The organism is Bdellovibrio sp. HM001 (assembly GCF_055397275.1).
Genome location: NZ_AP029174.1, coordinates 970,833 through 1,028,503, shown reverse-complemented (window position 1 = coordinate 1,028,503; position 57,671 = coordinate 970,833). Strand labels below are relative to the sequence as shown.

The 57,671-nt window shown below is 49.7% G+C and carries 44 protein-coding genes (2 of these 44 cut by a window edge); 13 read left to right on the top strand and 31 right to left on the bottom strand.

The window, feature by feature from the left end; all coding sequences use genetic code 11:
• Both ACZ5ZZ_RS04995 and ACZ5ZZ_RS04990 read right to left on the bottom strand, forming a co-directional pair.
• Positions 1-1,150, bottom strand: the 5' portion of a protein-coding gene (locus ACZ5ZZ_RS04995; protein WP_464141523.1) for a S1 RNA-binding domain-containing protein. Its footprint begins 44 nt before the window's first position; the window shows 1,150 of its 1,194 coding nt (coding positions 1-1,150); its start codon is at positions 1,148-1,150; its stop codon lies off the left edge, out of view.
• 146 nt (positions 1,151-1,296) lie between these two features.
• Positions 1,297-3,591: a vitamin B12-dependent ribonucleotide reductase gene (locus ACZ5ZZ_RS04990; protein ID WP_464141521.1), complete on the bottom strand. Its 2,295-nt coding sequence runs from the start codon at positions 3,589-3,591 to the stop codon at positions 1,297-1,299.
• A gap of 184 nt (positions 3,592-3,775) precedes the next feature.
• Between ACZ5ZZ_RS04990 and ACZ5ZZ_RS04985 the strand changes: the two genes are divergently transcribed.
• From ACZ5ZZ_RS04985 to ACZ5ZZ_RS04975, 3 genes are all read left to right on the top strand, one after another.
• Positions 3,776-5,302, top strand: coding sequence for a hypothetical protein (locus ACZ5ZZ_RS04985; RefSeq protein WP_464141520.1), 1,527 nt, complete (start codon positions 3,776-3,778; stop codon positions 5,300-5,302).
• 77 nt (positions 5,303-5,379) lie between these two features.
• Positions 5,380-6,567 carry a cysteine desulfurase family protein gene (locus tag ACZ5ZZ_RS04980; protein WP_464141519.1) on the top strand — a complete coding sequence of 396 codons (1,188 nt, stop codon included), beginning with the start codon at positions 5,380-5,382 and terminating at the stop codon, positions 6,565-6,567.
• A gap of 108 nt (positions 6,568-6,675) precedes the next feature.
• Positions 6,676-7,002, top strand: a complete 327-nt coding sequence (locus tag ACZ5ZZ_RS04975) for a HesB/IscA family protein (RefSeq protein WP_464117799.1) — start codon at positions 6,676-6,678, stop codon at positions 7,000-7,002.
• 55 nt (positions 7,003-7,057) lie between these two features.
• On the opposite strand, the gene ACZ5ZZ_RS04970 is transcribed toward ACZ5ZZ_RS04975, so the two are convergent.
• The 10 genes from ACZ5ZZ_RS04970 to ACZ5ZZ_RS04925 all read right to left on the bottom strand — a co-directional run bounded on the left by ACZ5ZZ_RS04970 (position 7,058) and on the right by ACZ5ZZ_RS04925 (position 17,603).
• Positions 7,058-7,867 carry an alpha/beta fold hydrolase gene (locus ACZ5ZZ_RS04970; RefSeq protein ID WP_464133930.1) on the bottom strand — a complete coding sequence of 270 codons (810 nt, stop codon included), beginning with the start codon at positions 7,865-7,867 and terminating at the stop codon, positions 7,058-7,060.
• Between the two features lie 61 nt (positions 7,868-7,928).
• Positions 7,929-8,588 carry a 2Fe-2S iron-sulfur cluster-binding protein gene (locus ACZ5ZZ_RS04965; protein ID WP_464133928.1) on the bottom strand — a complete coding sequence of 220 codons (660 nt, stop codon included), beginning with the start codon at positions 8,586-8,588 and terminating at the stop codon, positions 7,929-7,931.
• 56 nt (positions 8,589-8,644) lie between these two features.
• The gene (gene tyrS / locus ACZ5ZZ_RS04960; protein ID WP_464117805.1) at positions 8,645-9,865 is read right to left on the bottom strand and encodes a tyrosine--tRNA ligase; all 1,221 of its coding nucleotides are present in this window, start codon (positions 9,863-9,865) and stop codon (positions 8,645-8,647) included.
• Between the two features lie 139 nt (positions 9,866-10,004).
• Positions 10,005-11,570, bottom strand: coding sequence for a ribonuclease Y (gene rny, locus ACZ5ZZ_RS04955; protein WP_464133925.1), 1,566 nt, complete (start codon positions 11,568-11,570; stop codon positions 10,005-10,007).
• Positions 11,571-11,577: 7 nt separating this feature from the next.
• Positions 11,578-12,141: a 5-formyltetrahydrofolate cyclo-ligase gene (locus ACZ5ZZ_RS04950; protein ID WP_464133923.1), complete on the bottom strand. Its 564-nt coding sequence runs from the start codon at positions 12,139-12,141 to the stop codon at positions 11,578-11,580.
• A gap of 26 nt (positions 12,142-12,167) precedes the next feature.
• On the bottom strand, positions 12,168-12,476 hold the full coding sequence (locus ACZ5ZZ_RS04945; RefSeq protein ID WP_464117810.1) for a cell division protein ZapA: 309 nt from the start codon (positions 12,474-12,476) through the stop codon (positions 12,168-12,170).
• A gap of 135 nt (positions 12,477-12,611) precedes the next feature.
• Positions 12,612-13,202 (bottom strand): hypothetical protein, encoded by a 591-nt coding sequence (locus ACZ5ZZ_RS04940; RefSeq protein ID WP_464133921.1) that lies wholly within the window; start codon positions 13,200-13,202, stop codon positions 12,612-12,614.
• A 64-nt stretch (positions 13,203-13,266) separates the two neighbouring features.
• Positions 13,267-14,115 (bottom strand): hypothetical protein, encoded by an 849-nt coding sequence (locus ACZ5ZZ_RS04935; protein WP_464133918.1) that lies wholly within the window; start codon positions 14,113-14,115, stop codon positions 13,267-13,269.
• Positions 14,115-15,827, bottom strand: coding sequence for a L,D-transpeptidase family protein (locus ACZ5ZZ_RS04930; RefSeq protein ID WP_464133916.1), 1,713 nt, complete (start codon positions 15,825-15,827; stop codon positions 14,115-14,117). The genes ACZ5ZZ_RS04935 and ACZ5ZZ_RS04930 overlap by 1 nt, the downstream gene beginning before the upstream one ends.
• A gap of 144 nt (positions 15,828-15,971) precedes the next feature.
• Positions 15,972-17,603, bottom strand: a complete 1,632-nt coding sequence (locus tag ACZ5ZZ_RS04925; protein WP_464133914.1) for a hypothetical protein — start codon at positions 17,601-17,603, stop codon at positions 15,972-15,974.
• A 164-nt stretch (positions 17,604-17,767) separates the two neighbouring features.
• Between ACZ5ZZ_RS04925 and ACZ5ZZ_RS04920 the strand changes: the two genes are divergently transcribed.
• Positions 17,768-19,318: an SH3 domain-containing protein gene (locus ACZ5ZZ_RS04920; RefSeq protein WP_464133912.1), complete on the top strand. Its 1,551-nt coding sequence runs from the start codon at positions 17,768-17,770 to the stop codon at positions 19,316-19,318.
• Between the two features lie 15 nt (positions 19,319-19,333).
• Positions 19,334-20,005 (top strand): Rossmann-fold NAD(P)-binding domain-containing protein, encoded by a 672-nt coding sequence (locus ACZ5ZZ_RS04915; protein ID WP_464133910.1) that lies wholly within the window; start codon positions 19,334-19,336, stop codon positions 20,003-20,005.
• A gap of 47 nt (positions 20,006-20,052) precedes the next feature.
• Here the strand turns inward: ACZ5ZZ_RS04915 and ftsY are convergent, their stop codons facing one another.
• From ftsY to ACZ5ZZ_RS04880, 7 genes are all read right to left on the bottom strand, one after another.
• Positions 20,053-21,255 (bottom strand): signal recognition particle-docking protein FtsY, encoded by a 1,203-nt coding sequence (gene ftsY, locus ACZ5ZZ_RS04910; RefSeq protein ID WP_464133908.1) that lies wholly within the window; start codon positions 21,253-21,255, stop codon positions 20,053-20,055.
• A gap of 107 nt (positions 21,256-21,362) precedes the next feature.
• Positions 21,363-23,708 (bottom strand): FHA domain-containing protein, encoded by a 2,346-nt coding sequence (locus tag ACZ5ZZ_RS04905; RefSeq protein WP_464141517.1) that lies wholly within the window; start codon positions 23,706-23,708, stop codon positions 21,363-21,365.
• Positions 23,709-24,614 carry a hypothetical protein gene (locus tag ACZ5ZZ_RS04900; RefSeq protein ID WP_464117829.1) on the bottom strand — a complete coding sequence of 302 codons (906 nt, stop codon included), beginning with the start codon at positions 24,612-24,614 and terminating at the stop codon, positions 23,709-23,711.
• A gap of 12 nt (positions 24,615-24,626) precedes the next feature.
• Positions 24,627-26,183, bottom strand: coding sequence for an OmpA family protein (locus ACZ5ZZ_RS04895; protein WP_464133904.1), 1,557 nt, complete (start codon positions 26,181-26,183; stop codon positions 24,627-24,629).
• A gap of 120 nt (positions 26,184-26,303) precedes the next feature.
• Complete coding sequence (locus ACZ5ZZ_RS04890; RefSeq protein WP_464133901.1) at positions 26,304-26,513, bottom strand: DUF5522 domain-containing protein; 210 nt, start codon at positions 26,511-26,513, stop codon at positions 26,304-26,306.
• Entirely contained in the window at positions 26,503-27,057 is a 555-nt protein-coding gene (locus tag ACZ5ZZ_RS04885; protein WP_464133899.1) for a GNAT family N-acetyltransferase, read from the bottom strand. Before ACZ5ZZ_RS04885 ends, ACZ5ZZ_RS04890 begins: the two co-directional genes overlap by 11 nt.
• A complete protein-coding gene (locus ACZ5ZZ_RS04880) occupies positions 27,054-27,467 on the bottom strand; it encodes an RrF2 family transcriptional regulator (RefSeq protein ID WP_464133896.1) in 414 nt (137 codons plus the stop codon). The genes ACZ5ZZ_RS04885 and ACZ5ZZ_RS04880 overlap by 4 nt, the downstream gene beginning before the upstream one ends.
• Before the next feature lie 147 nt (positions 27,468-27,614).
• Here ACZ5ZZ_RS04880 and ACZ5ZZ_RS04875 point away from each other — a divergent pair, with 147 nt between their 5' ends.
• Positions 27,615-28,256, top strand: coding sequence for an NAD(P)H-dependent oxidoreductase (locus tag ACZ5ZZ_RS04875; protein ID WP_464133895.1), 642 nt, complete (start codon positions 27,615-27,617; stop codon positions 28,254-28,256).
• Positions 28,257-28,399: 143 nt separating this feature from the next.
• Here the strand turns inward: ACZ5ZZ_RS04875 and ACZ5ZZ_RS04870 are convergent, their stop codons facing one another.
• The 11 genes from ACZ5ZZ_RS04870 to ppdK form a co-directional block, all read right to left on the bottom strand.
• Positions 28,400-29,116 (bottom strand): hypothetical protein, encoded by a 717-nt coding sequence (locus tag ACZ5ZZ_RS04870; protein WP_464141515.1) that lies wholly within the window; start codon positions 29,114-29,116, stop codon positions 28,400-28,402.
• Positions 29,113-30,795, bottom strand: a complete 1,683-nt coding sequence (locus tag ACZ5ZZ_RS04865) for a twin-arginine translocation signal domain-containing protein (RefSeq protein ID WP_464133891.1) — start codon at positions 30,793-30,795, stop codon at positions 29,113-29,115. The genes ACZ5ZZ_RS04870 and ACZ5ZZ_RS04865 overlap by 4 nt, the downstream gene beginning before the upstream one ends.
• Before the next feature lie 12 nt (positions 30,796-30,807).
• Positions 30,808-32,289: a hypothetical protein gene (locus ACZ5ZZ_RS04860; protein ID WP_464141514.1), complete on the bottom strand. Its 1,482-nt coding sequence runs from the start codon at positions 32,287-32,289 to the stop codon at positions 30,808-30,810.
• Between the two features lie 288 nt (positions 32,290-32,577).
• Positions 32,578-33,762 (bottom strand): hypothetical protein, encoded by a 1,185-nt coding sequence (locus tag ACZ5ZZ_RS04855; protein WP_464141512.1) that lies wholly within the window; start codon positions 33,760-33,762, stop codon positions 32,578-32,580.
• 78 nt (positions 33,763-33,840) lie between these two features.
• Complete coding sequence (locus tag ACZ5ZZ_RS04850) at positions 33,841-34,113, bottom strand: hypothetical protein (protein WP_464117843.1); 273 nt, start codon at positions 34,111-34,113, stop codon at positions 33,841-33,843.
• Positions 34,114-34,286: 173 nt separating this feature from the next.
• Positions 34,287-35,798 carry an AarF/UbiB family protein gene (locus ACZ5ZZ_RS04845; RefSeq protein WP_464141511.1) on the bottom strand — a complete coding sequence of 504 codons (1,512 nt, stop codon included), beginning with the start codon at positions 35,796-35,798 and terminating at the stop codon, positions 34,287-34,289.
• Between the two features lie 141 nt (positions 35,799-35,939).
• Positions 35,940-39,527 (bottom strand): chromosome segregation protein SMC, encoded by a 3,588-nt coding sequence (gene smc / locus ACZ5ZZ_RS04840; protein WP_464133879.1) that lies wholly within the window; start codon positions 39,525-39,527, stop codon positions 35,940-35,942.
• Between the two features lie 398 nt (positions 39,528-39,925).
• Positions 39,926-40,447, bottom strand: coding sequence for a hypothetical protein (locus tag ACZ5ZZ_RS04835; RefSeq protein WP_464117849.1), 522 nt, complete (start codon positions 40,445-40,447; stop codon positions 39,926-39,928).
• Positions 40,448-40,758: 311 nt separating this feature from the next.
• Entirely contained in the window at positions 40,759-41,241 is a 483-nt protein-coding gene (locus ACZ5ZZ_RS04830) for an ankyrin repeat domain-containing protein (protein WP_464133877.1), read from the bottom strand.
• A gap of 15 nt (positions 41,242-41,256) precedes the next feature.
• Entirely contained in the window at positions 41,257-42,744 is a 1,488-nt protein-coding gene (locus ACZ5ZZ_RS04825; RefSeq protein ID WP_464133874.1) for a catalase, read from the bottom strand.
• Positions 42,745-43,171: 427 nt separating this feature from the next.
• Complete coding sequence (gene ppdK, locus ACZ5ZZ_RS04820; protein ID WP_464133872.1) at positions 43,172-45,883, bottom strand: pyruvate, phosphate dikinase; 2,712 nt, start codon at positions 45,881-45,883, stop codon at positions 43,172-43,174.
• A gap of 274 nt (positions 45,884-46,157) precedes the next feature.
• Between ppdK and ACZ5ZZ_RS04815 the strand changes: the two genes are divergently transcribed.
• Together ACZ5ZZ_RS04815 and ACZ5ZZ_RS04810 are read left to right on the top strand one after the other, a co-directional pair.
• Positions 46,158-46,472, top strand: a complete 315-nt coding sequence (locus ACZ5ZZ_RS04815; protein WP_464133871.1) for a hypothetical protein — start codon at positions 46,158-46,160, stop codon at positions 46,470-46,472.
• 105 nt (positions 46,473-46,577) lie between these two features.
• Entirely contained in the window at positions 46,578-47,066 is a 489-nt protein-coding gene (locus tag ACZ5ZZ_RS04810; protein ID WP_464117857.1) for a hypothetical protein, read from the top strand.
• A 160-nt stretch (positions 47,067-47,226) separates the two neighbouring features.
• Here the strand turns inward: ACZ5ZZ_RS04810 and ACZ5ZZ_RS04805 are convergent, their stop codons facing one another.
• Positions 47,227-48,567, bottom strand: a complete 1,341-nt coding sequence (locus tag ACZ5ZZ_RS04805; RefSeq protein ID WP_464133866.1) for a glycine--tRNA ligase — start codon at positions 48,565-48,567, stop codon at positions 47,227-47,229.
• 105 nt (positions 48,568-48,672) lie between these two features.
• On the opposite strand from ACZ5ZZ_RS04805, the gene ACZ5ZZ_RS04800 reads away from it, so the two are divergent.
• The 5 genes from ACZ5ZZ_RS04800 to ACZ5ZZ_RS04780 form a co-directional block, all read left to right on the top strand.
• Positions 48,673-49,029 carry a photosynthetic reaction center cytochrome c subunit family protein gene (locus tag ACZ5ZZ_RS04800; protein ID WP_464141509.1) on the top strand — a complete coding sequence of 119 codons (357 nt, stop codon included), beginning with the start codon at positions 48,673-48,675 and terminating at the stop codon, positions 49,027-49,029.
• Positions 49,030-49,167: 138 nt separating this feature from the next.
• The gene (locus ACZ5ZZ_RS04795; protein WP_464141508.1) at positions 49,168-52,236 is read left to right on the top strand and encodes an efflux RND transporter permease subunit; all 3,069 of its coding nucleotides are present in this window, start codon (positions 49,168-49,170) and stop codon (positions 52,234-52,236) included.
• Positions 52,233-52,616 (top strand): YbaN family protein, encoded by a 384-nt coding sequence (locus tag ACZ5ZZ_RS04790; RefSeq protein ID WP_464133862.1) that lies wholly within the window; start codon positions 52,233-52,235, stop codon positions 52,614-52,616. Before ACZ5ZZ_RS04795 ends, ACZ5ZZ_RS04790 begins: the two co-directional genes overlap by 4 nt.
• A gap of 112 nt (positions 52,617-52,728) precedes the next feature.
• Positions 52,729-53,184 carry a hypothetical protein gene (locus ACZ5ZZ_RS04785; protein WP_374001461.1) on the top strand — a complete coding sequence of 152 codons (456 nt, stop codon included), beginning with the start codon at positions 52,729-52,731 and terminating at the stop codon, positions 53,182-53,184.
• Between the two features lie 140 nt (positions 53,185-53,324).
• A protein-coding gene (locus tag ACZ5ZZ_RS04780) for a CUB domain-containing protein (RefSeq protein ID WP_464141506.1) crosses the window boundary here: on the top strand, positions 53,325-57,671 show its 5' portion. It continues 474 nt past the right edge of the window; the window shows 4,347 of its 4,821 coding nt (coding positions 1-4,347); its start codon is at positions 53,325-53,327; the stop codon falls past the right edge of the window.

Genomic DNA, 57,671 nt, shown 5'->3' with positions numbered 1-57,671 from the left:
CCAAACCAGAGGCTGCAGTGGAATGAGACTTCCAGCTGGTGTCTTCCACTTCGCCAGGAAGCCCCAAGGCTATCTTCTTTTCTTCGAAAAGAATTTGATCCACCTGAACAGTCACATCATCACCACGCTTTTTGTTTTCATATTGAGCGGCATCCACAGAGTCACGCCATTTTGAACGTGGCAATAGACCCGTTACACCCGGAGCGATGTTCACAAAAAGACCATAGGTTTCTTTCTTTTCCACTTTCCCCTGCACCACGGTGCCCACTGGGAACTTCTGAGGAACCGTCATCCAAGGATTGCCCGCCCCGTCAGCCTGTTTCAAAGAAAGCGAAATCTTCAGTTTTCCGTCGATTTCTTCCATCTTCAAAAGTTTCACCGTGACCGGTTGGCCAGGCATCACAACTTCTTTCGGATCATGAACGCGAGACCAGGACAGCTCAGAAACGTGGATCAACCCTTCGATACCGGATTCCAGCTCCACGAACGCGCCGAATTTTTCAAGACGCACGATCTTACCCTCCAACAAAGCTCCCGGCTGGTGCTTCAACATGAAGGTGCCTTCGTTTTCGGCTTTTTGCAGATCCAGAACCTTACGACGGGACACAACGATGTTGCGGCCTTTCGGATCCAACTGCGTGATCATGAAGTCAAATTTCTTACCCACGTATTCGTTGGCATCCTGAACAAAGCGACTGTCAATCTGACTGATCGGGCAGAAAGCTGTTTTACCCTGGATGCTGACACGGAAACCGCCGTTGCAAGTTTCCGTCACACGGCCTTCCACCGGAAGCTCCATGTCGAATGCATCTTCCAAGGAATCTGTGGAGGCATTCAGAGAACCCTTCTTCGCCAGACGGACTTCACCGCCCTTGATCGCCGTCACAACACAGTCGATATAATCACCGACTTTGTATTTAACTTCCTTGTTTTCATCCAAAAGATCCTTCGTCAGGATCATACCATCGGTCGGTGTTCCGGTGGAAACAAAGGCTTCTTCTTTCCCGATAGAAAGAATCTCGCCATGAACTTGATCACCCACATTCAAACGAGTTTTCAAACCCTTTTCAGATTGAGCAAAAAGTTCTTCAAAAGAAGCGAAGTCCTTTGTTTCAGGAACCTCATCACCAAAAATATCTTTTTTAGACATAAAGCAGTCCTTAAGTTTAAAGAGAGGATAGAGAATAAAGGCAGCCCACCCCTTTGACCAGCACCGCCGCACAAAGCCATAGCCCCTTACCCAAGATAAGGCGGTCCAACGTGGTCAGTCACAAGGCCGAAGGCTTTCCCCCGGCACTAAGAGCAACCCACAGTGGTCCCACAGTTGGGGCACCGATAACATCCGCTAGTCAGCACTGTGTCACTCCCGCACTCTGGGCATTTCATGGTGAAATTCGGCACCGAGACCTCTTCAACCACCTTGGGTTTTTCCTTCAGATTCAAGGGCTGACTTTGCTTGCTGCCGTCCCGATAGACCGCCACAGCCTTCACGCCCAGCTCCCATGCCAGGAAGTAAATGCGACTGATATCGTCTTCGGTGGCCGTGCTGGGCATGTTGACTGTTTTTGAAATAGCTCCGCTCACAAAAGGTTGCACTGCCGCCATCATCAGGACATGGCTTTCTGGAGAAAGGACGCGATGACCCGGGGGAGCTGTTGCACAATCGAAAACCGCCACATCCTCAGGGCGTATGTGAGGTGCGCCCACAACGGAGTTGTTTTCCTCGATATACTTCAAAATTGCCTGACGCTCTGGCTGTGGATATTCCAAGGCTTGCAAGGCCGTATCAACAGATTGATTGACGATTTGAATCTCACCGCCGCCGACAAGTTTTTTAAATTTGATCAATGAAAAGTCCGGCTCGATCCCCGTGGTGTCACAATCCATCAAAAGGCCGATGGTTCCCGTCGGTGCAATCACCGTCGCCTGAGCATTGCGATATCCATGCTTTGTGCCATTGTACAAGACGCCCTTCCAAAGATTTTTAACAGCCTTGTCCACTCCGGCTGGCAACAAGCGCCATGGAATTTTTCCCACGGCCCGCTCATGCATCTTCATCACCTTCAGCATACTGGAACGGTTGCGACGGAAGCCGTCAAAAGGTCCTTTGGCCCGCGCCATCTCCGAACTGGTCAAATAGGCGACACCCGTCATCAAAGAGGTCAAGGCTCCAGCCCAGGCGCGGCCCTCCTCACTGTCGTAAGGAATGCCTTTTCTCATCAACAAACTTCCCAGGTTCGCAAACCCCAGGCCTAAAGGTCGATAGTTGTGCGAATTCTGCGCAATCTTCAGCGTCGGATAACTGGAATAGTCCACCAGTATTTCCTGAGCGACAAACAACGTGCGTGCCGTATGAATGAAAGCTTCAAAATCAAAGTCTCCAGATTCACCAAGGAACTTTGCCAGATTTATTGATGCCAGATTGCAAGCAGAATCATCCAGGAACATGTATTCAGAACAAGGATTGCTGGAGTTGATTACATCTGTTTCAGGGCAGGTGTGCCACTTGTTGATCGTGTTATGAAACTGGATTCCCGGATCCGCACACATCCACGCCGCCTTGGTGATACGCCCCCAGACTTCGGTGGCCGGGATCTCACGCAAAGACTTTCCCGTCATTCGGGCCTTCAGCTTCCAGGGACGATCTTCCTTCACCGCCTTCATAAAGGCATCCGTGACACGCACAGAGTTGTTGGCATTCTGACCGGAAACAGTTCTATAGGCCTCGCCTTCAAAATCCGCACTCAAGCCCGCGGCAATCAGCAGATGAGCCTTTTGCTCTTCCCGCATTTTCCAGTCAATAAATTCCAGAACTTCAGGGTGATCAATGTCGACCACCACCATCTTTGCCGCACGCCGAGTGGTGCCACCGGACTTAATGGCCCCCGCACCACGATCCAAAACTTCAAGAAAGGAAATCAGACCAGAACTTTTTCCACCCGACCCTGTGGTTTCATATTTGCTGCGAATTTTGGAAAAATTAGTGCCCGTCCCCGAGCCGTATTTAAAGAGCTTTGCTTCGGTCTTGGCCAGATCAAAGATCCCTTCGATACTGTCGTCCACACTTTGAATAAAGCAGGCTGAACACTGGGGACGCTCGTAAGCATTCGTTGTCGGTTGAATGGACTTTTTCTTTTCATCCCAGGCAAAATGCTCGCTGGGGGAATCGGCCTTGTAGGCCTCCCAAAGGCCAGCATTAAACCACACCGGACTGTTGAAAGCGCCCCGCTGGGACAGCAGGATGTATTTCAATTCCTTTCCAAAGATGTCCGCTTCTTTGCGCGAGCTAAAATAGCCCCCTTGCTTTAATGCCGAGGCGACAATCGCTTTCACCACCCGATCCACCATCTGACGAACCGAAGTTTCATGCTTCGTTCGCGGCACGCCCACCTTCCTAAAGTATTTGCTGGCGGCAATATCAATTGCCAGTTGCGACCAGCCTTCCGGGGCCTCCACATTCTTCATCGCAAAGAACGTTTCCCCTTTACGATTGCGAATTTCACAGTGGACTCTTTTCCAGGAAAAAAGGCTTTCGGGATTCTTGCCCGCAGGGACGAAGTAAGACGGACTGTGCAGTGTTTTATTCTTCATGATTACAGTCTAGTGGGACTTTTCGGGGTAGCCAAGCAAGAAGCCCCTCACACTTGTTCGAAAGCCCCACCAACCAAAGGCCGGGATTGTGTTAAGCTTTTGCAACATGTCTTGCCTTTAATCCTTGAAGCTTGTCCAGGTCTGTCAGCAAACCGTTAAGAAAGAATCAACACAGGGGTGGGGAATGAGTCAAGACCCGGTAAAAAAGAAGCTCCTCATTATTAAATCAAACCCGGCAAGTCTGGGGGCCGTCGAGGGCTTTCTGCGCAATCGCGATTGGACCATGAAATCCACAACCAATCTTAAGGAAGCCCTGATCTTCCTTGTTCAGGAACAACCACAGTTTGTTCTGGTCAGCATCGACCATCCCAATCGCAAAGTTCGCAATCTACCCAAGATTTTGACCCAAGCTTTCCCCGTTTGTGTGATCGCGTTTGCAGAAAGCAATTCTGCAGCGTCGTTCACTTTGCTCAATAGCTGCAACACCGAATACGTTCTTTATCCCCCCGTCACCGGGCCCGCCGTCGAGAGAACGGTTAATAAATACTATAAAGATCAACAGATCCGCGAAAGCTCCGCCGGTTTTAATCGTGGTGTCAGTCCAACAGAAGGCACCGACGGAGTCATATCCATCAAAGGCCAAGGCCCCGCCGGGGACATGTCCAGCGCCCACAATATTTTGCAACAACTTCTCAGTGGCGACGAAATGAGCACCATGGCCAACGGCCCGGGCGGTTCTTCTGTGGGCGGCATGATCCCTGGGACCGGCAACAACTCTATGAATGGAATGATGACAGGCCCGGCTTCGACGATGGCGTCGCATACTTCTGCCACCAACAACGGGCTTGGGCCGGAATGGGCCCGCCAACAATCCCCGGCAGACGATCCGTCTTTGGGCTCGCATACCGGCAGCGGCCCGTTGCGAAAGAACGGCCCCTCCTGGGCCCCGATGGAAGGACGCAAAAAGAAAAAAGATCGCACCACCCCGGAACAGATTGAAGAAAATCCGGCGGCCTCCAAACAGGACTCGATCATTCTTCGTGGAGCGAAAAACGCCCTGGACAAGTCGTGCATCAAAACTTCTTTTGAGGAAGCAGAAGCCATCGAGGATTCCACCAACACCTCGTGCATCGTGGTCGAATCCCCGCGTTTTTCAGGTTATCTGATCACCGCCATGGGGAAAGATCGCAAGATCGATGACAGCTTTATCAACAAAATACGTGAACGACTTTTCCGCTTTCTGAAAGAAAACGGCGAACACATTGAAGACAGTGATCCGATGCAGTTGAAAATAAAAGAGGTCCCTTTTGAGGATTGGGCCCTGGCTCAAGCAGAATTTCTGCGCAAATCAGTACATGAAGGACAGGAAGTCGCCATGGCCTTCTTCCCCTGCCCGGATGTGAAAATCTGCACCGGAGCCTCTGCTGATGAGGAAATGGCCAGTATTCATCTGAATGAACTTGCCGGTGACGTGGCCGTCGAGTTCAACGTTTATATTTATCTGCCTAAGAATAACAAATACGTCCTTTACACCCCCCGAGGCAGCAAGTTCTTCGCCGTCCAAAAAGAGCGACTGCAAAGCCAGGGGGTGTCTAATTTGCATATTCTCAAAGCTGAAATTCAGGATTTGGACAAATACCGAGCCCAAAACTTCCTGAATGAAAAAATCCAGCTTTTTGAGGAAAAACTGAAAGAAAAAGTTCCCGCCTAAAGCACGCCAAGGTGCACTTTCCTGATTTTTTATTGACCCCGCGCCCGCGCAAGGTTTAGCTCTTAGGACATATGGAAATGAGCTCCGAACGTCCGATGGGAACTACTTTGCAACAAGACAGCGCTATTTATCTGGATTACAACGCCACGACTCCGGTAGACCCAAGGGTTTTTGCTGCCATGGAGCCCTATTTTAAAGAACTCTTCGGCAATCCGGCCAGCGCAGGTCATCATTGGGGTTGGGTGGCGGAAAATGCCATCGCTAAGGCGCGCGCACAAGTAGCCAGCCTGATCGGAGCCCGTCCTTTGGAAATCACCTTCACAGGTGGCGCGACAGAATCCAATAACTGGGTGATTTTCGGTCTGCTTTCCAAACTTCGCGAAGACAACCCCACCGCTCCGATTCATTTTATCACCAGCCAGATTGAGCACAGCTCGATCATGAAGGCCATGGCAGCTGTGCAAAAGCAAGGGGTCGAAGTTGACTTCCTTCCTGTGAACAAATTCGGACAGGTTGAACCTGAAGCAATCAAAAAGGCCATCAAACCGCATACAAAGTTGATGAGCTTCATTTGGGTGAACAACGAGATCGGCTCGATCAATCCGATTCCGGAAATTGCACAGATTGCACGGGAACATCAGATCTATCTGCACACCGATGCGACTCAGGCCGCGGGAAAAATCCCCGTGAATGTGACTGACATGGGCATTGATTTGATGTCCTTCTCTGGTCACAAGATTTACGGCCCTAAAGGGGTCGGTGCCCTTTACATTCGCGGAAAAGACCCGAAGGTTCAACTCAATCCGCTGATCTATGGTGGCGGCCAGGAACGTGGTTTGCGCTCTGGCACCGTCAATGTGCCTGCGGTCGTCGGTTTCGGAGTGGCTTGTGAAATCTGTCAGCAGAATCTGACTGCTGAAACTCAACACATGACCGAGCTTCGCAACTTCCTGTGGCAGCAGCTTCAAGAAGCCATTCCCGGAGTTCGCTTAAATGGCCACCCTACGGAAAGATCTCCGGCCAATTTGAATATCACTTTGCCGGGTATCAAAACTGAGCAGATTCTGCCCCGCCTGCAAAAGCTGGGAGTCAGCACGGGGTCCGCTTGCGGCACCGGAGCCATGGTGGTCAGCCATGTTTTGCGCGGGTTGGGACTTTCCACGGACGAAGTGCAGTGTTCTTTGCGTTTAAGCCTGGGCCGCTGGACAACGCAGGAGGAACTGATGAAAGCTGCTCAAATCCTGAAGAACGCCATAAATAAGTAGTATTTTCATATATTTACACATATCAACCCGAGGCTTATTTGAAGCCTCCCAACCCCTTGACAGCTGTGGTATACTACCCCCATCGTACAGTGGTTAAAGGAGTTCGCCATGATTAACATTTCACCTGAGGCAGCACAGAAGCTTGCGACATTAAAAAAAGAAGAAGGCAAAGAAGAGGCCGCATTCTTGCGTGTGGAAGTCAAAAAAGGTGGATGCTCTGGTCTGTCTTATAAGATGGATTTTGATACAGTCACCCGTGAAGGGGACAAATTCTTTGAGTCTCACGGTCAGAAAGTGGCTGTTGATTCCCAAAGCATGCTTTACCTTCTGGGCATGACACTGGAGTATTCCGGAGGACTTAACGGTAAAGGTTTTGTCTTTAACAATCCCAATGCAAACAAACATTGCGGTTGCGGTTCCAGCTTTAACGTTTAGTTATTGAATTTAAATATTGATATCCAAAAGAGAGCTTCGTGTGAGCTCTCTTTTTTTATGCGGCAACAGCGGTGCTGATAAACTCTTGAATCAATCGTGCCACTTCTTCCGGCTTTGTCTTAATGGCCAAGTGCCCCGCCCCGGTCAGGGCCACCACATCTTCACAGCCAATATGGCGGGCAAATTGCCGATAGGCTTCCTGATTAAACAGCAAGTCCTGCTCATCATAAATCAAACGACAGTCCCCACGGTAAGTGTAAAGACGCGTGTTCCAGTAGGCCCAGTCCTCAGACCGAAGAATCCATGAAAAATGATGAATCATATGAGCCACAAACTGCAGCTTGCGTCCCTTCAATGTTTCCACCGACACTGCCCCTTCGCTGCGTTCATCACGAAAAATCTGCGCCGATCTTTTAAGGAAACTTCGCCCCATGGGTGTCGACAGCATTACATAGACACTTTTCAGATTCAGTGGAATCGAGAAGAAAAATTTCAACTCTTTAGGCAGGAAATAACGAATGGGGTCCGTCACCATCGGATTGATTAAGACCGTCTTTTTCACAAGATGAGGATGGTGTGTCGCCAACCCCCAACAAAGAGCCCCACCATAACTTAAGCCCGCCACATGCACCCGCTGGTTCGGGAAGTTTTCCTGAATAAAGCGCGCCAGCACTTCAATTTGCACTGTGAAAAACAGCTTATCGCTGCTCATATAAACATGGCTTAGATTCGGAACGACCACGCGATAGGTCTGCGACAGGGTTTCAGCGATAGAATCCCAATGGTGAACACTTCCTCCATAGCCATGAAGAAGTATAAGCAGCGGCCCCTGTCCCCGTTCCCGGAAAGTGATCTTGTGTGACATCCATGAAACGTATCGGTAAAGATCTGTTTACAGGACACTGCGCTTAAGTCCAGACCGCAGACTATTTCTGCGGCTTTCTGTCTTGCTGCTGATTTTGTTGTTGTTGCGTTTTCTGCTGCGGCTGTTTTGGCTGCTGCTGTTGACGAGGTCCCTGATTCTGGCCCGGGTTTTTACCAGACTGAGCCTTCTGCTGATTCTGCTGCTGCTGCGACTTTTGCTTTTGCTGCTGTTGTTGCTTTTGCTGCGGCTGTTTTTGCTGCTGCGGCTGAGGGCGTTTTTCATCCCCTTGCACTTGTGGCGGAGCCTGGACTTTGTCCTGGGTCGGCTTATCTTCCGGCTTTTCCGTCAATAGCATCGTGTCGTTCACAGCCTTGGATTCGATGTGTTTGTTGGCGCGGAAGCCGCGAATCTTCTTGGTTTGGTTCTCGATACGCTCCACTTGCTCAGTCAAATCCACTGTCACGTCACCATAACAATGAACCTGGCAGCTCAAGCGACGACCATCGATAAAATGACTGGTCCCGATCAAATTCAGCTCGGCCTTGTTCGGAGGAAGAATATTGGATTCCCCCTCTTTGATGCGGACACGGCATTCCGCACAGGATGGGACACCCTTGCAGATCGAGCGGATCTCAATCTTATTTTCCGTCGCAATCTGCAAAAGGCTCTTATTGGGAGTTCCTTCGACTTCGATATTCTGAGGGAAAAATTTGATTTTCATAACCAAGATCCTTTGAAACAAACAAGCTCCGGGCCATTCCTCTGGCCCAGGGCACATTACTTAACTACGATTTTAACAAACTTCTTTTTACCAGCTTTAACTACAAAGCTTTTGCCGGAAAGCAGATCCATCTTCAAACGAGGATCAGAAACCTTTTCCCCATCAATCTGAACACCGCCCCCTTGAATCAAACGGCCCGCTTCGCTGTTAGAAGCAGCCATACCTGCTTTGACCAACAACGCCGCAAAACCAACTTGAGACTCTGGCGCAACTTCAAAGTCAGGAACTTCATCCGGCAGACCTTTTTCAACAAAGATGCGGTTGAATTCGTCTTCCGCCGCCTGAGCCTCTGACTGGGAATGGAAACGTTTAATCAGGAACTTCGCCAGCTCCACTTTCACCGTTCTTGGGTGCTTGCGGCCTTCAGCCACATCGGTCTTCAACTGTGCCAATTGATTGCCCGTGATATCCGTCAGAAGTTCATACCAACGGAACATCAGTTCATCAGAAATTCTCATGGTCTTACCGAACATATCCTTCGGCGTATCAACCACAGAGATATAATTATCCAAAGACTTGGACATTTTATTCACGCCATCGATACCTTCCAAAATCGGCATCGTCAGCACACACTGAGGCTCCTGACCGTAAGTGCCCTGCATCGCACGGCCCACCAGAAGATTGAACTTCTGATCAGTCCCCCCCAGCTCCACGTCTGTTTTCAAAGCCACAGAATCGTAACCTTGTGTCAGTGGATAGATAAACTCGTGAATACCAATTGGAGTTCCTGACTTATAGCGTTTGGTAAAATCCTCACGCTCCAGCATCTGAGCCACCGTGTACTTGGAAGTCATCGTAATAAACTCCGCCGGATTCATTTTCATAATCCAGGAAGAGTTGTACACAATCTCGGTCTTGTCCGGGTCCAGAATCTTGAAGATCTGCTTGGCGTAAGTCAGACCGTTTTGTTCGATCTCTTCCCGAGTCAGCATCGGGCGTGTGGTGTTTTTTCCAGACGGGTCCCCGATCATCGCCGTGAAGTCCCCGATCAGGAAAGACACCTTGTGCCCCAGGTCCTGGAAGGTCTTCAGTTTGTTGATCACAACCGTGTGTCCGATATGAATATCCGGACGAGTCGGGTCCGCACCCAATTTAATATTCAAAGGCTTGTTGGTTTCTTTGGAACGCTTTAGTTTTTTAAGCATGTCCTCGTCGCTGATAAATTCAGCGACACCGAACTTGATTCTTTCTAGCTGTTCTTTAGGGTCTAAAAACATTTACCTAACTCCAATTAAGTCCAGTCTTCGCGGCCAGGGCCGCTACGACATCCTCGCCGTGGGGCGGATTAAGTCCAGTCTTCGCGGCCAAGTCCGCTACGACATCCTCGCCGTAGGCGGCATCCTCCGCGTCCGCGGATTATCTCGCGTGCTCCACAGAGCGGGTTTCGCGCACGACGGTGACTTTAACTTGTCCTGCCTGAGGGACTTCGCGTTCGATCTTGCGAGCGATATCGCGAGACAACATGACGGCCTGATCGTCGGTTACTTTTGCAGATTCAACCAAAACGCGGATGTCTTTACCCGCCTGCAACGCCAGAGTTTTCAGAACGCCGTCGAAACTGTTACCGATGCTTTCAAGGTCTTCCAAACGATGGATGAAGGAATCCATTTGTGGACGACGAGCCCCCGGACGGGACACAGACAAGGTGTAAGCCGCATGAACAATCCACGCCAGGATTGAGTGCGGTTTTTCTTCTTCGTTGTGAGCACGAATCGCGTGGCACACATCTTCAGATTCGTTGTATTTTTTAGCAGCCTCAGCACCCACAAAAGCATAACTGCCTTCAACGGTGTGATCGATCGCCTTACCAATGTTATGCAATAGACCTGCACGGCGAGCCAGCTTCACACTGACACCCAGTTCCGCTGCCAGAAGACCCGCAATCGTCGCCACTTCCAAGGACTGATTCAGGGCATTTTGCCCCTGATAAGAACGGTATTTCAAACCACCGATGATCTTGATCAGTTCCGGGTGCATGTTCGGAATACCCAGTTCCATCACGTGGCGTTCGCCCTCTTCTTTGATGGACTTCATCAGCTCGTTACGTTGTTTTTCAGCGACTTCTTCAATACGTGCCGGATGCACACGACCGTCTTCCATCAGTTTTTCAATTGTACGACGAGCCAGTTCGCGACGAACCGGATCGAAGCCGGAGATAACCACCGCCTCTGGCGTGTCATCCACGATCAGGTCCACACCACAGTGAGCTTCCAAGGTACGGATGTTACGACCTTCACGGCCGATAATTTTACCTTTCATCTCGTCATTTGGCAGAGCCAAAACGCTGACAGTTCTTTCAGAGGTGTATTCAGAAGCAAAACGCGCCAGAGCCGTCGCCAGAATACGCTTGGCTTTAACTTCAGATTCTTTTTGTGCTTCAGCTTCAATCTGCGCAATTTTCTTCGCAGCTTCTTGCTTGGCTTCATCTTCCAAAGCAGTCAAAAGCTGACGACGGGCCTCATCCTGACTCATTGCCGCCACTGACTCCAGCTTGTTCTTCAGCTCAATCGCGTGCTGTTCACCTTTTTTCTCAAGATCTTTGATACGGTTTTCAGAGATCGCCACCTTTTCTTCGCGATCCTTCAGGGAATTCAGATATCTTTCGTTTTCTTCCATCTTTTGTTTGAACTGATCTTCGATCTCTTTCAAACGACGGTCCAACTGCGCTTCTTTGTTTTTTAATGTGGATTTTTGCTTGTGGATGTCTTGTTCGACATTCTTGCGGGCGCGGGATTCAAAGTCCTTGGCTTTATTTTCAGACTCTTTTTTTAGCTTAGCAGCCTCAGCATTGGCCTTGTTGATGATTCGTTCCGCTTCAAAGCGAGCTGATTTCTTTTTATTGTTATCTTGCAGACGCTTGATAACGAAAACAACGGTGGCACCAATGAACAGGCCAATAATGGCGCTGATTACGATCTCCATGATTCATTCACTCCTGATACTTCTTGCAATCGACCCAGCCTGATTCTGTGATAAGATAATCCATCACCACATCATGAGACTCGGTAGGAAGCGGATCTGCTGCGACTTGAAAATCAAAACAAATTCCAACCTTGATCCCCTGGTAGTCTTGCAGAGTTTTGTCATAAAACCCCTTACCTTTACCCAGGCGATTGCCATTCTTATTAAAAACCAAACCGGGAATAAGCAGTCCCGAAATCTCGGGAAGGAATCTTTGCACAGAGCCAGGCTGAGGTTCCCAGACTCCATAAGGTCCCAGGTCGAAATCCCGGGTCTCAAAGAATTCCAAATGCCCCTCGATCATTTTCGGAAAGACCCAGCGCAAGTGTGGGATGTGAAACACTTCCTCGACCTGCGCCTCTTCCGGCAATGCCCGATAGGCTCCCCACACGCCCGCCTGCGATTTTAGAAAATCGTGCAAGTGAGCGTTGAGCTGCTTTTGATGTTGAACAAGACCTTGCGCAAACTCTTGAGCGCAAAGAGATTTAAAGAAGGACCGACAGTCCTTTTTAGAGCTCCAGGAAACAAACATGGACACTCCAAGAAATCAAAACAAAGTCAGTTGTTCAAAACCTTGTTGCTCTTGGAATTTTCTAGATCCATTGAAAGCTGCAAAGCTCTTTCCTCAAGTTTTTCCAACTCGCGGTGCGCTTTACGTTTCAATAGAATAAGTTCTTCGGCAAGATTCATCGCCGTGAGTACGGCCGCATTCTGGAAAGAGCCATTCTTTGTAAGAGACATGGCTTGATTCATCCTGTTGTTTACAAATTCAACGAGCTCCTCAACGGTCGCGTCGTCGTGAGAGGTTTTTAATTTGTAAGGGACACCCGCAATTAGGAAATTGTAGGTTTTTTTCTCAGATGTCACTAGCACCTCAACAGCTGCAGAATCTATGGGGCCTAAACCGGCCAGTAAAAATGCCTAAACCTTTTAAAACTCTAGAAAAATTCCTAGATCAACACTCTTAAAATTATATCCCTAAAAGGTCGATATTCAACAGATTTATTTTTTAGAACAGGTGCATATAATGCCGAGATTCTTCTGATTTTCGCACACGATGGACCGACTGCCCGGACCGTCGTTCAGCTCATACTCGATGACGTCCTTGAAGTTGCGCATATACGACGCAGAAACTCCATTAAGCTTCGTGTCATTATAAGAGTATTCATCTGTTTTGATCACGGAATTCAGCAGAAAGTTGTTGATGGTGTCTTGCTTGGGATTGATGCGCTGATTCTCAGTCAGCTTAACATCCGTCACCACACCCTTTTCGTCGACCTGTTGCAAGATCAGCTCTGTCTGGACCTTTTTGGCTCCGGAAAACTTGGTCCGCAGAATCAGGTTCATCGCCTGTTTTTCTGCATCCAGATAGTGGATCTTTCTTTGACGCAGCTGCGACTGAGACGTCACAAACTTTTCGTCAGCAATATCCTTCAGGCGGTTTAGATCCACCTTAAAGGACAGCTTTTCATCTTGAAGTTCAGGGAAGCAGCGCATGAGATTTTCATACGATACGGAAATAGGCTTCACGCCTTGGGCCGCCACTGACAACGGCCCCAAAACCAAAATCAAACCAAGTACGTTCTTGAGCATGTACCTAGGGTATTGAAAAGACCCCAGGGGTTCAATCAAAAACCAAGAAAGGCCGGGTTCAAGTCTACATTCCGACTTGGACTGAGACACCAGCTTTCGCATCTTTACCCAGAGCCTGGACAGTGTAAGAACCCGGGAACACCATGACATAGGAGCCTGGTCTGGTCGGGGTCGCAACCAAGTATCGGTCATGAGTGATGGTCATCTTGATACCCGGCGCCGAGACCCAGTTTTGAACGATTCTGCCATTCTTGTCACTACTGAAGTCAAAAAGTCCGGCCAAGTCCGAAGGACTGGAAGCATCACGAACTAAATTGCACAGCTGATCCACTTCCAAAATTCTTTTTCGGTCAGCTTCTGGAAGCTCATTTTTAGCTCGTTCGGATAATCTTCCAGGACAACCTTCGTACGAAAGGCGCTGAATCGAATCTTTCTCCCAAGCACCAGTTAAATAAAGATCTCCGAAATTCCCTTTTTCCAGGCGGAAGAAGGACTTCTTATTATAAAAAAAGGAGGACAAAAACTTGTCCTGTTCTGCTTTGGAATAAAGATTACGATAAACGACCACCCGCTCACCCTTAATCGCCGGAATGTCCAAACGCTCCAAATTCAAAACTGTATTCTGCCCTGCCTGAACCGACACCAATCCCGGATAAAGAGTGTTTTCAAATCCGACCAGATAAGTTCCTGCAGGCAATTCCTGGCGTACATTCAAATCAAAAAATACCGGTTTGCCACAAGAGCCACTTTGACCTTGAACACACTGCGCGACCTTCACCTTTTTGAACACCTGCGACGGAGCCGCCTGCCCGTTCACTGTCAAAGAACCCAAGCTTTGTGCCTGCACCCACGAAGCGCCTAGCAACACAGAGGCATAAACTGCAAAAGTTCCGAATCGTTTTAAAAGTTTCATTAGAACAACTCCCCGTACGATTTCACCTTGATCATGTTCACAATACGCTTGTCCTGACCGTAAACATCCGGCAAGAAGCGAAGTTCAGCATCATCAGTTCTATCGACAGTATAATAAGTCAAAAACACAGGAACCGGCGTGATAAGAGGAATACGCATCTTCTGATAACGCGGATCTGGACGATCACCTTCACGAGAAGGCACTAATCCACTCATTTCATACTTCGTCCAACTGCCGCCAGAGGGACTTATCGATGTCGTATTTCCCGCCAGGATGTATTCCGCAAACTGGAAAGGATCTTCCAAGCGAACACAACCGGAACTCAGTTGCCGACTGGTATCATCGAATAGATTTTTGTTATCGGTGTAGTGCAGGTAGATGGAGTATTCATTTCTCAGCGGGAATTTCACCACCCCAAGCGCATTGTCCGTGCGAGCCTCCTGCACCAAGACATAATTTCTGACGAAACGATCCCAGTTTATGTTTGCCCTTTCACTGGCTGAGACATCCACCAACGAACCATTCACCCATTTGCGCACGCTGAAACCTTTTTTAGACAGATAATTCGGATCCGCCTTGATCAAAGGGATCTTGGTCGCCGCAATACTATCCGGCACGACCCATTCAGGATTCAGCTCCACATAAGTCACACGGTCATTATACAGCATCGGCGTGCGCCAGTGCTCACGACCAGAGATCGCACGGAACTTCATAACACGTTTGTAGTTGTCATAAAGACGGAACTCTGCCGCCGCAATATTAACATACACATACCGAGTCGGCATTTCACTGGGAAGCCAGCGCAAACGTTCCATGTTAGCCTCGATCTGCATGATACGCTCGCTGACAGGAACATTCATAAATCTCAGAACCTGCGGACCGACAATTCCGTCGCCTTCCAAGTTATTGGACACTTGAAACTTACGAACGGCCTGATCAAGTTCACCATCAAAAACATCATTTTCAAAATTACTCAATCGGTATCCCAGTGACAGCAATCGAGAGCGAAGCTGCACAACCTGAGGCCCCTTATAACCCAACATAAACTTCTTCGCAGGAGCCTTGATTTCCCCCCACTCGTTGTCATTTTCTATACTGCGGAAGTAAGCCAGCAGTTGCTTCAGATCAGCATAATTCCCCCCATGTGGGGCGAATTTATCCAGCAGCACACGGAATTCCTCTGCGGTTTTGGATTCAGCGGCATCCAATGTGTTTTTCAAAACTTCGAAATCCTTAAAGACTTTTCGATCGACTTTGATATCAGAATCTACCTGACGCGGATCCAATCGGCCATTTTGCAGATGATCCACATAGCGCAGCAGCGCCTCTGTCATCATCAACTCTAAAGTGATTGAAAAACTGGCCAATTTAGGATGGTTTGAGTAGCCTTCCAGAGTGCTATCCCAATAGTCAGCAACGTTAAGACCGTGAAGATGCGCTGTCTTTAGAACAGACTTCAGTTTGAGAGCTATAGGCGTAAGCTTCCCATCCGCTGTCACCCAGATAGGACGGTAGTCGCGCAACTTATAAAGAGTCAAAAGAGGCGTCTGATGCAGGAAATAGTCACCAATCTTAAACAATGGCGAAGGACTTTGCCTGGTTAGTTGAGCTTCGATCTGTGAAGACGTTGTCGCTCCGGCAACGGACGTCATTAAAATGCTGAAACCGCAACTCAAATAGATAGACTTCTTAACCCAGCTCTTCATAGACATAGAAACCTCTTCAGGTTCCTGATATCCAAATAAAGTGCCACCCCTAGTACTTTCCTGAATGATTTCAGGTAAACATTTCTAGACAGGAGCCGCGAATTGTCAGCTCGTCTCAAAATGAGACAGGGGCATTTCAGCCCCTGCTTTCTAAATCAGCGAATTCAACAAACGAATGATATCCACATCCGGTGGCTGAGCAATGCCTGCCCCTGGTTTGGGCCCGGTCAGCTCGTCCAGGGAATAGTCCATGCGCGAGTCATAACGGCGCTCCCACTGATAGCGCAACCACTTCTCGCGGTCATACCACAAACGCTTGTTTTCATCATCACGACAGGATGCAAGCTCTTGCGGACTGCTGGCCCCCCAGCGCAGCTCGACACAATGATAGGGATCAAAGCTCATGGCAAACACACGCTGGCGCCCCTCTTCCAGATTCAACGTGACTGGAGATCCGCTGGAGTTCACATAGGTGAACTGACAAGCTGCTGATTCACGCTGATAAGTAGCCAAGAGATCGGCGGCCAGGTTCGCTCCTGAATACACAATCGCCGGATCGCCGGCACGATGGCGCTGAATCAGGTTGCGTGACTGATTCAGAAGGTCCATGAAGGACACCTTCAAACGGGCATCCCGTGATGGCGAAGCATAGTCCTCCCATTCCCCGGTCGTCCCGTAAATGTTCGTCGGCAGACGCTCGGGATGGGGCTTCATATCTACCCCCGCCTTGCGCGCCTGTTCCACCGCCACCACACGATCCTTCAAGTTCACACAAATATCAGCCAGAACTTGCTGCATATCTTTGATAGGATCTATTCGCAATTCACCACTGGCCATCATAATGCGCAGATAGTCATAGTAAGGGAAGGCCACCCCGCGATACAGGAACTTTCCTTTGTTCCAGACTCCTTCCGGATCCGGGCTGTTGCCATAGAACTGCTCGGTGCTAAAGCCCGCAAGTTGATCATTGCGTGCACCCACGATCTTTCCGCCGTAGTACTCCCCCGCGGAATTCCGACTGGCCCCTTGCAGCGCCAAAGGTCGGAAGTTCTTAAAGCCCGCTCCGTGCTGAGGATGGCTTCGTGAAAATTTAGGAGTGTACATACCCGAGGTCAGAGTATTGTCCGGATGAGAATCAATATAGAAAATCCGCCCATCATCAGTCACCTTATAGATGATCGCCACGTGCCCGTTCGGATCATAAATGACAGTCCCAGGACGAATGGTTTCCCGACTCAACTTCACCGGATAGAAGTCGGTAAAGCGTCCCGTATCCTCCAGACCAATCATGCGGAAGGTGGCTGAATATGTCATGTCAATCAAAGTACTGTTCAACAAAGCCACGGCATTAGGTGCACTGTTGCGGCTGGGAATCACATCATAGCGGCCGGTGACGTAGTTCCCCATCGTGGAATAGCGAACATCCTTATTCGTATTTCCAGGACGAGACGCAATACTGCTGACAACGGACATGGGAAGCCCGTTCTTCCAGGCAAAATAGCTGCGCAGATAATAAGGAAGGTCTGCGCAATCAGCGAAGAGCCGAAGACTTGCCGGATCTGTCCCGGCATAAGGGTTCGCAGGACTGCGCAGACAGGTATCCACCTTATCGCATTCCCGTCGTTCCACCGCACCGCCAATTCGAGAGACAAACTCACCAAAGCGTTGTTCATCAACTGTCGTCCAGGACGGCTTTGTAATACGCCATCTGGAATTACTTTGGGCTTGCGCAAAAGCCGGCAATATCAACAAGCTCAACATCAAAATCCGTTTCTTCATCATGTACCTCCATGTGCCCTTTATGGGCGCTTTGACTACTTGTTCGACGGGCGAAAAACGTTCTTTTAAAAAATACCGCAGCAAGAACACCTGTCACGCTTCTTGCTGAGGGGATTTGAGTCAATGACAGAAGTTTAATAGATATTGGAAATATCGGAGGACGTATCATGACAAAGTTTAAGTCTCGCAGACTGTGCTCAGCCTTGTTGAGTTTGTTGATTGCCAGCTCGCCCTTGATGAGTATCGCGCAAGAAATCTCAGCCGTAGAGGCGAACGCCACTTCTTCTGCCAAACCTCAAAGTTTGCAAAAATCTGAATTGCAGGTCGGCGGACGATACTTCATTTCTGCGGACGCTTTGAATGTCCGAAGCAGCAATGCCACCACCGGGAATATCGTAGGAAAACTTTCTTTGAATGATGAAATCGAAATCATCGACGTTCTTAACGAAGGAACTCCCCTGGTGCAGATCAAAATCATCCGTTCGGCTTCAGTGAAAGCGGATGCAGCACCTGAACTTTTTGTTTCCAAAGACTATCTTAGTACAAAAGAGCTGGTGACTGCGGCGACAAAGTATTTTGTGATCCAGAACGTGGCCACTGAAAAGACACGTGTTTATGAGCGCTGCACAGCGACTCCAGACTGCGCCCACAAGCTTGTGATGGAAACGGACATGGTCGTGGGTCGCCCGGAAGAGGGAACAAAAACAGATCCTCACGCCTTTAAAACCTGGCTGGGCCACTCGAAGATTTCAGAGTGGGTGAAATTCTATCAAGACGGGCAGCAACACTATCCACATTGGTATAAAGCTGGCGAATCTTTAAAGTACATCCCGGATCCAATCACTGACAGCATGACTAAAACCTTGGGCTCCCGCAAGTGGATGGTCAAGGATGCCAAAGGCAACACCACCATGCACGGTGCCTTCGGCTGGTATGCTGCCAAAGTCACTCCGGCTGACGACATCAATGGCATGAACTATCAATGGATGCACGGAACTATCGGTTGGGGTAAAGATGGCGCCGCAGCGATCGAGCTGACTCGCGGCTTCTTTGCCAACATGTTCACAAATCCGGGTTCCTCTGGCTGTACTCGTCTGGAAAACCGCGCGATTGCCTACCTGCGCTCGATCCTGGCTCCGGGTACGGACATCTATCGTGTCTATGCACGTGAATCGACTCGCGAGCTTGAAACGGTGACTGGCGTCTTCAAGAAGAAAGTGACTCCACTTCCGCGTTATGCACATAACTTCGAAAAGCCAGCCGTTTGGAACTTTATCCTTCTGACTGATGGTGCACAAAGAACCAATGGTTTGACTGCCGATGCACAGGAAATCATCAATAAGGCGATTCCGGTCATCGCAGGTCAAAATCTGATTGAGCAAGGTACCTACGAAGTGGATCAATATCCAAATGCAGCAGCTCTGAACTATGGCAAGTCTGCAGCATCTGGAGAATCTGGAGATCGTTATAAAATTGATTCCGGCTGGGAAAAAGACGCCGCGAAAACAAACTTCAGAGGATACTTCCTGGTGGACGAAGGTCGTTTCGTGGACTACGCTCATCCTGATAGCGTAAAAACAAAAGGTGCGATCCGTGTCAGCGGTTTGGCAGACTTCAGAACATCTGTTCCTGAATTCCTGAAAACTTCCGGCAAGCACAATCCACCGAAAGTGACTTACAGAACTGAGAACGACAACGGCAGTCCTAACAGCAGGTAGTGCCACTGGAGATCAATGATCTATCCAACTGATGTCTGTATGACAGGCGTGACGGGGCTCGTGGGACACGAGCTCCTTCTGCTTTTAGCCCATATCGATGAAATCAAAAGTATCAAAGCCGTCTCACGACGTCCTTTGGGCCGCATTCCCCCGAAAACCGACAATATCATCCTGGACTTTGAAAACCTGGAAAAACACCAGGAGGCCTTGAAAGCCAGCATCTTTATTTGTTGCCTGGGCACCACGATCAAAAAAGCCGGTTCTCAAGAGGCCTTCCGCAAAGTTGACTATGACTATGTGGTGAAATTCGCCAAGGTAGCCGAACACGTCGGTGCACAAAAGCTGCTGGTGATTTCTGCGCTGGGCGCAGATTCCAAGTCCGGCATTTTCTATAATCGGGTCAAGGGTGAAATGGAAGAGGCGTTGCGAGGTCTTCAAATTCCTCAGATTGAAATCTTTCAACCGTCTTTGATCTTGGGTGAACGCAAAGAAGTCCGACGCGGCGAAGAGTTTGCGCAAAAAATCAGTCCGGTGCTCAACCACCTGCTTGTGGGCCCTCTGAAAAAATACCGCGCGATTTCTGCCAATGATATTGCCCGGGCGATGGCTATTGCCACTTTAAACTTTCACCCGGGCTTTCATGTCTATAAGTCAGATCACATTCAAAGAATTGCTGACCAAAGATAAACGGATCAGATCAAACTATCTGATCTCAACATAAGAAACCGTGTATTCTACTGGAACAAGGACTCCACAAATTCTTGGGATGAGAATGTGCGAAGATCCTGAATACGCTCTCCGACACCAATCAACTTGATCGGGATGTGCAGCTCTTGCGCAAGCCCCACAGCCACTCCCCCTTTGGCAGTTCCATCCATTTTCGTCAAAACGGCTCCGGTCAAACCCAGGGCATTATGGAATTCTTTGGCCTGCATCAGAGCGTTCTGCCCTGAGTTTGCATCCAATACAATCAAAGTCTCGTGCGGAGCTTCAGGAATCACCTTGGTCATCACACGCTTCATCTTTTTGATTTCTTCCATCAAGTTGGCCTGCGTGTGCAAACGTCCTGCTGTATCCACAATCACCACATCATAACCCTGCGCTTTCCCCTTGGCCACAGCATCAAAGGCCACCGCACTTGGGTCCGTCACACCTTCCGGAGAGAAAATTTCCACATGGGCACGATCGGTCCAGACTTTCAATTGCCCACCTGCTGCCGCACGGAAGGTATCACCCGCCGCCACCAGAACCTTTTTACCCTCACCGGCCAGTTGGGCCGAGATTTTACCGATCGACGTTGTCTTGCCTGCCCCGTTGACTCCGACAATCATCAGAACAGTCGGTCCTTCAGAGGCAAATTTGATTTTTGAGAGGATTCCACCTTGCACAGCCGCAGAAGCAGAGTCTGAGAAGATGTTTTTAATCTCCTCCTTCAAAGCCTCACGAACTGTGTCGTAGTCGGCGCGTTCCTTTTTGGAAAGCTTGTCTTCGATGGCGCCCATCAGGCGCTGAACCGTTGTTGGCCCCAGATCGCTGGTGTAAAGAATCTCTTCGATCTCTTCCAGATGTTTGTTGCTGGTTTCACTTTTGAACAGATTGCGAATGCGGCCGAAAAGATTTTCCTCTGTCTTACGAAGAGCCTCGCGCAGATCGACCGCTTTTTCTTCCAAAGCCACGGCGGCATCATGCAGGTCCGGCACGGACAAGTCAGAGACCACATTTCCCGTGGAATCAATGTGCGCCAGACGCACGCCTTCAGGCTCTTCCACTTGTGTGGTTGTTGGAATTTCACGTTTGGCTTCGTGTGAAAGTTCCTGCGCTTTCTTTTTGGAGTTACGAACCATGCTGAGAATCAATGCGCCGAAAATCACCGCAAAGATCAACACCACCAAACCAGCCAAAATAGTAATTTGTTGCTCATGCCCCGGGGACATCATAGAAACCTCCAACCATACGCGTCAAAAGAGACTGAAAAACACCCCCTATTTACCGTATTTTAGAGGCAGAGACCAGAGCATTCTCTGCTTGTTTAAGGCCCTGAATATCAATAGTTCGCCATCCGACGGCGTTTGACTTCTTCCATATAGAAGTTTTTTTCAAAGCGGCGATAGGATTCAAGGCGGACCTCTGATCCCAGCGTTGTTTTCATGCGGACCAGGGTCTGATTCTCCAGCTCACGCATTTTTTCGATGCCTTCCTTGATAAAGTCCGGATGGATCTTTGCACGCTTTTCCGCAAGCTCTTTCACCAACGCGTTAGAGGCCGAAATCACCTGAATGGACTTATCCTCGTCCACACGCCAGGTCTTCAACAAATAGGCAGAGGCAGCTTTGTAAAGCTTTTGCTGGAACTGGGCATCCGTGTAGATGTCCAGATAGTTCCGGGTGTAGATAACCGCATCCGTATAGGTGTCTTTGATCTCTTCGGCCTGAGCAGGATTGAAGCGGCGTTTTTCCAGTTCATCCTGGCGTTTCTTCGCCTCCAGACTGACCATGGTTTGCATCGGCGTCTGATCGCGAATGACTTTATTGACAACAATCTGGCTGACGAAATAGCCAATAGCCCCCATAGCCAGTCCCAGAGTCACCCAACGCATTTTTTCGCTTTTGCGCTTTTTCATCAGGTCCACAGGTTTTTCAGCCATCGAGGATTGGGACAGGGTAGCCACCTTGCCTTCGATGGCTTCTGTGATGTGATTTTCCACGGATTGCGAAATATTTCGCCATTTTTCCGGCTCCATCAGCATCACGACTTCTTTTTCAATGGCCGCATGGATTTCTTTGACCAGCGAGGATTTCTTGCGAATCACGTCGTCCAGAAGGTCGCGCTCCATCTTCTGCATCTTCTTGGCCATTTCCAGACGCAGCTCTTCCAGACGCTCTTCTTCCGAACGGGCCATCTGACTTTTTTCTTTTTCCAGCTTTTCATTCAAGAAGATCTTCTGTGCTTCGTATTCTTTGAAAAGATGTGTCTTCTTACTTTCGATGTCATGCACATCCATGGTCAGGTGAGCCTGTTTTTCCTGCAAAGACTTCAAAGAGGTTTCCAAAGAAGTCTTTTGCTTTTCAAGTTCCTCATGGGAGACCTGAAGATCCTTCAACAAAGCCTGCGCATTGCCGACCTGACTTAACAAGTCTGCATTATCGGTGCGGGTTTTGTTCAAGTCTTCAGTAGCTTTTTGCAGCTCTGCCGTTCGTGCCGCCACATTTTCAAGAAGCTCATTCAGAATCGCCTGCTTTTCATCACTGACAGACTTGATCTCGGCCACTTTTTGTTCAGCCGTTTGGATCATTTGCTCGGCCTCAGACCTCGCGGCAGCAATCAAGGACTCATTTTCTGATTTGGCCCGAGCAGAATCATCACTGATACGTTGGTTGTTCTTTGCCAACAGCTCCTCGGATTCGGCCAGTATGCGCGCGGCATCCTCTTTGGCATTTTGCAATGTCAGTTGAATTTCCTGCTGGGATTTTTCCAGATCACTGCGGATCCGGGCTTGAGTTTCCTCGATCTGTAATTTGGAAAAATCCAGAATCCGATCAGCTTCCTCGCGCGCGGTTTTCAGCAATTCCTGACTTTCCTGGCGCGCCAGTTCACGCCCGCTGGCCAGTGCTTCATCTTTCATTTTTTCAGCGGCCAAGGTCCCTTCAGAAACAATTTCCTCGGCATCTTTCTTGGCTTTCTGCCGCAGACCTTGCACATAGGAATCCACTTCCTCGCGCAGTTCTTGCGCCATTTTGCGCGCATCGTGCAACAGACTTTGTCCTTGCTTCTGGAAGTCCATAAGAATTGCATCGGCTTCCTTGTGAGCCTCAGCCATGCGCGCCTGATAGAAGATCTCAGCCTGAGCCTGCGCCTCCCGGGCCTTCTGGTAAATCACCTGCACGCGCTTTTCTGCCTGGGTCTCCCCTTCCAGAATGATCTGGGCGGCTTTGCGTTTGGCTTCGTGAAGTATTTTTTCCGCCTGGAAAGGAGCCATATTCGGAGCGGGCATGGCCACCGTGGCTTCCAAAGGTGCTTCCTCCTCTTCAACTGGCGGGGCCGGCTGGTAAGAGGGCTCTGGATCCGGTTCGGGAGCAGGTTCGTCCAGCTCCAGATCCACATTCAGAATATATTCAGAACGGCCCAATTGAATTCGGTCTGAAGGCACCACATTGACCGGGGTCCCCTGCACAATGCGAGTGCCATTGATATAGGTGCCATTGGAAGAGTTTTTGTCCTCGATCCAGATCTGGTTCCAACGGCGGCTGACCACCAGATGCACCCGACTGATGTTTGTGTCATTCAAGGACAAGTCACAATCCAAAGAGCGGCCCATGGTGAATGAATCTTTATTCACCTCGCGGCTTAATACCTGATCCTTCCTGTGGATTGTGACAATGAACTTATTCAATTAAGCTCCTCGGGAGACTACGGTCGTCTTTCCAATCTCCTTGTTGAGTGCATCTTCGGCCAAAGCTTCTACGGCGTCACGGTGCTCATCAAAAGGACGTTCATGGGCTGGGTATTCATTGTTGTCGCTGCGGTACCATAGCAGGTCCAAAGCACTTTCAAAGCGGTCAATCATGGACACGTAGGCTCTTTCCGGTGACAAAATCACGTTCGCCACGTGAGCCATCAACGAGAAGATGATTCCCGCGATGGATGTTTTCATCGCAAATGAAATCTCGTGCAGGAAGCGGTCCATGATGTTTTTGGTATTTTCAAGGTCCTGCAGATTCATCGTGCCCAGCTCTTGAAGTCCCCCGGCGATACCGATGAACGTTCCCAAGATACCCGCAACAACGAACAATCCTGGCAAAATTGAAATCAAATCATTCATCCCCACCATCGGGAAAATGCCAAACACGCGATTGAAACAAGGATTATGTTGCAAAGTCGCCTTGGTGATATTCAACAGCTTTGGATTGTCATGTGTCCAACGCAGGAACTTCACCTGCTTTAAGATGTCTTTTACCAGCCAGGCGCAGCCCTGACGCACTAAAAAGATACGGTCACTGGTAGCCATCACAGAATCCGGCTTGCGACGTTTCATACGATCACGAATTTCAAAAACCTCGTAATAAGTTCTTTCCAGGGTTTTCTTGGTTAGCACATAGAAAGACACGTTTTCGACTTTGCCGGGAACTTCGGCCTCGATAAAGCGGTTCACGCGTTTTTCAAATTCTTTGGCAAACCATTCGTGGCGGCGAACTGTGTAATAGATCACAGAACGGAAGAACAGACCGACCAGAAAAACAGCGGCCATCGCATACGGCAGACCTATAATAAAATATTCAGCTAGTGCCTTCGTTGTCACAACCCACCCCTTTTATTTCTTTTGATCCATGTTAAAGCGGATGATCACCCGCTGCGCTTTTTTACAGTCGTTCTGACGGCAGAATTCTGCGGCAGAGGCGACGTTGCGGTTTTGCACCTTCATGACTTCCAGGAAACTGCGTCCTGAAACCTTCATCAAAGACAAAAGCTCGCGCTGATGTTCAAACTTCATGTTTCCTTCATCCAGCATGTAGCTAAAGATGGAGTTCGCACGACGATAACTTAAATCCATATTGTACTTCAAAGCAGCTTTATCTTCGGGTTTGGCACTTTGAGGATCGACGTAGCGGCCTTGATAAGTCGGTGAAGCAAATCCAATGATTTCCACCGCAGAAATTTTGTCCGAGATTTTAGGATTGCCAAACAGTGACCGCGAATAGATCGGCATGGCTTTTTCCAGTACACCTTTCATTTCGTGTTTCAAACGGTCCGAGTCACTGTCAAAGTAAGCCTGACCGAAATCCAAAACCACATCACCGGTTTGCATGTCGATGTCTGCTTTGATCCCCGCTTTGGCAAAACCCTTCTGAATCTCGCCCGCAACAGATTTTCTCGCTTCGATTTCAGCTCGAGCCTTGGCCAGCTGACCTTGGGTGTCACTCAAGGCCCCCTGCAAAGCCGCCACTTTTTGTGCCCCTCGCGCCCGTTCGTCAGCCAAGCCGGATTCTAAACCGGCAATCTTCGCCGCAGATTCAGCCTTGGTCCTGGAAAGAGCCCCGGCCAGATGAGTGGCCTCTTCCTCTTTCTGTGACAGCAACCCCTGAGTTTTGGATAGTTCTCCCTGAACCTGACCCAACTGAGCATTGGCTTGATTCAACTGAGCCTGATACTGGGCATTGACCTGGCTTAACTGCGCCACCTTTTGGTTTCCTTCAGCACGGGCCTGGGCCATCTTCTGTTCAAACAGTTTCTTGGAAAGTTTGTTGGCTTTGTAGGCTCCGCGCAGTTCTGCCAGACGCTTTTGCAACTGAGCTTGTGTCTGTTCGATTTTCTGTTCACCTTGAGCGATCAACTGTTTCTTCTGCTGAATATCTTTGTTCAACTCGGCGATCTGACCTTCCTGAGCCTCGATTTCAACGTCTTGTTCTTTGATTAGATCATCACGGTTGATAATTTTGGCTTTCGCCATCTTGTTCGCATTAAGGACGTTGCGCACCATCTGCTGGTATTTGTTCAGGGCTTTGACCTTCTCGCCATTTTCACGAGCTTCCTGGATCAGACGCTCTTTTTCGTTTTTTGCGTCCTCTTGCAAAAGTGTCAGCTTGTCCATCAGTTCCTGGTACTCTTGCAGCTCATCCTTGGGGGCCTGATTGGCTAGGTACTCATTTTTGACGGATTCATACATCTTCAACTGACTCTGCAGTTCTTCGACCTTCATGGAAAGCTTTTGATTTTCAACCTGCCCGCGCAAGGCATCAGTCCCCGTACGCAGACTGGATGTCACGTACAATAGAAGGAAGATCGTACTTAAACCCAAGAAGAGATCCGAGTACGACGTCCAAAAACTGTCGCTCGAATGTTCTTTGTTTTTTTGGTAATTAAACGACATACCTACGCACCCCACCTGCATTTAAGAATAACAGCGTCGATCTTCTTTTCGGTGGATCAAAAACAGAATTGAGTGTTTTTCTTTTTGGTAAAGTGGCGAAGTTTCCGACACTACAGAGGGCTAGTCGATGTTTTTTGAATCTTTCTGGCTATTCTTTTTCCAAGGACAATGACGACAACCTGAACCACAACAGTGCCCACGCTTCAAATGATAAAAAGCGGTGAAAACTGTATAACCTGTTTCGGGGTCGATGTAGAAATCTTGATTCGCCTCGCTGGCCTGCTGATGCAGCTCTTGCAAAGCTTTCTGTGATATTTTCTTATCGCTCATGTAATAGTTTCGCGTAAATCAGCGTGTCTCGTCTTAAGCCGTTCTCCACCGCGTGCTCGCGCAGACGGGCTTCAAACTTGTAACAACAGCGTTCTGCCACGGCACTGGACTTCCTGTTAAGACCCGAACAATGAATCTCAATTCGATAAAAACCTGTTTTGAACAAAACATTTTCCAGAGTCTGAACCGCTTCGCTGACATAGCCCTGGCCTTCAAACCCACCCAAAATCCAGTATCCCAGCTCGCAGCGCAGGTTTTCCCAGCTGATGGTGTGCACCCCGATATTCCCCATGTACAGATCGCCCTCATTGCGAAAGATGCCATAGTCGAACATGCGGCGTTCATCCCACTGATTGTGGGTCATTTCAATATAATCACGTTCATCATCGATGCCTTTGGTGAACTTCACCCATGGCAGGAACTGCCCCAAACGTTCCCGGTCCTGATCCACATACTGAAACATGGCGGCCGCTTGAGATAGAGCATGCTTACGAAGAGTGATGCGCGGACCTTGGATTTCCTCTGGCAACGAAACGGGCGTCACTTGGAAATCCTGGAGGTCAGGTCAGAAAGACGGATTCCTTGCAGATATTGCATGGAATTTGTTTCCATTCCATCGACCACCTCGCACATCAACTTTTTCATGGAGCAACTGACAACACAGTTTTTATTAGGATCTTTATCAGGTGTGGCGATCAAACGTTTTTCAGAAATGGCAACGTAGACATCTTTTAGCGAAATCTCTTTAGGTGCCTTGGCCAGCTTCACACCGCCGGATTTTCCTTTGAAGGATGTCAACAGGCCAGCCTCCACCAGTCTGGAAATCAAACGGCGGATCACCGTGGGATTGGTGCGGATGCCCGCGGCCAGCTCCTCGGAGGTCATGAGCTCACCCTTGTGATAAGCCAGGGCGGTCATAATATGGACTGAGACAGAAAATCTTTGGTCAACCATAGATAGACTGTACCCCAAGCCTCAAAAATAAACAACCGGGTCGAATTATATGAAGCTTCCTTTAAATGTGCTTTTTATAGTTGCATTTAGGATCAACCCCAGACATAATGTGCTCATATTGGTTACATTAAATAGGAGACCCTCCCGATGACACATAAGACCCTTCAAGATGCGCTGGAATGGCGCTATGCCACGAAAAAGTTCGATCCCACCAAGAAGATCTCAGACGCGGACTGGATCCAACTGAGAAACTCTTTGACCTTGGCTCCCTCTTCTTATGGCGTTCAGCCATGGAGATTCCTGGTCGTGGAAAATCCCGAGATTCGCAGCCAGTTGAAGCCCGTGTCCTGGAATCAAACCCAAGTCACGGATGCCAGCCACTATGTGGTCTTCCAGTACAAAGAAAAAATGGACCCGGATTTTATTCAAAAATACATTCAACGCGTGGCCGACGTTCGCCAGACTTCTTTAGAGTCTTTGGATGGATACAAAAATCTGCTGATTGAAAACCTGGTGAAAGCCCCCGAAGAAAAGATCCGTGTATGGTCCCAGCGTCAGGCCTATATTGCGATGGGCTTCCTGTTGCAAACAGCGGCGCTTTTAAAAATTGATGCAACCCCGATGGAGGGCTTCGATCCTGTAGCGTACGACAAGATCCTGGGCACCGAAGGTTCCGGCTGGAAAACCGTCGCCACCGTAGCTCTGGGCTATCGCCACAGCGAAGATCCTTTGCAGCATCAAAAAAAGGTCCGCTTCGCTGAAGCAGACCTTATTCACTACATTAAATAATGTTCCAACTTCCGCTGCTGACTTGAACTGGCAAGGTCCCCCAAAAGACGCTTTGCCATTTCATTTCGGCAGCGGACCTCCGTTATAAACTCAAGTCAACGCCGCCGACGCAGCAACCAAACAGTGGTGGGGTTGAATTGAGTTTACTGCAGTTGCCAGCCTGGCGATTCACACACCTGCAGCGACAGAGCTCGCCATCTTTCAATGACGGGCTCTCCTTTTTGCGCCAGAACCTTATCCAATTCCAGCAACGAACTGACGGTGATATCGGAAGCCCCGTCACCACGATAGAACAAACCATAGACCTGACGGACTGCTTCGGCCGTCGGAGCCGCCGGACGGTTCGGAATCTTTTCCAGAATCGCATTCACGCCCTCGTCCATCCCCAGAATATTTTCGCAGAGCTGCACCCGGAAGGATTCGCGCACGGTATTACCATCCACTTTGATCGGCAAATTGGCGTTAGAGACATCCCCACCACAGTCCCGCCCGGAATAACTGTTGTAAGGGTTGCATCCCAGTCCGTACTGGGCGCCACGATTGACAACCCATTGATTCAACAGGCCCTCCAGATTCGGAACCGGCCCGTTGGAAGTTGTAAAGATCTCGCGCATCAATGCTGCCACATACTCTCGATTGACCACCTGAACTTTTTGCGTCGGCAGAACCACGTCTTTTTGTGGAGGATGATTCTGATCCGTGTCTCCGGTGGAGCCCATATCCAAGTTCAATGACGATTGATCCAAAACGGCAAAGCCGCCCATCTCGCCACAGTTTTGATAGAACTGGGTCATCACGGTCCCAAGCAAAAGCAAACCGAAGATCTTGTATTTGTTGCTGGTAAACATCAACCACCTCATACGATTTTCGCCGCTTTCAGAACCTGAACATCATTGCCGTTCAAACGAATCAATGGTTCCGCCAGATTCTCATAAGGGTTCTTCGTGCGCAGCAAAGCCGCCACAGTGGACGCCGCCATGGTTGGCGACGGCATCCCTTTTTGATTGTAACCTTCAATTGGTGCGGCACGACCTTGGGTGCCGGTATAGCCTCCGCCATGGCCGGATTTATAGATATTACCCACAACGAACGGACCTTTTTGAATTGCGCCGGAAAAGGCGCTGGTGACCAGCTGATCAAAGCCGTGGTCACTGCCAGAACCATTCGCCCGCGCCGAGCGGTTGAATTCAGATATCACCTGAATCACCGTTTCGGACCACAGGTCCACTCCGTTGACCTTGCTGGCTTTGAGTTGGTCAATCAACTCCAACATACCTGCACACAGGGCACGGTAATAAGCCGTAGTGATCAAGACCCCTGGGATGGAGCCCGTTTCATGCATGTCCTTAATGGCCGTGTGACTTGCCGTCACACCGTTCGCAGCATCCATCATGGTCAAACCGGTGGGATCACCCATTTGCAGATTCATCGTGCTGACCAGGCCTTCTTTTAAAACATATTCTGCCAAAGCAAAGCCTTCAGCCAAAGCACCCGGACAGGTCATGGTCTTGATGGAATCACGAAGGTCCGAGTTCGCACTGATGGTCATACCACGATTCCCGTCAGCCACGTGCACGCGCCAATGTTCATTCTGAGCAGAAATCATCGGTACGTCATTAATCCCGACCAACCCCTGCTGGCGCAAACTAGCTTCCATCAAACCGCGATAGCGCGCCACGGCCGCGTCCCAGTAGGCACCGATATCTCCGATGCCTCTTTTCATCAATGCCGAGGCGTTAGACAAGTTCTTTGCCAAAACTGTAGAGCCGGCAAAATCAGACTGTGCATAGGCACGCAGCCGTGCCTGGGCCAGATCAAAAGCTTCCTGATTGCGCTCTTTCAAAGTGCGGCCTTTAACCCGCCCCCCTTGAGGTCCACCAAATCCTTCCAGAAGCGAATTCAGAGGATTGCCAGTGAGTTTGTTCAACGCCTTACCGTTCATCGAGGCATAGTTGCCATAACCGCCCCGATCCGGCCATTCAATCGCTTCAAAAGTTTTCTTGGAATAGTCAGCCGCCAAGCCCATCAAAGAAGCCACGCCACCGACTGGGGCCTGTTGAATGGTGGCATTGAATAAATGTCCATCAAACCCGGTGCCAAATCCACGAACCACCAGCATGTGATTCAGAAGCTCCGTCAAAGCGCGGTTTCCTGCAGACGTCGTTACCGAGTGGGAAAACATATGCGGCACCAGCACACCATTATAGTTGAATGTGGCATACTCAGTCCCCACAACACGGCCCCCGGAAGAAACAAACTTCGTGGCCACCATGGGGTTATAGTCCAGCTGTGGGTCGGAAGGATTCGTGCGCATCCACGCATCAAACGTATAGCGCATCGGCCCACCGGCCATCAGAATGTTAATATAATTCCGAGAGCCTTCCGTGCCGTTGGCTTCGGCTTGCGCTTTGTGAATAAACCCGGTGCTCAGGACATTCATCAGACGCTCAAAAGGTGTCAGCGCCAAAGCAGTTGAAGCCCCGACGACAGCGCCACCGGCAATGAAGCCTCTTCGTGTCAGATTTTTTTTGTCCCCCATAATCCCCCCGGATTATTTTTCGCGATAGTTCACGTCGCCGTAGTATTTAGAAGCCATAATCCGTTTCACCAACTGACGCACGGATTGAGTTTGCTGAAGCTCATCCCCCAGAGACTCCACAAACTTGCGATCTTCGATGGCTTCTTTGGAAAGTTGCATGTTCAAAACTTCATTCGCGGGATTCGAGCGGTCATAGAGAGCCACCGTGATCCCGGTGAAGTACTGGAAATATCTTTTAGCAGCACAATAGTAATAGTCCTTGGTTTCACTCATCGCCAGGCCCAAACCACCGATTCCATTGACAGACTTGTCAATAAGTTGACCGGTCATGGAACGGAAAAACAGACGACCGTTCGGAGTTTGACGGTGGAAGTTTGCCACCGGCTCCGAAGGCCATCCACTGACTGAAGCAAACTCAGGACGGTAGCTTGCCAGATGCAAAGCCGATTTGGCATGCGTGCGACTTCCAGCACTGAACTCGGCATAGTCTGAATTCCCTACAACCACATTACGAGCCGTGTAGGCCATAGGGTCCAGAGTAGCATGGCACATCACACAGCTGGCGGAATTGCGGAAAGGGGCCGAGGAATTCCCCACAACATACTGAGTGATATCTGATTCACGCAAAGCCGGAAGCTGTGCACACAGGAAGGATTCCATATTGGCCTGGGACCACCGACGCGGAACCTTTGTCGTTCCGTTGGCTTCAAGCCCTCGACCATGACCATAATTCAACATCAAATAGATCGGAGATCCCAGAACACCGCCACCAAGATTCTTCAGGATATCAAAGCTGAAATCCAAACCTGGCTGGTCACTCGCCCGCTTGTCAGCACCCAAGGGCTGCAAAGACATATTCGGGATGACTGCGGTCTCTGTGGTGGTACGAATTCCCACCAGTTCTCCGGTTTCAATCTTAGGCAGATTCATGAAAATCGAATTGGTCGTGTCAGAGTTCCCATTAAAGCCACCACTCAAGGCCCGGAAATGGAAAAGATTTTCATTCAAGCCGCCATTGTTGCCATAAAGGCGACGACCCGGAAAATTCACCGTCCAGCCGATGGATGAACGAACACGGGGGTCATCTTCCCTCTGCGCACGAACTCCTTGATTGGCAGTGATCACATCAGCATACCGGGAACCACGCGCAAACATCGCACGGGTCAAAGCCAGACTGGGCTCCGTGGAATCATAGATATCCACCGTCCCTCGGGACATCTCCTCGCTGTATTCCTGAATCTGTTCCATGGTATTGGAAGTAAACCAGGTACGATGAAAATTATAGAAGGTGTTCAGGACAGAACGCGCTTCGTTGTCATTACGATTGATTAAAGGACCGCTGGCATCGAGCTCAGCTTTGTCCAGCAAAGCATTGCACGCATCCAACGCATTCATCTTCCCTGCTCGGATCTGCGCCATTGTGGAATGTCCCAACGGAACCGGTTTTCCGGTCAGATGGGAATAACATCGATTGTATAAGCCAACCTCGCTCATTTTTTGCGAATAAGCGGGCCCTGCCAGAAACAGCAAGCCTATTGATAGATATTTTAACACGGTCATTCCCCCATAGAAGTTTCCGCGACACTTCTATCTTATCGGAGAATTCCTCGATAGCGCGACCACCGTTCTCAAAATGAAACAGCTTCATTGGTCAAATTTTCATTAAGTTGTTCCGGGGGAACAGGCAAACGCAGTCAACGATTCAAACCAAGACGATTTACAAACGGCGAAGGCCCGGATAGCTCCGGGCCTTGGCTTCTGGGGATTGTCTTTCTCCCATTTCTATTGCTGAATATCTTCAATAGTCACATCCATATCAAAGTGACTTAGATAAGAATTATTAATAAACCAGTCGTAAGAAGTTGTGTATCCGCCTTGGAAGAAAAATTTCTTGTCGGCAGCAAGATCAATACCAGTGTTACCTGTACAGAGTGGTGTGCCTTCGCCATAACATTCATCATGTCCATTGGCATTTTGCCATTCACTGCCGTTCCACCATTGGCTTAGAACCTTTCGACCCGCTGCTGGTGTTCCTTTAATAGACGCAAAGGATGCATAAGTAGAATTGTCGCTATTGGCGCCATCGCCCCAAACAAAGGCCATGTCATTGACATCCGAAGCGACCAAAGTAGTCGCATTGATGTTGCCCCCCAAATACAGGCGCAAGTGGCGGCTAAAACTTGCATCTGGTGTTGCAAATCGGCCTTCATAAGCCAGACTGCCTGAGGCTCCGGGATTTACATACACTGCAAATACTTCTTTGGAAGTCGTTCCACCGGCCAGAACCAATCCATCATGGACAGCAACCGCTTTCGCACCAGCATCATCTTTGACCATAATCGTGTAACCTGAACCGACCTGCGCGCTGAGATCGGTTCCAAATTTGATTTGTAAAGCTTTGGTCCAAGCACTGTTCACAGTGCCTTCACCCAGTTTATGAGTGGCCGAAATGTCCAAGGCCGTGACATCGACATTGAACGACGTCTTACCAAACTGCGTTTGAACCACATCGACGAAATTCTGCGGAAAGCATGCGGTGGAAATCTTCATAGTCGCTGCACGCTCGACACCATCAAAGGTCAGACTTCCAACAGAGCATACAAAGCCCGTGGCTTGTGCAAAAGCACCAAGAAGAGTGTCTGGCCCGGTCCCTTGAGTTCTTGTCAGACAATAAAGCTGTTTGGATGCCCAGTCCGGATCATTATGATCCTCAAAGAAGCCGCCATCAGAACATGTGATCGCCGCTGCAAGATAAAACGGGGCTTGAGTCGTCTTTGCTAACGGCACAAAACCCGGAACAATGTTACTGCTCGCCGTGGCTGTATCCAGTGTTTTGTTAATCGAGGTCATCAAGGCACTGACTTCGTTCACAGTGGTACTTGGTGGCGCTTCACTGTCAGATGACGAGCTGCAAGCGCTTAGATAAATGGCAGTGACTGCCAATAAAGACTTAACCATAACTTTCATGTTTTCTCCTTTTGGTTTGGTTAAAAAAGGTAACTTTGTAAAATCCAACGGTGTAAAAGCGAAGGTCTGGACTGTTTTCTACTCTTTAGTTTCCAGGAAACTGCTCTGACGCTTTTGTAGGTTTTTCAGTTCACCTTGAAGTCGTCGCAACTTCGCCTGTAAGCGTTGTTCACGATGCACAGACTCCGAGTTATTGGACAGCTCTGCCTCGATGGCGTGGATTTCCTCTTGTTTTTTCAACAACAAGGCCTGGACCCTTTGTTCCTCGCCAGCAAGACCACTGCTGGAAACGATTAGTCCCAAGAAAAGCAGAACCACTTTTTTTGCAGAAAAAATTGAATTGCTTGTCACGAAGCTCCCCCCAACAGCAGTTTTTCAACTGCGCCGAAAATCCTCGTTTATGCTATTTGACGTCGGGATACCGACTTCGAAAAAAAAGAAAAAGGCCTGAAAACCAGACCATTTTAGCTCTAAAATTCTGTGGACAATGCTGAGTGCCGCAAAAAGCGCTTACAATGCAAGCGCTACAGATCCAAACCAAGACGTATTGTTTTTTGTGCAATTCGACGCATCGGAACCTCTGCATCCAGATCAGCAAGTATCGCCCATGTGCTGGCTGAGTACACAAAAGCCCAAAAGACGTCCTTGTTCATTTGAAGCTGATATTTTTTATTGAAAACACGTCCCTCACGGGAAATGGCTTTGGCGTAGTCCCGTGTAAATCGGAACTTCCCTTCCGTCAAAAGATGGACGTTGGCCTTCATCAAAAAGTTCCAGAAAGCATCAAAGTCAAACTCTGCACCCTCTTTGGCGAAAAGGGCCGGAGCCATTTGACTGCATCTTTCGTAGTCTCGCTCTAAGAAATGCTGATAGAAGCGACTTTCAACCTTCATGCGTTCCCGGGGATAATCGATGACTCGACCAAAATCCAATAAAACCACTTTGCCGTCGGTGAAAAGAAAATTTCCCGGATGCAAATCACTATAGGTTAAACAATAGCCAAAGGCCGCCGTCGAAAGTGCTCCCAGAAGACTTTCGGCAGCGACATTCCTCTGTTCCTGAGTGGCTCGGGTTACAAAACTCTGAAAACTTTCAGCCTTGATGAACTGACTTACCAAAACTCTTTCGCGAATCAGATCGCGATGCACACGCGGAACAATGACCCCCGGAAAATCTGACAGAAGATTCCGAAACTTTTCCTGATTCAAAGCCTCTTGCTGATAATCGCATTCTTGCAGCAGCGACCGGCTGATCTCGGGTGTGATATTTGCCGCATCCTTACCCAAAAATGCCACCAAGGACTGCACCAACTCGAGTTTTTGAATCTGCTTATTTAAGGTTCCACGGATGTTGGGATGCTGGACCTTCACAGCCACCTCATCGCCATCAAGCAACCGGGCATAGTGGACCTGGCCTAGACTGGTGACGGCCAATGGTTCTTCCCGCCAGTAAGAAAAGACTTCTTTCATGGGCTTACCGTACTCTTCCTCAAGAATCTTTTGGATCACTTTGGGTTTTTCGGGAATTGCACGGGACTGCAAAGTACCCAGTGCCTGACGAATCTCCATGGGTAAACCCATTTCCAGAAAACTGGCCAACTGAGCCACTTTGACTGATACACCCTTTCGACTGTGCAAAGAATTTACCAGACGCTGAATAAACAAATGCTTAATCTTACCGCTAAGACTGTTCATGGATATGGCATCTTCTAGATACTCTTCCATGCCCTCGGACAAAGAGCGCACGGTCTGACTGTCCCGGTCTTGCGTGGCGGAACTCAAAGAGTCACGAATACGCTCCAACAGTTTTTGAGTTTCGGAGGAGGTCCGCTGTTTTCCCATTGACGGCAACGAGTCCTCGTAGAGCTCCATAAGCTTTAAGATGGGCCCCGGTATCGCACGCGCCCCAGTCTCCCAGCACGCAATAGCCCCACTGGAAACCTGAAACTCTTTCGCCAGCTCTCTTTGTGAAAGTCCCAGTTGTTCTCGAAGACGCACAAGGCGCTCTGCAGGGTGCAAGCTCTTCATTATGTCCATAGCTTCACGATTATAGTCAGAGTTTAGAACTTCGCAAGCGACGCGAAGTACGGGCAAATAAAACCCTCTCCCGTCCGCAAAAGAAAAACCCCGTTGATAAATTCAACGGGGTTTTCGGATTCAGCTTCAATAAATTTTGACTTACTTGATGTCCTGCAAGGACACAGAAACCATCGTGGAAACCCCACGCTCTTGCATCGTCACGCCGTACAACTTACCCGCCACTTCCATGGTGTGTTTGTTGTGGGTGACAACGATGATCTGAGAACGTTTGGCCATCTCACGAACCAGGTCGTTGAAACGGAAAACGTTGGCGTCATCAAGTGGAGCGTCAACCTCATCCAGCAAACAGTATGGAGAAGGTTTAACCAGGAAGATCGAGAACACCAGAGCCACCGCAGTCAGGGCTTTTTCACCACCCGACATCAAAGACACGTTTTGTGTCTTCTTGCCCGGAGGACGCGCCATGATCTCGATACCCGCTTCGCCTTTTTCCTCGTTTTCGATCAAGGTCAGATTCGCCTCACCGCCACCGAACAGAACCGGGAATACGCGAGTGAAACGATCGTTAACCAAATCGAAGGTCTCTTTAAAGCGCTTGGAACAGATTCTGTTAATACGATCGATCACTTTACGAAGCTGCTCTTTGGCTTCTGTCAAATCAGCGTGCTGTTTTGTCAGGAACTCATAACGTTGAGCTGTTTCTTCGTACTCTTCGATCGCAGACAGATTGACTTCACCGATTTTAGCCAGTTTTTCACGCAGGTCTTTCAACTGCGCGTCCGCCTCAAGGAAGTCCCCTTCACGGCCCGCGTATTTTTCAACTACGTCCGGAAGATTCAGCATGTAACGCTCACGGATCTGATCGATGAGGTACTGCTCTTTCATCTTGGCTTGTTCCAGCTTCAACTGGGAGTCATTCATTTTGTGCTGTCTTTCGTTGCGTGCACGCTGAGAAGACATGGCTTCTTCTTCGATGGCACGGGCAGATTCAGACATCACTTCGTATTCGTCTTTGGTGCGGCCGACTTGCAGTTTTAGCTGCTCAACTTCATCCAACAGACGTTCAAATTCGATTTTCTTTTCTTCCAAAGCCATCTGGCTTTCAGTCATTTGAGAGTTGTACCCTTGAGCCTCTTCGCTCATGCGGGTCAACTGGCTGTCCAAATCGTTCAAAGACTTGGTCACCATCTCAAGCTGCCTCAGGACACCTTGGTATTCCTGAGTTTTGGAAGCGGATTTCACCTGAAGTTCGGTCACTTCAGCCTGCAAACCGTCAAAGCCCTGACGGGTGCTGTTCAACTCTGTGTTCAGAGTTTCAACTTCCATCTCCAGAAGAACTTTCTTCTCGCGAGCTTCCAGCAACGCCGAATTCAGTTCTTCCAGTTTGGCTTCCTGAACTTCAACCTGTTCCGTGATCTTCTTCAGCTCACGCTCCTGTCTTTCAACAGCAGTTTGAGCATTCGCCAATTCGTTTTCAGCGCGCTCAAGGTCCTTACGAAGCTCAGTGACTTTGATTTCTTGTTCAATTTTGCGTTTTTGCGCACCTTCGAAGTCATTCAAAACGTTTGCCAGTTGCTCTTCTGTTTTCTTTAGAGCCGCTTGAGCCAACGCCAGCTTGCCTGCGAATTCGTCTTTTTTCTCGGACAATTCTTTGATTTCACGACGACGTTTCAAAACGCCAGAGTCTGCAGATTCAGAAGAACCACCTGTCAAAACTCCGTCAGCTGTCAGGGTGTCCCCGTCAACAGTCACGAAAGTCCAACCCTCGTAACGAGGACGCAAAGCCAAAGCCGTGCGGATGGAATCCACAATCGCAACACCATCAAGCAGGTAAGCCACTGTGTTCTGGAACTTGTCAGCCGACTTAACAACGTCTTTCAAGATCGCTTGAACGCCCGCTTCAGAGGAAGGAGCCGCCGCGCGGTTCAGACCTTTGCCATTGTCATTTGCAGACAAGAAGCTGGAGCGACCGGATTTATTTTCTTTCAAGTGAGTGACAGCATCCAAGGCGATATCTGCATCGGAAGAAAGAAGCATTTGCAGGCGAGAGCCCAATGCCGCTTCCATAGCCACTTCATATTCAGCCGGAACTTCAACAACCTCAGAAACCGGTTGGAAGTGAGTCACAACAGAACCGTCCGCCATCATTTCCTGAGTGCGGGTTTTCTGCCACAACATGACCTGCTTCACACCCTCTTGGAAACCTTCAAAGTTGTTTTGCAGGTTTTCCAAGCCGTACAAGCGGGACGCCACTTCGTTCAAGCTGTCTTTAAACTGTTCCACTTCAGCTTTTTTAACTGCCGCGGAATCCATAAGGATCTTTTTGTTAGCTTCGAAGGAATCAACGTCGTTCGCCAGATCCAGTTGCATCTGACGTTCTTTTTCAAGTTCGTTGAAGACCTTCTTGCGACGGGCTTCAAACTCAACTTGTTTTTCACGAAGTTCGTTCAGAACCAGTTGTTCGTTGTCCTGGCGCTCGGTGATGTCAGCGATTTGTGCTGTCAAAGAGTTCACACGGGCATCCAAAGAAGACTCAGACTGACCCACGGCGAACAACTCACGACGTTTGGTCGTCAGTTCTTCATCCACAACAGAGATACGAGAATTGGAGTTTTGGAAGATCTCGTTTTTCTGAGCGAAAGTGGCCGCCAGTGTTTCGGCTTCCTCTTTCAGTTCAGCAACCTGTTCATCCAAAGCCGCTTTATCACGAGTCAGAAGCTCTTTACGGGCTTCCTGCTCTTGCAGGATCGTGCCGGTCATTTGTTCGTTACGACGGGCCTGTTCGATTTCAAAACGAAGTTCCTGGATTTCCAGTTCTTTCTTTTGAACCGTGGATTGTTTTTCGTGGTACTGGGTCTGCTGTTCTTCCACCATCTTTTCTTTTTCAAGAATTTGCAGTTTCAGAACTTCCAGTTGGCCCTGCAAAGTGGAAAGGTTGGTTTCGCCTTCCACTTCCATGCTTTGTGCTTCATTGAAGATCGCCTGGGCTTCATCGGCAGCGCGCTTCAACTCAATGTACTGAGCTGAAGACAACCACAGATCCAGGTCTTCAATTTGATTTTTGATATTGCGATAGCGTTCCGCACGCTGAGCTTGTCTTTGCAAAGAATCAATCTGGCGTTTCAACTCGCCGATGATGTCCTGCAAACGTACCAAGTTCTGGTCGGTGGAAATCAATTTACGCTGGGATTCTTTTTTACGAGCTTTGAACTTCGTGATACCCGCAGCTTCCTCGATAAGCATACGACGATCTTCCGGTTTCGCAGTGATGATCTTACCGATCATACCCTGAGCGATAATGGAGAAACCTTTGGCACCGGCACCGGTGTCCATGAAGATCTCCTGAACGTCTTTCAAACGTGCAGGCTCTTTGTTCACGAAGTACTCACCCTCACCGCTTCTGTACAGGCGACGAGTGACCATGATCTCGGAATGTTTGATGTATTTGGCAGGGAACGCGCCCCCGTCATTTTCCAAAGTCAGAGAAACTTCGCACATCCCCAATGGCGCATACCCCTCCGCACCACCGAAGATAACGTCCGTCATCTGGGAACCACGCAGGTCCTTGGCAGACATCTCACCCATGACCCACATAAGCGCGTCAACGATGTTGGATTTACCGCAACCATTAGGTCCGACGATCCCCGTGATACCAGCATCGAAGTGGATCACTGTGCGGTCTTTGAATGACTTAAAACCAATCAGTTCAATCTTTTTAATTCTCAAGGTACAATCCCCTCTTGAGTACTTCCCCTCAAATACAAGCCCAAGGTCTAGCTAGACCAAAGACCATTAGAATTTCGCGAGTGTTGGGAAGCATGTCAACCAGAGCCTCTCAAAAGAGCCCCTAACGCTGAAAACTTAAGCAGACTTACAACCGATTTACATGTCGCATTAAGAAAAGGTGCCTGGTTGTTTTTTCTGGCTACGGCGCAGCAGAAATCGGAGCTTCTTACAAGTCCCACATCGACTGAGCCCACGGACTTTTAAGAAAACAACAGATCTCACCTGATGCGTTGTAGCCAGAAAAAACAACCAGGCACCTTTTCGGGGAATGAAAAACGGCGCGCCGAGGGGGTCGGTGCGCCGTTGAATATTCTGATTTTAGAGAAGGAATATTCAGACTACATACAGGTAACAATTTGACCAGAAGTCGTCTGAACCACAGATCCAGGGTGGCAAGTATGAGTTACGCCACATGTCCCTTGTTCAATCATTCCATACTGGTTCTGCCAGCGAACTGTTTGGCCGTTACAGTTAATCGCCGAACCATTACCTGACGTCGTTGTGCAATAGTTCTGCGGAACTTGTTGGCCCGTGGAAGTCTGAACACACTGACCGTAAGCATTGTAAGAGTAGCCATTCCCCACGCCCGTGTTTGCGCAAAGAGTGTTTGTCACAACGGCATTGTTCACATCGCGACATTGATAGGTGGAATAACCATTCTGATAACTATTGTTGTAGCAGTATGAATTGTCCACCTGAGTGCTTGTTCCATTATAGGAGTTCACCTGGAAGCAGCGATAGGCTGTCGTCGTGGTGGTCGTCGAATTCCCTTTATCCTTGCTACAGTTTGCCAAGCCAACTGTCATTGCAGTCAGCGCCAAGGCTTTCATCATCGTCAGAATATAGTTTTTGATTTTCATAAAATTTGTTCCTTCTCTATGCCTATCCCTAAAGCAAATCCACGGCCACAGCGGCACCAAGGACAAATCCAATTAAGATTTCAAGGAGTTATAAGACCGTGTAAGAAAGATGGAGCAAATTTAAATCGTCTGCCACTTTGACAGTGACGACAATTGTCGTTTTGAAAAGGCATTAATCACTTCATGGTTGTTCCACAATGAAACAAACAACTTAGGACTGTGCAGGAATTTTAAACACTTTATAGGCAGCCCCTCGTCCACTTCCTGACTCGAAATTGACGAGGGCCCATTTCACACTTTTATCCCTGGCTCTATGCCTCTGGTGTCGGGCGCGACAGCTTGCGCGCAATCAGGCGACAGGCCACTTCCATTGGATCACTCCACGCGGCCGGCCGATCGCTAAGCAGCGACACAACTTCTTTTCGCCCGAAAACCCGGGCCAAATCCAAGGCAGTCATTCCATGGGGATTTTTAAGATCTGTCATAGCCCCCTGAGCCAGCAACAACTCAACAACACGCACATGCCCTTTAAAGCAGGCCCCCATCAGAATGGAGTTCCCCATATCATCCAGGGAATTCACATCGGCTCCATGCTCAATTAAAAGCTCCGAAGCCTCTTCCTGGTCATGATAAGCCGCCAACATCAATAAAGTGTGACCTTTGTGGTTGCGGATCTCAATATCACCTCCGAATGCCAGATATTGTCGAAGGGCCTCACAGTTCCCCGTGCGGGCCTCTTCGAAGATTTCAGGCTCCATCACCATTGTTCTTTTAAATTCTTCCCAAGTAGGCATAAAAAACTCCTTTAACTAATGATGAGACGGCGCCCGGTGCTCTGCATCCGTGTACACACGAATCCCCATCAACTTTGCAAGCCCCAGTCCATAATCCTGATGAACACGCATAAAGACATCGATCTGGCGGCGCACGATTTCTTCCGGCACCTGCCCGCTCTTCATGTGTTCAGCGATATTATTCAGCAACTGATCCTTCTGATCCGGAGTCATCAAGTTAAACAGCGCCCGGCACTGGGAATAATCATCATTGCCCTCGCGATGGTTGAAACGATCCATAGTGGCGTCATCTAATCTTAAAGGTGGCTCGCGATACTGTTCCTGCTGAACCGGGCCTCCGTAAGAATTCGGCTCATAAAAGGCGTGATGATATTCCGGGGTATCAAAGCGCATGGCTCCGTCCAGATGATAGTGATGAACCTCCACCTTGGGTCTGTTCACCGGAAGCATTTCATAATGGGTCCCGATGCGATAGCGATGAGCATCGGCATAAGCAAAGGTACGCGATTGCAGCATCTTGTCCGGCGACCACGAAATTCCCGGGACCATGTTGTTCGGATTAAAGGCCGCCTGTTCGATCTGCGCAAAATAGTTCACAGGGTTGCGATTCAGCTCAAAGTGCCCAACCTCAATCATCGGGAAATCCCCGTGTGGCCACACCTTGGTCAAATCAAATGGATTATAAGGAGTATGTTTGGCCTGCTCTTCCGTCATAATCTGTACATAGAACTTCCAACGAGGGAAATCCTTGGCCTCGATGGCGTTATACAGATCTTCCTGGTGACTTTCCCGCGTGCGCCCAACCAGCTCCGCCGCTTCATGATTGCGCAAATTACGAATACCCTGCTGAGTTTTAAAATGAAACTTCACCCAATGGCGCTCGCCTTTTTCATTAATAAATGAATACGTGTGCGAACCAAAGCCGTGCATGTGTCTATAAGTCGCAGGCAAACCTCGATCCGAAAACAAAATCGTCACCTGATGACAACTTTCCGGACTGAGTGACCAGAAATCCCACATCGCCGTGGGGCTACGTAAGTTGCTGCGCGGGTCCCGCTTCTGAGTGTGAATGAAATCCGGGAACTTGTAGGGATCGCGCACAAAGAAAATGGGAGTGTTATTTCCCACCAGATCAAAGTTTCCTTCTTCAGTATAGAACTTCATGGCAAAGCCACGCACATCACGCTCGGCATCGGCAGCCCCCCGCTCTCCAGCCACCGTGGAAAAGCGAATCAGCATATCTGTCTTTGTACCTTTTTTTAGAAATTTAGCCCGTGTGTATTTACTGATATCATGTGTGACAGTCAAAACACCAAAAGCTCCCGAGCCTTTGGCATGAACAGTTCGCTCGGGGACACGCTCTCGATTCTGATGGGCCAGCTTTTCAATCAGGGCCACATCCTGCAAAACCAACGGACCGCGAGCCCCTACAGTCATCGAGTTTTGATTGTCCGCCACGGGGGCCCCTGCCGTCGTTGTCAGACCATTTTTCGTGCGTGCCATATACTTCCTTTCGTGAGTTTTTAAACGACCCAGACAGAATAAGTAGCAACAGCTTCAACTTTGAATGAGGTTTCGTTAATGTTGTTACCTGGCGGCAACGAAGATCGGATCTTTGCAAAAATACAAGAACGGGAGCTCTCCTCTGCGGTCATAGAACTTGGTAATTTAACGCAATTTAACAAAGATTTTATGCTGGCGACGTGCTTTTTACTCGGTCTTAATTCACTTGGCGATAATATCCGACACAGGAAGGAGGCCCCATGCAGTACAAAAAAGCAGAGCCCGAATACAGACCCAAAAAGACTAATGCGGAAATCGCATTCACTGTTCTGATAACAACATTGGTCTTCGGAATTCTTGTCACATACTTTACAAAATAGTCTTACAAAAAAGCCCTCGTTAAGAGGGCTTTTTTACATATTCAGATTTAGTGTAACTTTTTGCCAACCAACGCAGCTCGTGCTGCCGCCAGTCTGGCAATAGGAACGCGGAACGGAGAGCAGGACACATAGTCCAGACCCACACGGTGGAAGAATTCAATTGAATCCGGATCACCACCATGTTCACCGCACACACCGACTTTCAAATCCGGCTTCGCGCGACGACCCAATTCCACACCCATCTTCACCAAAGAGCCCACACCCACCTGATCGATGGACATGAACGGATCTTTTGGCAGGATGCCTTGAGAAACGTATGAACCCAGGAAGCGACCGGAGTCATCACGAGACAATCCCAACGTCGTCTGAGTCAAATCGTTCGTACCGAAGCTGAAGAAGTCTGCATGCTCTGCAATCGCATCCGCAGTCAGGCAGGCACGAGGAAGCTCAATCATGGTTCCAACTGTGTATTCGAACTTCACGTTCTTTTCAGTTTGAACCTTCTTCACTTCACTGATCGCCTGGCCACGCAGGGTATCGAGCTCTTTGTCGGTCGCCACGAGCGGGATCATGATTTCCGGAGCCAATGTTTTGCCTTCAGAGATCAACTGGGCCGCAGCTTCCGCAATCGCGCGCACCTGCATGGTGTAAATTTCTGGATAAGTGATTGCCAAGCGGCAACCACGATGACCCAGCATCGGATTGAACTCATGCAAAGATTTTACTTTCGCGCGCAGACGTTCGTAGTCTGTGTTCAAACGTTTTGCCAGTTCCTTTGTTTCTTCATCCGTGTGAGGAACGAACTCGTGCAATGGCGGATCCAGCAAACGGATCGTCACTGGCAAACCATCCATGATCTTGAACAAGCCATAGAAGTCTTCACGCTGCATTGGCAATAGCTTTGCCAATGCTTTTTCACGGTCCGCTTTGTTGTCAGCAATGATCATTTCACGAACGGCATCAATGCGGTCCGCGCCGAAGAACATGTGCTCGGTACGGCAAAGACCGATACCTTCAGCCCCAAAGTTACGCGCAGTTTGTGCGTCTTTCGGGGTGTCAGCATTTGTGCGAACCTTCAACTTACGGATGCCATCGGCAATCTTCATAATACGTTCGAAGTTGCCATCAAGCTTCGGCTCAATCGTTTTAACTTCACCCAGGAAGACTTCCCCGGTGGAACCATCCAAAGTGATCACGTCGCCCTTTTTAAGAACGTACCCTTTCACTTTCATGGTCTCGTTGCGATAATCCACTTCAATGTCACCACAACCCGCCACGCAGCATTTACCCATACCACGCGCCACAACCGCTGCGTGAGAAGTCATCCCCCCGCGAGTCGTCAGGATACCTTGAGCTGCCACCATGCCGGCGATGTCTTCCGGAGATGTCTCAATACGCACAAGAATGACTTTCTTGCCTTGCTCTCTCCACTCAACCGCTTCTTCGGATGTGAAGACGATTTGACCGTTCACACCACCCGGAGACGCTGGCAAACCTTTGGCCAAAGTGGTTTTCGCCGCCTTAGGGTCCAATGTCGGGTGAAGCAACTGATCCAAAGCAGATGGATCCAGACGCAGGATCGCCTCATCCTGCGTGATCAATTTTTCATCGATCATATCGCAGGCAATTTTCAGTGCTGCTGCCGCCGTTCTTTTCCCGTTACGGGTTTGCAGCATCCACAGAACACCACGTTCAATCGTGAACTCGATGTCCTGCATATCGCGATAGTGGGCTTCTAGTTTTTTATAAATATCGACCAACTGACTGTAGGCCTGCGGAAGAGCTTCCTCCAAAGACATCACACCCGCTTCTGCCGCTGCGACTTTTGTGATCGGCTGCGGAGTGCGGATCCCCGCCACCACGTCTTCACCCTGGGCGTTGATCAGGAATTCACCGTAGAAAGCTTTTTCCCCCGTGGACGGGTTGCGTGTAAATGCCACACCCGTTGCAGAGTCATCACCCATGTTTCCGAAGACCATGGACTGAACGTTTACGGCCGTACCCCAAGCCGCAGGGATCGAGTGAAGTTCACGATAAGTGATCGCACGCGGAGTGTTCCATGAATGGAAGACCGCAGAGATCGCGCCCCACAACTGATCCCAAGGATCCGCCGGGAAGGACTGACCCGTCATCTGATGAACCAGGTCTTTGAACTTCTTCACCAGAAGCTTCAGATCCTCAACAGTCATTTCAGTGTCTAGCTTGTAGTGCTTTTCTTCCTTCATATCCTCCAGAGTCACCTCCAGAAGGGAAGAATTCATGCCCATCACAACGTCAGAGTACATTTGGATGAAACGACGGTAAGAGTCCCAAGCAAAGCGAGGATTATTTGAGGACTTCGCCAAACCTTCAACAGTCTGATCATTCAGACCCAGATTCAGGATGGTGTCCATCATACCCGGCATGGAAGCACGAGCTCCGGAACGAACGGAGACCAACAACGGGTTGGCCACGTCGCCGAACTTTTTGCCGATTTTGGCTTCCACTTTCTTCATGGCCTCCAGAACAGAGGGACGAACCCACTCTGGCAGTTTTCCACCGGCTTCATAGAAGTGAGCACAGATCTCTGTAGAGATTGTGAAACCCGGAGGCACCGGAATACCCAAAGAGGTCATTTCCGCCAGATTGGCGCCTTTGCCCCCAAGGATGTTTTTCATTCCCGCATTGCCTTCGGAGTCCCCGGCGGCAAAGAAGTACACAAACTTCTGAGGAATGGTGGTTTTGGTCGTTTTATTTTCAGAGTTTACATTCTGGTGCATTAGTCTCCCCCACCGAAAAGTAAATTTATCGTCTATACGATGTAATAAAACATCGCTAAACCCTTAATATCAATGAAATTTATTGGCGCACCGAGGCTCTGTTTAATAGAGCTAAGATTCCACCCTCCGGGGTTGCGGAGACTCGCGGAAAAGCTTTCATTTATCGAATACTTAGGCATTTTTACAGGCTGACACAATACTGACACATTCCTGACGCCAACAAGCCACCCGCCGTGCTAGAAGAGCGCATTCATAAAATTCAAAGGAGAAAACCGTGAAAACACTTGCGTTCGCTCTGACCTTGCTTGTGGCCAGCTCGTCTTTTGCCTTCCCAAACTGCACTCAACTGGAAGCTCAAATGATGACCCAGGTGGCCTCGGTGGAACCTGTTTCCGAGACCCAATGCCGCGTAAAACTGGCGTGGACTGGCAACTGGATGTTCAATCCTTCGTATGTCTGCCCTCTGGATATCGACGAAGCCAGCTCTTTTGGCGTAATCACCTCCTGCAACTACAAAGTGGGCTCACAGATTGACGGCATCGTCTATCGCAATGTCGATGGTGATCCGGCCCACCTGTCATTGTACTAAATACATTCATGTGATTTTTGAATAATAACTTATTTCTTATTCACTTACCAAAAATCACACCGCTTGTTACAAGCCTATCCGTCATCACACATGGGGAGTTATTAAATGAAATTGTTTATTTTTGTCCTGTCTTTGTTCGCGGTTTCCACATCCTTCGCCAAAGGCCAAAAACTGGAAAACCTAAAAGAACTTTGTGCCTTGGAAGCTGAACACGAAGAGGACTACGACAACACTTTTGCTGAGCTGGGAACTCTGGACATCAAAGAAATCAATTCTTTGACCGCGTTTGAGCTGAAACTGGTGAATGCGCACCTGGTGCAGGAACAGTACACAACAAAAGCTCTGACTTTTGCTGAAATCAAAAAGTTCTTCTCTGAAGAGGGTGAACAACCTTTTAATGACCTGCACATCATCACCTTCCAATCCAAAGTGACCGGCCGCACTTACATTCAGGTTAAAACCTGGCCGGGTGACAATCCTTATGGACTGATCTTTGATGCAAAGACGGGCAAAACACTGGCTCACAATGGCGATGACAGCATTGTGCTTCTGACTCAGAACGGTCCTTACTCCTGCTGGAGCTTGAACAAGTAGTTTTTCGAATGAGATGGAAATAAAAAAGGGAGCGGTAACGCTCCCTTTTTTGTTGCTGCTTCAGCTTACGGGCCGACAGGCCCTTCAGCTCTGCCGGCTGGAGCCGTGCTTCAGCTCTGCCGGCTGGAGCCGTGCTTCAGCTCTGCCTCTGACGGGCAGTTTATTGATTGAAAGTCTTCAGTTTTGCCGCGATGTAGGTACCCAGTTGAGAGATCGCTACACGCTCTTGGGTCATCTTGTCACGGTGACGAACGGTCACAGCCTGGTCGTTGATGGTGTCAAAGTCCACCGTCACGCAGAACGGTGTTCCGATTTCATCCTGACGACGGTAGCGCTTACCGATAGAACCGGATTCATCCAAAGTCACATCGAAGTCTTCTGCCAGTTGGTCACGAACTTTGTCGGAAATGGACGTCAGTTCTTCCTTCTTGGACAAAGGCAATACCGCCACTTTGTACGGAGCAATTTCCGGGTGCAAGCCCAGAACCACGCGCACGTCCTCTTTACCCGCCTCATCCGTGGTGATTTCCTCACGATAAGCATCGCACAGGAAGGCCAGGAACAGACGGTCACAACCCACGGCTGTTTCAATCACGTAAGGGATGTATTTCTTTTTGTTCGGTTCATCGAAGTATTCCAGACTTTTGCCAGAGAACTTCATATGCTGAGTCAAATCGAAGTCTGAACGGTTGTGAATACCTTCCAATTCAGAGAAGCCCATCGGGAATTTGTATTCCACGTCCACTGCTGCGCGCGCATAGTGCGCCAGTTTGTCATGGTCTTTGAATTTCAGATTTTCAGGCTTGATACCGTACTTGATATAGAAGTTCCAGCGGCGCTCTTTCCACTCCATAAAGAACTTTTCATCCGTGCCGGGCTCAACAAAATACTGCATTTCCATCTGTTCGAATTCACGTGTGCGGAAAATGAAGTTCCCCGGTGTGATCTCGTTGCGGAAAGACTTACCAATCGCTGCGATACCAAATGGAATCTTGTAGCGAGAGGACTGCTGACAGTTCAGGAAGTTCACAAAGTGTCCCTGAGCCGTTTCCGGACGCAGGTAAATTACGCTGGCGGAATCCTCCAATGGTCCCATATGGGTTTTGAACATCAGGTTGAAGTTACGCTCTTCTGACAGGTTTTTGCTGCCACAGTTCGGGCATTTCTTTTCGTTGATGTAGGAGTCCGTGTTATCGGCACGGAAACGAGTCTTACAGTCTTTGCAATCCACCAATGGATCCGAGAATCCATCGACGTGGCCCGAAGCCTTCCATACCGTTGGGTGCATCAAAATAGCGGCATCCAGGCCCACGATATCCGGGCGACGGGTCATGGCATTCCACCATGCACGTTTCACATTTAACTTCATCAATGAGCCCAGAGGACCATAATCCCAGCAACTTGCAAGACCACCATAGATCTCACTGGATTGGAAAACAAAACCACGACGTTTGCTGAGGCTGACAAGAGTATTGAGGTCCTCACAATGCTTAATTTTCATACAGAACTCCACAGGTTGGGTTTCAAGTTAATATGGGGTCTAGAACCAGTCAAGAAATCAGGGTCCTCCCTTGCCTGAGGCCGGGTCCTCGGAGAAGCTATTCCTATGCAGTGCATCCGAAAAAGCTTCTACCTTCTGACCCTTTTTTTGAGCCTTTCCATCCAGCCCGCACAGGCTCAGTCCGTGTCTAAATTCGTGACGAACGAAGAAAAGATCCGTGAAGAGATGATCGGCATTTCCCGCGAACTGGGAGTGACCTGCAATGCCTGCCACAATGTTCAGAACTTCAAAGCCGACGACAAAAAGGCCTTTAAAGTCAGCAAAGAGCACATGAAGTTGACGCAAATGCTGAGGGACAATGGCCTAGATGGCAAAAAAGGCCCCAAAGCCACCTGCTACATGTGTCATCGTGGGAAATTGATGCCTGACTACAAAGAGCCTGCTAACGCAAAGGCTTTCTAAGCTTCCTCTGGTTTTACAAAAAGTCCGCTCTTCTTTGAACCTTCCGGGTCGCTCTTTCGTCTAAAGTGACATGCCTTCCAGTCCCCTCGTTGACTCTCGCTCAACTTGGGGAAAAATGAATTGTGCGAAAGGACTGCCATGAACTTGATTGACCTCTCGATCCGACGCCCGGTGTTTGCATGGGTTCTTATGTTCGCTCTGATCGTTTTCGGAGCCATCTGTATGAATCGCATGGGCATCAGTCAACTTCCAGATGTGGACTTCCCGGTGGTCAGTGTTTCCGTCGACTATGAAGGCGCTGCGCCAGAAGTCGTCGAAGCCGAACTCCTGGACCCTATCGAGGAACGCCTGCTGGCCATTGAAGGCATCAAGGAAATGCGCTCTTCCGCCCGACAAGGGTCTGGCTCTGTCACTTTGGAATTTGATATCAACCGCAATGTCGATGTCGTCCTGCAAGAGGTCCAAACCGCCCTGGGCCGCATGCGCTGGCCTCCCGGAGTCGATCCAGCCACCATCCGCAAACAAAATCCCGAAGAAGACCCGATCATCATTTTGTCCGTCTTTGGTGAATCACCTTTGCGTGACATGATCAATTGGACTGAAAATTACCTGCTGGACCAGGTCCGCTTCCTGCCGGGAGTCGGCGAGGTCAGTATCGGTGGATTCAGTCAGCGCAACCTGCGCATCTGGGTGGACACCAAAAAACTGGAATCCTTGTATCTGACCCTGAGTGATGTGGTAGCCGCGATCAACACCCAGCACCTGGAAAGTGCCGCAGGTCAGTTCACTGAAGGTCAGCGCGAACTGCGCGTGCGCTGGCTGGGCGAGGCCACGGACGTCAACGAGGTCGCTAATATCCAGATCCTGCGCCGGGGCGGTCAACGCATCTTTGATCGCGACATCTTCATCAAAGATGTGGCCCGTGTGGAAGATGGGCTTTCCGACATCCGCCGTACCGCTCGAGTGGATGGACGTCAGGCCGTTTCCATCATCGTGCGAAAGCAGCGTGGCACCAATGAAGTCACCGTGGCCAATGAAGTTCGTGAAAAACTGGAAAGCATCAAAGGCACCTTCCCCGAAGGCTTTAACTTCCGCGTGAACGTGGATTTCACCCGCCCTACCGATGCCACGGTCAATCTGACCATTGAAAAACTATGGGTGGCCGCCCTGATCACGATTTTGATCTGCTTCCTGTTCCTTGGAAACGTCCAGGCAGCCATCAACATACTCTTCTCGATTCCGACCTCGATTGTCGGAACATTTATCATTCTTTATTTCTCAGGCTTCACTCTGAATCTGTTCACTCTGCTTGCTTTGACACTTTCGATCTCCATCGTCGTGGATGATGCCATCATGCTGCTGGAAAATATCATTCGCCACTACCGCATGGGGAAAGGGTCCGCCAAAGCCGCCTCGGATGGATCAAAAGAGGTTCTGCCTGCCGCCATTGCCGCCACGCTGGCGGTGATCGCCGTGTTCCTGCCTGTGGTGTTCATGGACGGGATCATCGGCAAATTCTTCTTCCAATTCGGCGTCACGATGAGTGCCGCGGTTTCATTGTCACTGCTTGAAGCAGTCACCATCACCCCGATGCGGGCGGCGGCCCTTCTCAGTACAGAACCGAAAGTTTCAAAACTGGAACACTTCCTGGATGAGTTGTTTGAAAAGTTCGCCCACTCGTACCAAAAAGTTCTGCACGGGACTTTACGTTTCAAATATCTGGTGGTTCTGGGCTCGATGATCTTCTTTGTCGTGTCCTTGGTTTTAGTCAGCAAGGTCCGTCAGGAATTCGTCCCGGCACAGGATCAGGATTTTATTATTTTAAATGCGCAAATGCCGCCGGGCACGTCATTGGAGGCCACCAGCAAAGCCGCTGAAAAACTTGAAGCCGTCCTGAAGGGCGATGCCACGGTTGAAGGATTTGTTGTGTCTGTCGGCGGCGGTGGCGGTGGATCCAACGTCAATCAGGTGTTTATGCCTGTCGCCTTAAAACCCCGCGCCGATCGCAGCGAAGGACATTTGCAGATCATGAATCGCTGGCGTCAGGAATTCCGCAAGATCAAGGATATGCGTGTGTCCATGCGAGACATCTCGGCGCGAAATCTTTCCTCCGGACGACAAAATCCGCTGGCTATCAACTTGCGAGGGCCGGATCTGGATGTGCTGTTTGAAAAATCCAACGAGCTGATGGCTCGCCTGGAAAAAGAAAATCTGGCCGTGGATCTGGATACGGATTTCCGCAAAGGGATCCCTGAACTGGTTCTGACCCCGGACCGGAAAGCCATGGCGGCCCGTGGTGTTTCTGTCGAGGACGTCGGCGCCATTCTTTCCGCCGGCGTGGGTGGGCTTCGTCAGGGACGCTACACCGCCGATGGACGACGCTACGACATCCGCTTCAAGTTTCTGGAAGAGCAAATCCAAAAACCCGCGGATTTCAAACGTCTTTATGTGCGCAACAACTTCGGCAATCTGGTCCCGCTTTCACAGTTGGTGAAGATTGAAGAGAAAAAAGCCATCCAGGGCATCAGCCGCGTAAACCGTCAGCGTGCGATCTCGGTCTTCGGGAACCTGTCGCCAGGTCAATCCCAGGCCGCGGTGCTGGAACGTGCCAGTGCCATTGCTAAAGAGATTCTGCCTCAAGGGTATTCTTTTGCGCTGGAAGGGGCTTCGGCCGGATTTGCTGATTCTTTTAAAAGCCTTTATTCCGCCATGATGGTCGGAATTCTGGTGGCCTATCTGATTCTGGCGGTGCAGTTTAATTCTTTCATTCATCCCATCTCGGTTCTGGTGGCGCTGCCCTTCTCGGTGACCGGAGCATTGGTGGCTCTCTGGATGTTTGATATTTCCCTGAATCTTTTCAGCTTCATCGGCCTGATTGTTTTGATGGGTATCGCCAAGAAGAACTCTATCCTCCTGGTCGAATTCACCAACCAAGTGCGGCACCATGGACAAACCGACATCGCCAAGGCCTTGCTCGAGGCCTGCCCGATCCGCCTGCGCCCGATTTTGATGACCTCTGTCGCCACCGTCGCTGCGGCTTTGCCTTTGGTCATCGGTCATGGTATCGGTTCTGAAACACGTATCCCTATGGGTCTTTCCATTATTGGGGGAACCATTGTTTCAACACTGCTGACCCTGTTTGTGGTCCCAGCTTTGTATTTGATGCTTTCACCACTTGAAAGCAAAAGGAAAAAGGTCGAACTGTGAAGATTTTAAAGCAAACCCGACGGACAATTTATTTTGTGTTGGGTTGGCTGTTTCTGGTCTTGGGGGTCATTGGTGTCTTCCTGCCTCTGCTTCCCACGACACCGTTCTTGCTTTTGACGGCGTTCTTTTTTGCTCGCAGCTCCATTCGCTGGCACAAGTGGCTGCTGACGCAACCCCACCTGGGCCCGATGATTCTGGACTGGCAAAAACACGGTGTCATCCGCACGCGGGCCAAGATCATGGCCACGGTGCTGATGGTTCCTTTGGTGTCGATCTCCCTTTTCTTTGGCGACGTTCCACTGTACGCCAAGGTCAGCGCGGCTGTGGTTTGCTCCTGCGTATTGGCTTTTATCTGGACCCGTCCTTCGGCCCGAGACTGACAAGAGACGGCATTTCGACGTATCAACCTAAGATTTTGTCTGTGACCTCAGCTATAACCCATCTGACGTGTGCACGAAGCTTGCTCCTTGAAAAAGGAATGAAGGAGTGTGCATGCACTGGCCTCGTTTGATTCTCATTTTGGGACTACTGTTGTCCGATGTTGCGCAGGCGCTAACGGCCTCCCCCCCCTTGCCTGGCGCTGAGACCGCAGAAGGTTACTATCGCCTGATCAGTGGTACCGACAACTGCCCCACAGAAGTGGAGTGGGCGGAAGACTGCGACGGCTTCGCTCTGTATCCTTCTTCGCAGGGAGCCTCCATGGACACCATTCGATTCTGCCAGATCAACCGGGGATTTAAGGTTCTTCAATCACCGGGAAAAAAGGTTCTGCGCGAAGTGGTCAGTCGCGACAACTACATCACTAAAAAAGAGACGACCCTTTATTTGGATAAAGACAACTCTCTCAGCTTGCTGCAAGAGGACACTGTCATTCAGGACGGTCCCAAAAAATTCCTATGGGAACACAGCCGTAATGGGCGAGGCTACAGCTGTCTCTACACCAGGTAGTGTATTCCTCGAAACATTCTTTTTGTCTCAAAGTGGGAATATGAGCTTATTGGCTAATTGCAGGTCCTTTTTATTCCGAATAAATAGTCATGAATTGCCAGGCACGTCTCAGAAAAATTGGTGTTTTTCTCTCTCTGATATTGGCGTTATCAGGATGCAACCTTAGCGCACAGATTCAAGACCTTCTGGAAGCGGAATCTCAAGGCCCCATACAACTTAAGATCTCTGAAAAAAGTCCTTATCTTATCGTCAATGCCGCCAATGTCGCAGCCAAATCCATTTCAGGAACCTGCACGAACAATGATGGCTCCGTCCAAATTACGTTGAACACTGATGCCCTTGCATCCGCTGCCTGCAACAACAATCAGTGGTCCATTCTTCATGACTTCTCACCAACTCCGGACAGTGACAACCTGACTCTCACAGTCCAGGAAACTACCGTCAATGGAGAACTTCTCACAGATACAGCCGTGCTCCTTAAAGACACTCTTCCACCGCAACTCACTCCCCTGAGCAGCCAGCTTATACCTGCTCTACCGCAAACAGCCTCCTGGAGCTGCCTCGACCCTCTGGATCTGTGCCAGTTCCGCGTTCAGGAAAGTGATTCTCCAGCCTTTGTCTTCGTTGCTGAAGGCTTCAACAGCACCGCCAGCGCTTCACTGTCTACGCCGGGCATTCGTTATCTATACATCCAAGCCACTGATAAGGCACAAAATCTGTCTGCTCCGGTCCAAGTCCAACTGTACGTGGGCCAGCCGAAAATATTCATCGGCGCGCTTTCAAAAGAACTGACTTTGAATGGTATCGAAGATCTGAATATCCTGGCCCCGGCCTCCCTTCCGGAGATGGCCCTGTTCAACAATGAAACTTGTTCTGGGACCAAGAATTGGATCAGCACCGAAAACTTTGTGCCTAACTGGGCACTGGACCCAACCGCTGAAGGTGGCACTGCCTATGTCAGTGTAAAGTTTAGAACTGCAACCATGCAGGAATCCGCCTGTTACCACGACTCCATTCAGTGGCCTATCTACACCTCCCACACTATGTGCACCAGCACCAGCTCCAGCCTTTCTCGCGGACGTATCGTCGACTCCGGTGGAACATCGGGACCTTATCAAAACAACGAAAACTGCGCACTGAACCTGACACTTGCTGGCCCAACAAACTTCACATTTGACCTTTTTGATACAGAAGAAGGCTATGACTTCATCAAAATCTATGACGGCGAGACCAAGATTTTAGATCACTCCGGCACCGAGTTGCCAGATTCTTTCACCACGACCTCGAACAACGTTCGGGTCGAATTCATATCAGATGTAAGTTACACGCAAGCCGGCTTTAATCTTCGTTGGGAAAGCGCTGGGACTGGCGCCACTCAAACCATCTCTTTAAATAACGGCGATGCGATCGCGGTCAAAAATCTTGTTGATGTCGCGCTCAGCACACCCTCTCCCATGTTCCAAACCTATCTTACCGAAGACCCCAGTTGTTCTTCTGGAGGAACCTGGACAGCATTTACCGCTGCGACAACCTGGACTTTTGCAACTGCCAGCTCAGGCCCCAAAGAACTTTTTGTCAAGTTTCGCGACGCCTTTAACCAGGAGACCTTCTGTTCTTCGGCCAGCATCCGTCTGGAACTTCCAGAGATTTCCATTGATTATCCCGCAACTGAGGATCAGATCGGCAATTCGCTTGTGATCGGTGGGTATTGTTCGATCCCCAATAAACAAGTCCAACTTAGCGGCACTCTTACAGGCAGTACGACCTGCGCCCCGGACCAGAGCTGGGAGCTTACGCTGGACACCAGCGCTCTGGCTAACAACTCGGCGGTCAATGTCACCGCCACCCTCAAAGACGGCAGCGAGACCCTGGCCAGCAATGCCAAGACCTATACAATCACCAGAACTCTTTCACTGCAAACGCCCGCTCCCGCAACCACGATCGGACCCACAACTCAATTTGGCGGTTCGTGCAATATTTCAGGGGCGACGATCAATATCACAAGTCCGGTGACGACAACGACCACGTGTACAGCTGGAAGCTGGTCGGCTTCCATCAATGTACCTGGAGCTGACGGAGCCACCATCACCTTAACCGCGCAGCTTCTGCACAATTCAATCGTTCAAGAGACAAAATCCGCCACCTACACTTTGTCCACCACTCCGCCGACGGTGCAGATCACAGGAGCGCCTTCTGGCGTCAGCGTTCTGAGCTCTGTAAATGTCAACTTTGGCGGCACCAACGTCGGCTCGGTTCGCTACAAAATCGGAAATTCCACCGATTGCTCTTCGTCAACAGGCTATTCAACGGAAACTGCAGCTCCGGCAACAAGAACGCTGGATATTTCCGGGCTGAGCAATGGTAACGTCACTCTGTGTGCCGTGGGTAAAAATCCGGTCAATGGATTATGGCAGGACTTCGCTTCGGCCAGCAGTGTCAGTTGGACCAAGGATTCCGAAGTGGTCGCCACCATCACTTCAAAAAATATTTCCGTCGACGAGGGCACCACCAATAACACGATCACCTTCGCCCTTTCCGGCACGAAGACCTATGACGTCAAAATTTACTTCGACTACTTCGGCAGACAAATCTACATGGCGGATCACAACCTGGCTCCCGGATTTGTCACAATCCCGGCGGGAACTCTCACTGCATCCGTCAGCTATGATACTTTCGATAACGGACTGAACGACAGCGATCGGGACTTAAGAATTTATATATCGCATACCGACCAGCCGGCCGTCCGCATTGGCGCGACAAGTCTGGTCTCTCATCTGATCAAGGACAACGACGCAGTCTTTAAAACCGTCCTCAAAGTCGTCGCCGCCCGCAACAATCAATGTGCTATTTATTCTGACAACCGCCTGTTCTGCTGGGGTGACAACTACTACGGTCAACTTGGTTTGGGTCACAAAAATCGGGTTGGCACTATTGTGGAGCCCCTTCCAGGAACCACCTTCATCGATGTCTCCATCACGACCCAATCCATTTGCGCCATCACCTCCGCCAAAAAACTCAAGTGCTGGGGATACAACTACTACGGCGATCTGGGGATCGGCTCCACCACAGATCAGACCTCTCCTGCAGATGTCGACAGTGCAGAAAACTATGTGCAGGTATCCCTTGGAGCCAATGGGGCCTGCGCCCTGACCGAACTCGGAAAAGTGAAATGCTGGGGGCGAAATGTGAGTGGAACGAACGGAGATGGCACCACCGCCAACAGCTCCACGCCTCAGTTGATTGACAGTTCTGTCACCTATACCAGTGTTCACCGAAAATCCGGTACTGCCTGCGGAATCACGGCGGCTCAGGAATTGAAATGCTGGGGCGGGAACTCTTACCAGCAGATTGTTGTCGGAAGCACCAGCAATGTGCTGACACCGACCGTGGTCGACGCCGGAACGACGTATCTTTCTGCGACTGGCGGGTCCACTGTCTGCGGGATTACAACAGCCAACAAATTGAAATGTTGGGGATGGAACAACAACTCAAATGTCGGAGCTTATGCTGGCACCAACCCCGTTGTCACACGGGCCACCATCGACGGCGCCACCAATTATCTTTTTATATCAGATGATATGGGTTATCGCTGCGCCATCACCTCTAACAATGACCTGAAGTGCTGGGGCGAGGTTCGCGGCACGGTCAACTCCAATCAAACCACACTTTTGACGTCGCCCACCGCTGTTAACGACGGGATCAAGTACTCTCAGATTGCGATGGCTGGTTATGGGGCTTGTGGTGTTTCTACGGATGGACAGATTGTCTGCATGGGCGATCACTACAACAACTGGTTTGAGCCCGCGATCCTCTTTGACCTGACCCTTGTGGATACCGATACCACCGTATCAGACTACGGCGTCGGGTCTGCGGGTGCCTGCGCGATTAAGTCCGACGGCCTGGCCCTGTGCCTTGGCGCACATGCCGGAGCGGGATCGACAGTGTCCACCCCCGCTATTGTCGACAACGGCTCTAACTTTACCGGAGGCAAGGCGGTTCCTTCGAATAACGGCAGTTGTGTCATCAATGGCAGCGGGCAGATGTTCTGTTCCGGAGCCAATGGCTTTGGTGCCGTCGGAAATGGTGCGACGGAATCGTATGTCCCTTATATGTCTCCGGTTGCTCACTCAATTGCTTTTGCCAACACAGCCAGGGAAACTTTCTATTGCGGGTATGGCATATCAACCAGCGGCACCTTTTACGCCTGGGGATCTGAATCAAGCTGCCCCAGTCGCACACCGGCAGCGGTGGATACGGGCACAACGTACAAACCTGAAACCCTGGCCGTCGCCGACAGTTTAGCTTGCGCCATCACCACCGGAGATCAACTGAAGTGCTTTGGCTACGATGGTGGAACAGGTCATTTGGGCGGTGTCTCGCGCAACACACCGACCCTTATGGACAGCGGCACCCAATATCGATTTGTGTCTGTCGCCTACGCGCTCATCTGCGGAATTACCACCGCGGATAAAGTCAAATGCTGGGGC

Excerpts from the sequence above, each read along its gene's own strand:
- ACZ5ZZ_RS04990 (WP_464141521.1), bottom strand. The coding sequence starts at position 3,591 with ATGAAGAATAAAACACTGCACAGTCCGTCTTACTTCGTCCCTGCGGGC.
- ACZ5ZZ_RS04985 (WP_464141520.1), top strand. The coding sequence starts at position 3,776 with ATGAGTCAAGACCCGGTAAAAAAGAAGCTCCTCATTATTAAATCAAAC.
- ACZ5ZZ_RS04980 (WP_464141519.1), top strand. The coding sequence starts at position 5,380 with ATGAGCTCCGAACGTCCGATGGGAACTACTTTGCAACAAGACAGCGCT.
- ACZ5ZZ_RS04975 (WP_464117799.1), top strand. The coding sequence starts at position 6,676 with ATGATTAACATTTCACCTGAGGCAGCACAGAAGCTTGCGACATTAAAA.
- ACZ5ZZ_RS04970 (WP_464133930.1), bottom strand. The coding sequence starts at position 7,867 with ATGTCACACAAGATCACTTTCCGGGAACGGGGACAGGGGCCGCTGCTT.
- ACZ5ZZ_RS04965 (WP_464133928.1), bottom strand. The coding sequence starts at position 8,588 with ATGAAAATCAAATTTTTCCCTCAGAATATCGAAGTCGAAGGAACTCCC.
- tyrS (WP_464117805.1), bottom strand. The coding sequence starts at position 9,865 with ATGTTTTTAGACCCTAAAGAACAGCTAGAAAGAATCAAGTTCGGTGTC.
- rny (WP_464133925.1), bottom strand. The coding sequence starts at position 11,570 with ATGGAGATCGTAATCAGCGCCATTATTGGCCTGTTCATTGGTGCCACC.
- ACZ5ZZ_RS04950 (WP_464133923.1), bottom strand. The coding sequence starts at position 12,141 with ATGTTTGTTTCCTGGAGCTCTAAAAAGGACTGTCGGTCCTTCTTTAAA.
- ACZ5ZZ_RS04940 (WP_464133921.1), bottom strand. The coding sequence starts at position 13,202 with ATGCTCAAGAACGTACTTGGTTTGATTTTGGTTTTGGGGCCGTTGTCA.
- ACZ5ZZ_RS04935 (WP_464133918.1), bottom strand. The coding sequence starts at position 14,115 with ATGAAACTTTTAAAACGATTCGGAACTTTTGCAGTTTATGCCTCTGTG.
- ACZ5ZZ_RS04930 (WP_464133916.1), bottom strand. The coding sequence starts at position 15,827 with ATGTCTATGAAGAGCTGGGTTAAGAAGTCTATCTATTTGAGTTGCGGT.
- ACZ5ZZ_RS04925 (WP_464133914.1), bottom strand. The coding sequence starts at position 17,603 with ATGATGAAGAAACGGATTTTGATGTTGAGCTTGTTGATATTGCCGGCT.
- ACZ5ZZ_RS04920 (WP_464133912.1), top strand. The coding sequence starts at position 17,768 with ATGACAAAGTTTAAGTCTCGCAGACTGTGCTCAGCCTTGTTGAGTTTG.
- ACZ5ZZ_RS04915 (WP_464133910.1), top strand. The coding sequence starts at position 19,334 with ATGATCTATCCAACTGATGTCTGTATGACAGGCGTGACGGGGCTCGTG.
- ftsY (WP_464133908.1), bottom strand. The coding sequence starts at position 21,255 with ATGATGTCCCCGGGGCATGAGCAACAAATTACTATTTTGGCTGGTTTG.
- ACZ5ZZ_RS04895 (WP_464133904.1), bottom strand. The coding sequence starts at position 26,183 with ATGTCGTTTAATTACCAAAAAAACAAAGAACATTCGAGCGACAGTTTT.
- ACZ5ZZ_RS04890 (WP_464133901.1), bottom strand. The coding sequence starts at position 26,513 with ATGAGCGATAAGAAAATATCACAGAAAGCTTTGCAAGAGCTGCATCAG.
- ACZ5ZZ_RS04880 (WP_464133896.1), bottom strand. The coding sequence starts at position 27,467 with ATGGTTGACCAAAGATTTTCTGTCTCAGTCCATATTATGACCGCCCTG.
- ACZ5ZZ_RS04875 (WP_464133895.1), top strand. The coding sequence starts at position 27,615 with ATGACACATAAGACCCTTCAAGATGCGCTGGAATGGCGCTATGCCACG.
- ACZ5ZZ_RS04870 (WP_464141515.1), bottom strand. The coding sequence starts at position 29,116 with ATGAGGTGGTTGATGTTTACCAGCAACAAATACAAGATCTTCGGTTTG.
- ACZ5ZZ_RS04865 (WP_464133891.1), bottom strand. The coding sequence starts at position 30,795 with ATGGGGGACAAAAAAAATCTGACACGAAGAGGCTTCATTGCCGGTGGC.
- ACZ5ZZ_RS04860 (WP_464141514.1), bottom strand. The coding sequence starts at position 32,289 with ATGAGCGAGGTTGGCTTATACAATCGATGTTATTCCCATCTGACCGGA.
- ACZ5ZZ_RS04855 (WP_464141512.1), bottom strand. The coding sequence starts at position 33,762 with ATGAAAGTTATGGTTAAGTCTTTATTGGCAGTCACTGCCATTTATCTA.
- ACZ5ZZ_RS04845 (WP_464141511.1), bottom strand. The coding sequence starts at position 35,798 with ATGGACATAATGAAGAGCTTGCACCCTGCAGAGCGCCTTGTGCGTCTT.
- ACZ5ZZ_RS04835 (WP_464117849.1), bottom strand. The coding sequence starts at position 40,447 with ATGAAAATCAAAAACTATATTCTGACGATGATGAAAGCCTTGGCGCTG.
- ACZ5ZZ_RS04830 (WP_464133877.1), bottom strand. The coding sequence starts at position 41,241 with ATGCCTACTTGGGAAGAATTTAAAAGAACAATGGTGATGGAGCCTGAA.
- ACZ5ZZ_RS04825 (WP_464133874.1), bottom strand. The coding sequence starts at position 42,744 with ATGGCACGCACGAAAAATGGTCTGACAACGACGGCAGGGGCCCCCGTG.
- ppdK (WP_464133872.1), bottom strand. The coding sequence starts at position 45,883 with ATGCACCAGAATGTAAACTCTGAAAATAAAACGACCAAAACCACCATT.
- ACZ5ZZ_RS04810 (WP_464117857.1), top strand. The coding sequence starts at position 46,578 with ATGAAATTGTTTATTTTTGTCCTGTCTTTGTTCGCGGTTTCCACATCC.
- ACZ5ZZ_RS04805 (WP_464133866.1), bottom strand. The coding sequence starts at position 48,567 with ATGAAAATTAAGCATTGTGAGGACCTCAATACTCTTGTCAGCCTCAGC.
- ACZ5ZZ_RS04800 (WP_464141509.1), top strand. The coding sequence starts at position 48,673 with ATGCAGTGCATCCGAAAAAGCTTCTACCTTCTGACCCTTTTTTTGAGC.
- ACZ5ZZ_RS04795 (WP_464141508.1), top strand. The coding sequence starts at position 49,168 with ATGAACTTGATTGACCTCTCGATCCGACGCCCGGTGTTTGCATGGGTT.
- ACZ5ZZ_RS04785 (WP_374001461.1), top strand. The coding sequence starts at position 52,729 with ATGCACTGGCCTCGTTTGATTCTCATTTTGGGACTACTGTTGTCCGAT.